Raw genomic sequence first — 57671 nt, forward strand, 5'->3', positions numbered from 1 at the left:
GCGGGGGTCGGGCTCGGGCTCGCCGCGGGAGCGGGCGAGGCTGACGGCGACTGGGCAGGCGCCGGGCTTGCCAGTGCGATCGCCGCCAAAGGGAGCAGCGCGACCAGGGCCGCGCGGAGCGTGTTGATACGGTTCATTGGTAGTTCTCCATCCCCTTCCTCAGACGGCCGCGCGATCTGTCCCGGCGCGCGCGGTCCGCGAGGTGCGATATTCCTAACACGCGAGTTCTGCATTCGTCCCATGACAGATGTGTCATAGGGCCATTCAGACTGGCCTTCCGGCCACCACTCGCCATATAACCGGGCAGAATTTGGGAAAATCGATGAGCGCGCTCGCCAATCACGCATTCGCCAAGATGAACGGCATCGGCAACGAGATCGTCGTCGTCGACCTGCGCGATTCCAAGGCACAGGTTTCGGCTGAGGAAGCACGCGCCGTGGCCTCGCCGGCCGGAGCGCCCTATGACCAACTGATGGTGCTGCAGCCGCCGCGGCTCGACGGCACCGAGGCGTACATCACGATCTACAACAATGACGGCTCGGAGGCCGGGGCCTGCGGCAACGGCATGCGCTGCGTGGTGCGGCGGATCTTCGAGAAGACCGGCCAGACCACGGCGACGTTCCAGACCCGCGCCGGCCTGCTCAATTGCTGGCAGGGGCCGGCGCCCGATCTCTACACCGTCGACATGGGCGCGCCGAAGTTCGGCTGGCAGGACATTCCGCTGGCTGAGGAATTTCGCGACACCCGCTACATCGAGCTGCAGGTCGGGCCGATCGACAATCCGGTGCTGCATTCGCCCTCGGTGGTCTCGATGGGCAACCCGCATGCGGTGTTCTGGGTCGATGACGTCAACGCCTACGACCTCGAACGTTTCGGGCCGCTGCTGGAAAACCATCCGATCTTCCCGGAGCGCGCCAATATCACGCTGGCCCATATCGTCGATCGCGACCACATCACGATCCGCACCTGGGAGCGCGGCGCCGGCCTGACCCGGGCCTGCGGCTCGGCGGCCTGCGCGACGGCGGTGGCGGCGGCGCGGCTGAAGCGCGCCAACCGGATCGTCGAGATTACGCTGCCAGGCGGCAAGCTCGGCATCGAGTGGCGCGAGCGCGACGATCACGTGCTGATGACCGGCACCGCCGATTTCGAATATGAGGGCCGCTTCGATCCGGCGCTGTTCGCCAGCGTCGCTTAGAGCATGATCCGGAAAAGTGGAAACCGGTTTTCCGACGAGATCATGCTCGATCAAGGAGCCATGGGCGTCGACGTCGTCACCTTTGGCTGCCGCCTCAATGCATTCGAATCCGAAGTGATCCGCCGCGAGGCCGAGCAGGCGGGGGTTACCGACACCATCGTCATCAACAGTTGCGCCGTCACCAACGAGGCGGTGGCGCAGGCCCGGCAGTCGATCCGCAAATTGAAACGCGAGCGCCCCGAGGCGCGCATCGTGGTCACCGGTTGCGCGGCCCAGACGCAGGCCGAAATGTTCGCAGAGATGGCCGAGGTCGATCGCGTCGTCGGCAATGACGAGAAGATGCGCGGCGACGCCTGGCGCGCGACACGTTCAGCATTCGATATCGGCGCAAGCGAGAAGGTCGCGGTCGCCGACATCATGGCGGTGACCGAGATGGCGCCGCATCTGCTCGACGGATTCGAGCGCGGCCTGCCGCGGGTGTTCGTGCAGGTGCAGAACGGTTGCGACCATCGCTGCACCTTCTGCATCATCCCCTATGGCCGCGGCAATTCGCGCTCGGTGCCGATGGGCGCGGTGGTCGATCAGGTCCGCGCGCTGGTCGAGCGCGGCCATGCCGAGATCGTGCTGACCGGCGTCGATCTCACGAGCTACGGCGCCGACCTGCCGGGCGCGCCGAAGCTCGGTCAGTTGACCCGGCAGATCCTGCGTCATGTGCCCGAGCTGAAGCGGCTGCGCATCTCCTCGATCGATTCGATCGAGGCCGATCGCGACCTGCTCGATGTCATCGCCGACGATGCGCGGCTGATGCCGCATCTGCACCTGTCGCTGCAGTCCGGCGACGACATGATCCTGAAGCGGATGAAGCGCCGGCATTCCCGCCAGGACGCGATCGATTTCTGTGCGCAGGTGCGCCGGCTGCGGCCGGATATCGCCTTCGGCGCCGACATCATCGCCGGCTTTCCGACCGAGACCGAGGCGATGTTCGCGCGTTCGCTCGATCTGGTTGAACAATGCGATCTCACCTTCCTGCATGTGTTTCCTTATTCGAAGCGCCCCGGCACGCCGGCGGCGCGGATGCCGCAGGTCGAAGGCGGGGCGATCAGGGAGCGCGCGAAACGGTTGCGCGCGGCCGGCGAAGCCGCGCTGGTGCGTCGGCTCGCAGCCGAAGCCGGCGCGACGCGCGAAGTGCTGATCGAGAGCGAGCGGCAAGGCCGCACCGAACATTTCCTGCCGGTCGCGATCGATGGCGATGTGCCGGGCGCGGTGCGGCGGCTCACCGTGACAGGACATGACGGCGCGCGCCTCGTTGCATCGGACCGCTGAGACTTCATCTCCGTCGTCCTGGCGAAAGCCAGGACCCATTACCCCAATCGGTCATTGTTGTGCGACGCTCGGGCCACGATCCCGTTCATGATCCAATGCGGTGGTTATGGGTCCTGGCTTTCGCCAGGACGACGCGTGGGGAGAGCCGTGGACTCACGCTGATCACCCGCACGCGGGTGATGACACGGAACGAGCTGTTTGACAGGCTAAAGGAGAACCAGTCCCGCACATGACGCGCTCAGTGCGTGCGTCCGCCGGGCCTTGCAGGCTGCGCCGCGCGAACCTGCCAGAAGCGCAGCAGGCGATCGGCGTTTTCGCGCGTCATCTTCGTGAACTGGCCTTTCGCATGGGCGAGTTCGACGGGTCCCATGGAGCCGGTCGTGTAGCGGCATTCCATCACCGCGGCGGTGGTCTCCCAGCTCAGGCCGGCCGCGCGGCACGGCACCAGCAGGCCCTCGCTGCGCAGGCTTTGCATCAGCGAGCGGATCACCTCAATGCTCGACTGCGCGAGATCCGCCAGCGCCACGACGGTCTCTTCATATTTCCGCTGCCTGGCGAAGCCGAGCAAAGCGGCCTCGTCGAGCTCGCCGCTATCCCTGAGCTTCGCGACATGACGCCTGGCTGCGGTGAAATCTCGGACCTGCGACATGTCGCGTTCGACGCCGGCAGCGACCGCGGCGACCGCGTGCCGGATCTCCTCGAACAAGTACGGCGGGGCGCGCTCCAGCAGACGGCCGCGAACCTCTTCCGTTGCGCGGCGCAGCAGCTGAAGGCGGAGCTCCGACGGCAGGTCGGCGCGGATGCCGGTCTCGACGGCGAGGACCGGATCGTGCTCGGCCTGCGCGAGGATGACCGCAAATCCGTCCGGCGATACCTTGGCGCCGGGATTGTTGACCAGGCGGTGGCTCACACTGGCAAAGCGACGCGCCAGCAATGCGTCGGTGACGACTTCCTTCAGCCACCAGCGACCGGCGACGGCGAGCAGATGCTGCTCGCTCTTGGTCCGCGCGATCTCGATCAGATCGTCCGCGCTGAGCCGCGACGACTCCTGCAGGACCGGCCGCGCGATCCTGATCTCGTCATTGCCGGCGAGCCGGCGAATGATCGCGGGCGGCGCCTGGGTCACCGGTGCGAGCTGCTCGCTGATGTCGGTGAGCGCTATCCGGGCGCTGATGTCGGCAAGCGCCCGGAGCTCGATGGTCTTGACCAGACGATCAAGCACGTTGTCGAACAGCTCGACCTGTTCGCTGTTGAAGCTGCCGGCGGAGGCGAGGAAGAGGTCGGTGACGCGCTTGGCGGTCGCGATGCATTTTTCGGCGGAGCCGGCACGTATCGCCGCCTCGACCTCGTCGACAATTGCCTGCCCGGCAGTCAGCATTGCTCGTCCTGAGCCCGTCGTGATGCGCTTTTCTAAGCCGCCTGCAGGACTACCGGACGAGGCTGAAAGTTCCGTAAAGGATAATGGTCCGTAAAACCCCGGAGATCACTGGCCGATCCAGCCGCAGGCCCTGAGCCGCTGCCACATATGCTCCGGTGCCGGCGCAACCACATGGACCGGGTCCTTGTTGCGGGAAATCGGGATGCCGATTTCGCGGGAATGCAGATGGAGGGTCGGCTCGCCGAAGCGCGGACCGTTGCCATAGATATTGTCGCCGACGATCGGCCAGCCCATCGCTGATGAATGCACCCGCAGCTGATGGGTGCGGCCGGTGACCGGCTCCATCGCCAGCCAGGCGAGGCCCTCGCCGCGCCCCAGCACCTTCCAGTTGGTGATCGCCTTCTGCCCGTCCGGATCCGGCTTCTGCCACCAGCCGCGCTCGGCGTTGAGCCGGCCGAGCGGCATGTCGATGGTGCCTTCATCCTCGGCCGGGCCGCCCTCGACCACGGTCCAATACGTCTTCGAGATCTTGCTGTGCTTGAACAGCAGCCCGAGCGAGGCGGTCGCCTTGCGGTGGCGTCCCAGGACGAGGCAGCCGGAGGTGTCCTTGTCCAGTCGATGCGCCAGCACCGGCGGCCGCGGCAGGCCGAACCGCAACGCGTCGAAGGAGGCCTCCAGATTGGGGCCGCCCTTGGGGCCGCGATGCACCGGCATGCCGGCCGGCTTGTCGATCACCAGCATCAACCCGTCGCGGTGGAGCACCCGGCCCAGGATTTCTTCCGCGGTCAATTGGGGAACATCGATCAATTCGTCGAGACTTTCGTTTGTGAGCCGAAACGGCTAACACGTCCGCGCCATGAACGATACCACTGCAGGAACTCCAAAACAGAGCTGGTGGCAGCGCCTGAAAGGCGGCCTGAAGCGGACCTCGAGTTCGATCGGGACCGCGGTCGCGGACCTCGTCACCAAGCGCAAGCTCGATTCCGCCATGCTCGACGATATCGAGGATGTGCTGCTGCGCGCCGATCTCGGGACCGATGTCGCGGTTCGCATTGCGGAGGCGGTCGGCAAGGGCCGCTACGACAAGGCCATCTCCGCCGACGAGGTCAAGGACGTGGTTGCGACCGAGGTCGAGAAGGTGCTGGCGCCGGTGGCGAAGCCGCTCGAGATCGATGGCTCGAAGCAGCCGTTCGTCATCCTGGTCGTCGGCGTCAACGGCTCCGGCAAGACCACGACGATCGGCAAACTCTCCGCCAAATTTGCCGCCGAGGGCCGCAAGGTCATGCTGGCTGCCGGCGACACCTTCCGCGCCGCGGCGATCGAGCAGCTCAAGGTCTGGGGCGAGCGCACCAAATCGCCGGTCATTGCGGGCGCGCAAGGCTCGGATTCGGCAAGCCTCGCCTTCAGCGCGCTGACCGCGGCCAAGGAGCAGGCGCGCGACGTGCTGCTGATCGACACCGCCGGCCGGTTGCAGAACAAGTCCGAGCTGATGAACGAGCTCGAAAAGGTCGTGCGCGTCATCAAGAAGGTCGATGCATCGGCGCCGCACGCGGTGCTGCTCGTGCTCGACGCCACGGTGGGACAAAATGCGCTGTCGCAGGTCGAGGCGTTTCATCGTACGGCAGGCGTCACCGGCCTCGTGATGACCAAGCTTGACGGCACCGCACGCGGCGGCATCCTTGTTGCGCTGTCGGAGAAGCACAAGCTGCCGGTGCATTTCATCGGCGTCGGCGAAGGCGTCGAGGACCTCGCGCCCTTCACCGCAAAGGATTTTGCCAAGGCGATTGCCGGGATCGAGGCATGATCCCGAATATCATGCCTCAAACCAACACCGAGGGTTAATGGACAAGACCCAGCCACATCCGCTGTTCAAGCTTGCGACCGAGCTCGGGCCGCTGCTCGTGTTCTTCGTCGCGAACGCCAAGTACCACCTGTTCGTCGCCACGGCTGCGTTCATGGTGGCAATCGTCGCGGCGATGATCGCGTCCTATGTGGTAACGAAACACGTGCCCATCATGGCGCTGGTGACCGGCGCGATCGTGCTGGTGTTCGGCACCCTGACGCTGGTGCTGCACGACGAGACCTTCATCAAGGTCAAGCCGACCATCATCTACGGCCTGTTCGCGGCCGTGCTCGGCGGCGGGCTGCTGTTCGGCCGCTCCTTCATCGCCGTGATGTTCGACCAGATGTTCAATCTGACGCCGCAGGGCTGGCGCATCCTCACCATGCGCTGGGCGCTGTTCTTCGCCGGCATGGCCATCCTCAACGAGATCGTCTGGCGGACGCAGACCACGGATTTCTGGGTGAACTTCAAGGTGTTCGGCGTGACGCCGCTGACCATGATCTTCGCCATCGCCCAGATGCCGCTGACCAAGCGCTATCACCTTGAGCCGGTCTCGCTGGAAACCAGCGAGGCGGACGCCGGCGATTTGCGGAAGTAACGAGTCGTTATTTGGCCGTCATTGCGCGCGCAGCGAAGCAATCCATTGCGCGGCATATGCGGAAACGATGGATTGCTTCGCTGCGCTGGCGATGACGAGACGCGAGAGCTTCGACCTCTCCCCGTGAGAAACGGCGAGAGGTGAAGTCGATCGCCGTCAGCTCTTCTGCTTGGCGATGATCTTGTCCTTGATCTTGTCGTAGGTCACCTGCGGCAGGATGTTCTTCTGCACCAGTTCATCCTTGCCCTTGTAGGGGCGGCCCTTGATGATCGCGGCCGAGTAGGCCTTGCCGACGCCGGGCAGCGCGTCGAGCTGGTCGGCGCTGGCGCTGTTGACGTCGAGCAGGTCGTCCTTCGCCATCCCCGTCGTCTTCGCGTCGGGCGTCACGCCTCGGCGCGGGAGCCATCTTGTTGACTTCCGATTTGGCGGCGGGCGTGGCCGGCTGAACGCCCTGGGCCATCGACGGCGCGGCCGTCAGCATGCCGAGCGTAAGCGCGGTGGCGAGAAGTGAAGCGAGCGTGGTCTTGCGCATATGTCCCCTCCAGAGGAACGTTGATGTCAACGCCGCTGAGTTGGGGTTGCGTTCGTGGCGTTGCCGTGGCCGCGAAATGAACCGCAGATAAACCTGTCGAAGTATTTTGCCGCAGGCATTTTCGCTCGCCGTTCAGCAGCGGTTCACGGCACCGCTGAATGACGAAGCGCTTACTGTCCGGCGTGCAGCGCTTTCTCGATCTCGGCCTTCAGCACGCTGTTGACGTTGTCGGGCGTCACCGGGCCGACCAGCTTGTAGACGATCTTGCCCTCGCGCCCGACCAGAAAGGTCTCGGGCACGCCGTAGACGCCCCATTCGATCGAGGCGCGGCCGTTGCCGTCGACGCCGACGATGCCGAACGGATTGCCGTAGCGGCCGAGGAAGCGCCGCGCATTCTCGGGCGAGTCCTTGTAGTTGATGCCGATGATCTGGAAACGCTTGTCCTTGCCGAGCTCGGTCAGCAGCGGCGCCTCGTCATGGCAGGGCACGCACCAGGACGCCCAGACGTTGACGACCGAGACCTTGCCCTTGAACGCGGCGGGGTCGAGGCCGGGGACAGGCGCACCGTCCCGTATCAGGCCGTCGAGCGCCGGGAGTGTGGTCTGCGGCGCCGGCCGTCCGATCAGCGCCGACGGGATTTTAGAGGGATCGCCGCCATAGAGCCGCAGCAGGAACAGCCCGGCGAGGCCGAGGAAGATCACGAGCGGCAACACCACCAGCAGGCGGCGGGCTTGCGGCGGGCTGTTGGTCGCCTGCTCGCTCATCTGATATCCGCCGCGCTGCGGCCGGAGCGGCGCGTGATGCCGCTGGCCTCGATTTCCCTGAGGCGCCCCTGCTGGCGGCGATAGTCGGCGATGATCCAGACGATCAGGAGCAGCACCACTGCGGCGACCAGCGCATAGGACGTCACGATGAAGGAAGCGTAGGGACCAAGCGACATCGTCAAGCCGCTCCAATTTCTTTCGATGCGCCTGCTTCACGCGAGCCGGCCCCCGGCTCGCTGATGAACGAGACGCGGCTGGCCTGCATCATCTGCAGGCTGCGCACGCGCCGGCGCAGGATCTCGTTGCGCATTGCCGCGAGGTGCAGGGTGATGAAGAGCAGCGAAAACGCGATCGCCATCACCAAGAGCGGCCACAGGAACGCCTTGTCGAGCGTCGAGCCGCCCATGCGCAGCACGGAAGCCGGTTGATGCAGCGTGTTCCACCAGTCGACCGAGAACTTGATGATCGGAATGTTGATCGCGCCGACCAGTGTGAGGACCGCCGCCGCCCGTGCCGCGCGCGAGGGGTCCTCGACCGCGCGCCACAGCGCGATCAGGCCGAGATACATCAGGAACAGGATCAGGACCGAGGTCAGCCGCGCATCCCACTCCCAGTAAGTGCCCCACATCGGCCGGCCCCACAGCGAGCCGGTGACCAGCGCCAGGAAGGTGAAGGCGGCCCCGATCGGCGCCGCGGCCTTCGCCGCGACGTCGGCCAGCGGATGCCGCCACACCAGCGTGCCGAGCGCGGCCACGCTCATCACGCCCCAGACGAACATCGACAGCCACGCATTCGGGACGTGGATGAACATGATCTTCACCGTGGCGCCCTGCTGGTAGTCGTCCGGCGCCATTGCCGACTGGTAGAGTCCGATCGCGAGCAGGATCGCGGTTGCGCCCGCGAGCCACGGCAGGATCCGCGCGGTCAGCGCCAGAAACCTGGTCGGGTTGGCGAGGTCGGTCAGCGTCTCGGTCAGCTTCATGGCACCCTGATAGTCGTCCGATGTGTCACAAGCAATTGGCGGAATTCCCCTCGGCAAGAATTGATCTGGCTCATATCAATCCAGCCCGTGCCGCAGGCTCGCGGCGGCGGCAAACGGGCCGATCACCAGGCTGGCGAGCGACAGCGCGCAGAGGATCGAGAACGGTGTTCCAAACGGAAGCGGGCCCGAGATCACCGCCTGCGAGGCCGCAACGCCGAAGATCAGCACCGGGATCGACAGCGGCAGCACCAGCACCGCCAGCAACAGCCCGCCGCGATGCAGCGTCACCGCCAATGCGGCGCCGATCATGCCGGTGAAGGTCAGCGCCGGTGTTCCCGCCAAGAGGGTCGCCGCGACCGCCAATGTCGCCGTGCCGTCGAGATTGAGCAGCAGGCCGAGCACGGGTGTGGCGATGATCAGCGGCAGGCCGGCGGCGATCCAGTGCGCCAGCGCCTTGGCCGCGCAAGCGAGTTCCAGCGGCGTCCGGCTCATCACGATCAGGTCGAGCGAGCCGTCCTCGTGATCGGCTGTGAACAGCCGGTCGAGCGTGAGCAGGCTCGCCAGCAGCGCGCCGAGCCAGAGGATGGCGGGGCCGAGCCGCGACAGCAGCGCCAGATCGGGGCCGACCGCAAACGGCATCAGCACCGTGACGGTGAGGAAGAACAGCACCCCGATCAGCGCGCCGCCGCCGACGCGGAGCGCGATGCGGATGTCGCGGCGGATCAATGCGGAGAGAGCGCTCATGCCGGCGCTCCCATCCGCAAATCGCGCGCTTCGATGCCGAGCGGTAGATGGGTTGCGGCGACGATCAGGCCGCCGCCGGCGAGATGATCGCGCATCAGGGCGACGAACAGCGCCTGTCCGGCCGTATCGAGCGCCGATGTCGGCTCGTCCAGCAGCCAGACCGGCCGCCGCACCGAGAGCAGGCGCGCGATCGAGAGGCGGCGGCGCTGGCCGGCCGAGAGGTAGGCCGCCGGCAGGTGCGCGGCGTGGTCGAGCCCTACGGCGGCAAGGCAGCGGCCGGCATCCTGCGTCTCGCCGCCGAGGAATTCCCGCCAGAAGGAAAGATTTTCCATAACGCTCAGCGCCGGCTTCAGCGCGTCGCGGTGGCCGAGATAGTGGGCCTGCTCGGGCAGGCTGAGTTCGGCGTCGCCGCCTTCGAGCGCGACCGTCCCTTCGGCTGGAACCAAGAGCCCGGCGAGGACGCGGAGCAGTGAGGTCTTGCCCGCACCATTGGGGCCGGTGACGGCAAGCGCCTCACCGGCTGTGGCCGCCAGATCGAGGTCGGAAAACACCTCGCGCCCGCCGCGCACGCATTTCAGATTTCGTCCTGAGAGCCGCATGGTTCGTCTTGTCACAGCCCTCTGAAATCTTTCGCTACCGCGTGAGAATTTTTGGGTCGCGCACTGCCGCCGCACGCTTGTCGGTGTGGCGGTGCTTCTAGAAAGGTTCTATAAGCCCGGAACTTGATGCAGCACACACAATCGGCGGCCGCAACCCACCCTCCGGGCCATCCCTCGGCCAGTGTCGTTCGCCGGTGTTTAGTTACCCTTGCCGGGTATAACTGAGAATTGGGATTCCTCGTATGACCTCACTCGACAGCTTCAAATGCCGCAAGACCATGAAGGTCGGCGCCAAGTCCTACGTCTATTACAGCCTGCCCTTGGCAGAGAAGAACGGACTGAAGGGTATTTCGAAGCTGCCGTACTCGATGAAGGTTCTGCTCGAGAACCTGCTGCGCAACGAGGACGGCCGCACGGTCAAGAAGGAAGACATCGTCGCGGTGTCGAAGTGGCTGAAGAAGCGCCAGCTCGAGCATGAAATCGCCTTCCGCCCGGCGCGCGTCCTGATGCAGGATTTCACCGGCGTTCCGGCGGTGGTCGATCTCGCGGCGATGCGCAACGCGATGCAGAACCTCGGCGGCGATGCCGAGAAGATCAACCCGCTGGTGCCCGTCGATCTCGTCATCGACCATTCGGTGATCGTCAACTTCTTCGGTGACAACAAGGCGTTCGGCAAGAACGTCACCGAGGAATACAAGCAGAACCAGGAACGCTACGAGTTCCTGAAGTGGGGCCAGAAGGCGTTCTCGAACTTCTCGGTGGTGCCGCCCGGCACCGGCATCTGCCACCAGGTCAATCTGGAATATCTCGCGCAGACGGTGTGGACCAAGAAGGAGAAGATGACGGTCGGCAAGAAGACCGGCACCTTCGAGGTCGCCTATCCCGACTCGCTCGTCGGCACCGACTCGCACACCACGATGGTCAACGGCCTCGCCGTGCTCGGCTGGGGCGTCGGCGGCATCGAGGCCGAGGCCTGCATGCTCGGCCAGCCGCTGTCGATGCTGCTGCCTGAGGTCGTGGGCTTCAAGCTCAAGGGCCAGCTCAAGGAAGGCGTCACGGCGACCGACCTCGTGCTCACCGTCACCCAGATGCTGCGCAAGCTCGGCGTGGTCGGCAAGTTCGTCGAGTTCTTCGGCCCCGGCCTCGACTTCCTGTCGGTCGCGGACAAGGCGACGATCGGCAACATGGCGCCCGAATATGGTGCGACCTGCGGCTTCTTCCCGGTCGACGCCGCGACCATCGATTATTTGAAGACCTCCGGCCGCAAGGCCGATCGCGTCAAGCTGGTGCAGGCCTATGCCAAGGCGCAGGGCTTGTTCCGCACCGCCAAGTCGGCCGATCCGGTGTTCACCACCACGCTGACGCTCGACCTCGGCGACGTCGTGCCGTCGATGGCCGGACCGAAGCGCCCTGAAGGCCGCATCGCGCTGCCCGCGGTGTCGACCGGTTTCGCGACCGCGCTGGTCGGCGAATACAAGAAGCCTGAAGGTGAGCAGAAGCGCTTCGCGGTCGAGGGCCGCGACTTCGATCTCGGCCATGGCGACGTCGTGATCGCGGCGATCACCTCCTGCACCAACACCTCGAACCCGAGCGTGCTGATCGGCGCCGGCCTGCTGGCGCGCAAGGCAGCCGCCAAGGGCCTGAAGGCCAAGCCGTGGGTGAAGACCTCGCTCGCCCCCGGCAGCCAGGTGGTGGCGGAATATCTCGCCAATTCCGGCCTGCAGGCCGATCTCGACAAGGTCGGCTTCAATCTGGTCGGCTTCGGCTGCACGACCTGCATCGGCAACTCCGGCCCGCTGCCGGAAGAGATCTCGAAGTCGATCAACGAGAACGGCATCGTTGCCGCCGCGGTGCTCTCCGGTAACCGCAACTTCGAAGGCCGCGTCTCGCCCGACGTGCAGGCGAACTACCTCGCCTCGCCGCCGCTGGTCGTCGCGCATGCGCTTGCCGGCACCGTGACCAAGGATCTCGCAGTCGAGCCGCTCGGCATCGGCAAGGACGGCAAGCCGGTGTTCCTCAAGGATATCTGGCCGACCGCCAAGGAGATCAACACCTTCATGAAGAAGTACGTCACCGCGACGATCTTCAAGAAGAAGTACGCCGACGTGTTCAAGGGCGATACCAACTGGCGCAAGATCAAGACCACGGAAAGCGAGACCTATCGCTGGAACATGAGCTCGACCTATGTGCAGAACCCGCCCTATTTCGAAGGCATGAAGAAGCAGCCCGACCCGGTCACCGACGTGGTCGACGCGCGCATCCTCGCGATGTTCGGCGACAAGATCACCACCGACCACATCTCGCCGGCCGGTTCGATCAAGCTGACCTCGCCCGCCGGCAAGTTCCTCAGCGAGCACCAGGTGCGCCCCGCCGACTTCAACCAGTACGGCACGCGGCGCGGCAACCATGAAGTGATGATGCGCGGCACCTTCGCCAACATCCGCATCAAGAACTTCATGCTGAAGGGCGCCGACGGCAATATTCCGGAAGGCGGATTGACCAAGCACTGGCCCGACGGCGAGCAGATGTCGATCTACGATGCCGCGATGAAGTATCAGGCGGAAGGCGTGCCGCTGGTGGTGTTCGCCGGCGCCGAATACGGCAACGGCTCGTCGCGCGACTGGGCCGCGAAGGGCACGCGTCTGCTCGGCGTGCGTGCGGTGATCTGCCAGAGCTTCGAGCGCATCCATCGCTCCAACCTGGTCGGCATGGGCGTGCTTCCGCTCACCTTCCATGAAGGCACGTCGTGGTCCTCGCTCGGCCTGAAGGGCGACGAGAAGGTCACGATCCGCGGGCTGCAGGGCGACCTGAAGCCGCGCCAGACGCTGAACGCCGAGATCGTCTCCGCCGACGGCGGCAAGCGGGATGTCCCGCTGCTCTGCCGCATCGATACGCTGGACGAGCTCGACTACTATCGCAACGGCGGCATCCTGCACTACGTGCTGCGCAAACTCGCGGCCTAAAGGGCCTTTTGTCGGAGCATGGTCCATTCGAGCCATGCTCCAACGCGGATTTGTGATCGGTGCCTCACTGCTTAGTGAGTAGCGGCTAAAAAGAAGGCGGCCTATGAAAAAGGCCGCTTTCTCGCGTTTTGGGGCACGCAAGTTCAGGGACAGACTTCATGCTCCGTACAATTACGGATGGAAATCATCACGACCGGTTCGCAGTATGACAGCGATGATGGCCTATAACTCGATTTCGCGATGGTCCAGCGCGCTCGGTATCTGCGCGATCGTCGCAATCATCCGCCCCGCTCACGCCGATCCGCGTGCAGTCGTCGAACTCTTCACCTCGCAGGGATGCTCATCCTGTCCGCCCGCGGACAAGATCATCGGTGATCTCGCAAAGGACCCCAACGTCATCGCGCTGAGCATGCCGATCGACTATTGGGACTATCTCGGCTGGAAGGACACGCTGGCCGATTCCCGCTTCAGCGCGCGCCAGAAAGCCTATTCCCACATGCGCGGCGATCGCGACGTCTACACGCCGCAGGCCGTGATCAACGGCTCCGCGCATGTGATCGGCAGCGATCGCGCCGGCATCGAGGACGCCATCAAGAGCACCGAGAAGAGCGGCACCGTGATGTCGGTGCCGGTGACGATGACGCTGACCGGCAAGCAGATCAACGTGTCGGTTGCTGCGTCGAAGTCGCCCGCGGTGTCGCGTGGCGAAGTCTGGATCTGCTCGATCTCGAAGTCGGTGCCGATCTCGATCTCGCGCGGCGAGAACCGCGGCCACGAGATCACCTACCACAACGTGGTGCGCAATCTCCTGAAGGTCGGTGACTGGAACGGCTCGTCCGGCAGCTGGACCGTGCCGCTGGAGAACATCACGCGCGATGGCGTCGATGCCGCGGCGGTGTACGTCCAGGACGGCAATCGCGACAAGCCGGGCCCGATGCTCGGCGCCGCATTCACCTCGCTTCACTAGCGCGTTGCTGCGCTAGCTGCCGGCAGACGCGTCGTTCGGCCGCGCGCATCGTCGCGCAGCCTTGCGCGGCGGCAAACATGCACACTGTGATTTGGTGAAGCGAAAGCGTTGAAGCTTTGCGCGCGCCGCTCGGTCACGCGGAGATGGGCAGGCCCCAAAAACAAAAAGGACCAACTTTCGTTGGCCCAGTGTTGGGATTTAACTCCCCTGCGAACAGGCCCGATCCCGACGGCCCCGGGGGGCTGGGGGCTGAGGAATCCGGAACCGAAAGGACCGGGCCAACGCAGGATTATCTTTTCGCAGGGCAGCGGGGCAGGCGATGGGCGGAAGTGGGGCAGCAATATGATTCCGCTAACGTTCCCGTGAGTCTTCGGTTTTCCGGACAATCCGCCGCGCCTGAGCGTGGTTAAGGCCTGGTTGCGTTGCGAATGGCCCCTTGCAGGCCTCCTCGCTTAGCGCAATCATGTCACTCTCGTGACGATCCCGAAGCAGGGGGCACCGGCCTTCGGATCCCGATCGTCACCGGGATGACAGGAGGCGCTCGATGAGTTTGATCTCGGAGGACACCGATCCGAGCGGGAGTCGTGCCGCGGCGCGCCCCGCCGCCGCGACCCCTCAACCCAACCGCGTGACATTCAATCGACTTGAGCTCAACCGCATTCTCAATCTCTACGGCCGCATGGTCGCCGACGGCGAGTGGCGAGACTATGCGATCGACTTCCTGAAGGACCGTGCCGTGTTCTCGGTGTTCCGGCGCGCGTCCGAAATGCCGATCTACCGGATCGAGAAGGATCCCCGTCTGGCGCGCAAGCAGGGCATGTACAGCGTGATTTCGGCGACCGGACTGATCCTGCGTCGTGGCCACGAACTCGAGCGCGTGCTGTTCGTGATCGACCGCAAGCTGTCGCTGGTGTAGCGAGGCGAATTCGACGCCTGTAGCCCGGATGGAGCGGAGCGTAATCGCGGTTTTGCGACGCGAATGGCCTTGTCCCGGATTTCGTGGAGCCTGTCATCGGGTGCGCGTTCGCGCGACCCGTTGGCTCGATCCGGGCTACGGGTTCGCATCCCGCAAAAGCCGGCGCAAAACAAAAGCCCCGGCCGGGTGGCCGGGGCTCAGATCGATTGCCTTGCTCGCGGCGCTTAGTCGCGCTGGCCGAGCAGCTGCAGCAGCAGCGTGAACAGGTTGATGAAGTTCAGGTAGAGCGACAGCGCACCAGTGATTGCCGCACGCTCTGCCATCACGCCGCCCTGCGAGGCGTAGCCGTAGATGTAGTCGTTCTTCAGCCGCTGGGTGTCCCAAGCGGTGAGGCCCGCGAACACCAGCACGCCGACCACCGAGACGATGAACTGCAGCGCCGAGCTCGCCAGGAACAGGTTGACCAGGCTCGCGATGATGATGCCGATCAGGCCCATGAACAGGAACGAGCCCATGCCGCTCATGTCACGCTTGGTGGTGTAGCCGTAGAGGCTGAGCGCACCGAACGTCGCCGCGGTGATGAAGAACACGCGCACGATCGAGGTGTGCGTGTACACCAGGAAGATCGACGACAGCGACAGGCCCATCAGCGCCGAGAACACCCAGAACAACAGCTGGGCGGTCGCAGGCTGCAGGCGGTTGATGCCGGCCGAGATGACGAACACCATCGCCAGAGGGGCGAGGATGAACAGCCATTTCAGCGGGCTCACGAACATCGCGTAGCCGAACTGCGTCAGATAGGCATTGCCAAACTTGGCGACGGCGGCCGACTGGTCGGTGGTCACCGCGCCCATGTAGACGCCGAGCGCGGCCAAGCCGGTGATGGCGAGGCCGATGCTCATGTAGTTGTAGATGCGCAGCATGTAGGCGCGCAGACCGGCGTCGACGGCCGCAGCGTCAATGCGCCCGGCGGCCCGGCCGAAAGGAGAAGCGTAATTGCGGTCTAGGTCCGACATGGTCGAATTCCCGTGGTTGGTCCCGGTGGAGCGCAAGGGATTTGCGGCGCCGGTTATAAATCTATCTCAGATGGCGCGGTTTGCGGAGCATTAATTCCGTGTCATTCAAACCGACTATCCGACCCGATTGGTATGTGGGAAATTAACACATCCGACGCAAGCTTCCACGCGCGGCCGAATGTCGCTCTGGCCTAGCATGATAGGCAAAAACGGCGCTTTCGCCGCTACAAATTGTCACAAATTCCGCAACACCGAGGCCGGTTTCTGGTTCAGCGCGAGCAGCGTTCCTGCCAGCCCCAATCCGACCGTGACGACCAGCGCGGCGACCACGACCAGCGCGGCGCTGCCGGCCTGCCAGATGAAACTCAGCGTCATCAGCCGCGTCACGATCAGCCAGGCCGCGATCGAGCCGGCTATCACCCCGAAAATCGCGGTTGCAAAACCGATCATCAGATACTCCAGCGCGTAAGCGCCGAGCAATCGCACCCGCGTGGCGCCGAGCGTCTTGAGGATCACGGCGTCATAGACGCGGTGGCGGTGTCCGGCGGCGAGCGCGCCGCCCAGCACCAGGATCGCCGAGATCAGCGTCACGGCGCTGGCGCCGCGGATCGCCAGCACCAGGTTGCTGACGACGCTGCCGATGGTCTCCAGCGCCTCGCGGAGCCGCACGCTGGTCACCATCGGGAATGCGTCGGCGACCTGCTTGATGATGCGCGCGTCGTCGTTAGCGCCTGCTTGGGTCGCGCTGGCGTGTTGTTCCGTCAGGGTCGCGACGTGGCTGTGCGGCGCGCCCCTGAAGGCGTTCGGCGAGAACACCAGCACGAAGTTGATGCCGAGGCCCTGCCAGTCGATGTTGCGCAGATTGGCGATCTTCGCCGGCACGTCGCGGCCGAGCACGTTGACCACGATCTCGTCGCCGATCTTCAGGGACAGGCCGTCGGCGATCTTCTTCTCCATCGAGACCAGCGGAGGTCCGCGGTAGTCCGGCCCCCACCATTCGCCCTCGACGATCTTCGAGCCCTTGGGAATTTCGCCGGTATAGGTCAGGCCGCGGTCGCTCTGCAGCACCCATTCCGAATCGACCGACGGCTTCAGCTGGTCGGCCTTGACGCCGCGCGCGGCGACGATGCGCCCGCGCAGCATCGGCACGTCCTCGACGGTCGAGCCGGGCGCGACCTGGGCCAGGAAGGCATTGAAGCGGTCGGCTTCGGTGGAGGGGATGTCGATGAAGAAGAACGACGGCGCCCGCTCCGGCAGCGCGGCCAGGAATTGCCGGCGCAGATTGCCGTCGATCTGGGTGATGGTGACTAGCACGGCGAGCCCAAGGCCGAGCGACAGCACGACCGACGGCGTCAGCGCGCCCGGCCGGTGGATGTTGGCGATGGCGAGCCGCAGCATGGTCATGCGGCTGCGCGGCAGCCGCCGCGCCACCGCCATCAGGATCTCGGCGATCCCGCGCAGCAGCAGGAACACCGCGATCGAGGCGACGACGAACACGGTGGCGACCCGCTTGTCATAGGCGAGCCCGATCGCGACGCCGATCAAGAGCGCGACCACCACGGCCATCAGCGCGAGATAGCTCCAGCGCGGGCGGTGCCATTCGCTGGCGACGGTCTCGCGGAACAGCGCCGCGACGGGCACGTCGTGGACCCGGCCGAGCGGCCACAGCCCGAACGCCAGCGCGGTGAGCTGGCCGTAGATGAAGGACAGCGCGAGCTCGTCGGGATGCAGGGCAGGGACCACCGGCAGCGGCAGCAGCTTGCCGAACAGGCCGACGATGACGAACGGCAGTGCGGCGCCGAGCACGAGGCCGATCACCGAGCCGATGCCCGCCAGCACCACCACCTGGGTGCAGTAGATCGTGAAGACGTCGCGGCCGGTGGCGCCGAGCGCCTTGAACGAGGCGATGACGTCGCGGCGCCGGTCGATGTGGCTCTTCACCGCGTTGGCGACGCCGACGCCGCCGACCAGCAGCGCAGCAAGGCCGACGAGGGTCAGGAACTGGGTGAAGCGGTTGATGGTGCGCTCGAGCTGCGGCGAGGCGTTGTTGCGGCTGCGGACCTCCCAGCCCGCCTCCGGCGCTGCGTTGCGCGCACCGTCGATCAACGCCGTGGTGGCGCGGTCGTCGTTGGCGCCGTCGGGCAGCTTCACCCGGTAGATCCAGCGCACCAGGCTGCCGGGCTGCAACAGGTCGGTGGCGCGCAGGCTGGCTTCACTGACCAGGAAGCGCGGGCCGAGGCCGACGCCGCCGGCAAGCTTGTCGGGCTCGGCCACGACCACGCTGCGGATCTGATAGGTCGCGCTGCCGATGGTGACGCGGTCGCCGAGCTTCAGGTCGAGCCGCGCCAGCAGTGTTGAATCGGCAGCCGCGCCAAAAACGCCGTCGCGCTCGGCGAGCAGATCGGCGACCGGCATGTTCGGCTCGAGCGTCAGCTCGCCGAGCATCGGATATCTGCCGTCGACCGCCTTGAGCTCGACCAGCGCCAGCTTGCCGTCGCCGCTGCGCGCCATCGCGCGCAGCGTTGCCGCAACCGAGACCTCGCCCCGCGTGCGCAGATAGGCGACCTCGTCGGGCTTGGCCTCGCGCGAGATTAGCGAGAACGCGACGTCGCCGCCGAGCAGCGTGCGGCCCTCGCGCGACAGGCCGTCGCCGAGAGATGCGGCGACCGAGCCGACGCCGGCAATCGCCATCACGCCGAGCGCGATGCAGGCGATGAACACGTAGAAGCCGCGCAGCCCGCCGCGCAGTTCACGCAGCGCGTAGCGAAAGGCAAGCGACGACGCGCGGCTCTGCCCCGCGACTTCGGACGCAAAGCTCATGGAGTTGATTGTCCGTCGATGCGGCCGGAGCGCAGCCGCACCACGCGGTCGCAGCGTTGCGCGAGCGCGAGGTCGTGCGTCACCAGCACCAGGGTCATGCCGCGCTCGGCGTGCTTGGTGAACAGCAGATCGACGATCTGCTTTCCCGTCGTCTCGTCGAGATTTCCGGTCGGCTCGTCGGCGACCAGGATCGCCGGATCGGGCGCGAGCGCGCGTGCGATCGCGACGCGTTGCTGCTCGCCGCCGGACAGCTGCGTCGGATAGTGATGCAGCCGTTCGCCGAGCCCGACCGATTGCAGCTCCTGCGCGGCGCGCGCGGCGGCATCGGGATTGCCGGCGAGTTCGAGCGGCACCGCGACGTTCTCCAGCGCCGTCATGGTCGGGATCAGATGGAACGACTGGAAGACGATGCCGACCTGGCGGCCGCGAAAGCGCGCCAGCGCATCTTCGTCGAGGGCATTGAACGAGGTGCCGTCGACGACCACCTCTCCACTGTCAGGACGTTCAAGACCCGCCATCACCATCAGCAAGGTCGACTTGCCCGAGCCCGACGGGCCGATCAGGCCGATGGCCTCACCCGCTGCCACACGAAGGCTGATATCTTTGAGGATATGAACCCGTGCCGCGCCGGTGCCGAGCGAGAGATTGACGTTCCTGACGGCAATGGTGTCCGGCTCGACGTCGGTCAGTGAAGAGGATTCGATGAGACTGTCCATGGTTCGGTCATATGGCACTTCCGCCGCTGCGGTCGAGGCCCGGTTGCGAATCTTCGTGCACATACTTGTGTTGCTTATGGGCTTGATGACGGCGGCCAGCGCGCAGACGCCTGATCAGGGGAAAGCTTCCGCGAAACCGATCAAAATGGTGGTTCTGGGCGATTCCCTGAGCGCCGGTTACGGCCTTCCGGCCGAGGCGGCATTTCCGGTCCGGCTGCAAAAAGCCTTGGAAGCCAAGGGGATAAAGGTCGATATGACCAATGCCGGGGTGTCCGGCGATACCGCCTCGGGCGCCGCGAGCGGCTCGACTGGTCGGTGGCCGATGGAACCGATGTCGTGATCGTCGAGCTCGGTGCCAACGACGCCCTGCGCGGCATCGATCCCGCGGTGACGCGCAAGGCGCTCTCGGACATCATCACAAAGTTGCAGGCGCGCAAGATCGCGGTGCTCTTGTGCGGCATGCTCGCGCCACCGAACTATGGCAGTGAGTATGCGGCGAAGTTCAACGCGATCTATCCGGATCTGGCGAAATCCTTCGGCGTGCCGCTCTATCCGTTCTTCCTCGATGGCGTTGCTGCTAATCCGAAGATCAATCAGGCCGACGGCATGCATCCGACGGCGGAAGGTGTGGACATCGTCGTGAAGAATATCCTGCCCACAGTGGAGGCATTTCTCGGCGCATTATCAGGGCAACGCAGCTGAAACACAGGCAGTGCGGCGCGTTGCGTCCGTAGGTTTACGAGCTGTTAACGCCTCGTGCTTCGCAGAGTCACATATCTCGGGTACAAATAGGCGTCGGTGATTCGTCGCCGGGCTTGTTACAGGGTGCGGGCTCCCAAAACCCGCGCCAAGCATCGAGGATTATAGCGATGCCGCGTCTGTTCACTGGTCTGGAAATTCCGGCCGATATCGGCCAAACCCTCTCCAGCTTGCGTGGTGGCCTTCCCGGCGCACGCTGGATCGATCCCGAAAATTATCACGTCACCCTGCGCTTCATCGGCGATATCGACGGCCTCTGGGCCAACGAGATCGCGACGATGCTGTTTCGGGTGAACCGCAAACCGTTCGAGGTCAAATTGCAGGGCCTGTCGAGCTTCGGCGGACGCAAGCCGCGTGCGGTGGTTGCCGCCGTCGAGCCGAGCCGGCCGTTGATCGAACTGCAGGCCGAGCTCGAGCGGATGATGCAGCGGATGGGGCTCGATCCCGAGGGCAGGAAATTCACGCCACATGTCACGCTCGCGCGTCTGCATGATGCGTCGAGCCAGGACGTCGCGGATTATCTGTCCGTGCGCGGCTATTTTCCGAGCCGCACCTTCACGGCGGATCGCTTCGTGCTGTTCTCGTCGCGCGCGTCGACAGGCGGCGGTCCCTACGTGGTCGAGGATTCCTACGAGCTCTGCGCGTAGGGTTTCCGGGGATCGCGTCCAAAGGCGCCCGGCAAGGCCGTGCGGTCGGCTGTGGCATGCAAGAGTTCGCGCTTGCATACCCCGTTGGCACAATTCACGGCTTGCAATTTGCCGCGCAGTAGGGCCGTAAGGTGGGCTCATGCTGTCCACCTCGCCGAGTTCCTTTCTCGAACACTACAACGCCCTGGTCGCCTCCGGTGCGATCGAGGCCGATCCCGCACAGGCCGCCGCCGCCGAAGCGTTCGGCGCGCTGGAGGAGCGGCTCGCGAGCTACAAGCCGCAGCGCAAGCAGGGCCTGTTCGGGCGGCTGTTCGGCGGCGACAAGGACGACAAGCCGCCGCGCGGCCTCTATGTCCATGGCGAGGTCGGCCGCGGCAAGACCATGCTGATGGATCTGTTCTTCCAGCAGAGCCCGGTCGAGCACAAGCGCCGCGCGCATTTCCACGAATTCATGGCCGAGGCGCATGAGCGCATCTACGGTTATCGCCAGCAGATCGCGCGCGGCGACATCGCCGACGGCGACGTGATCGCGCTCACCGCGCAGGCGATCTTCGACGAAGCCTGGCTGCTCTGCTTCGACGAATTCCACGTCACCGACATCGCCGATGCGATGATCCTCGGACGGCTGTTCGCAAAGCTGTTCGATCTCGGCACCGTCGTGGTCGCGACCTCGAACGTTGCGCCTGAGGATCTCTACAAGGGCGGCCTCAATCGTGCGCTGTTCCTGCCGTTCATCGCGCAGATCTCAGACCACATGGACGTGCTGCGGCTCGATGCGCGCACCGACTTCCGGCTGGAGAAATTGTTCGGCGTCAAGATGTGGCTGGTGCCGGCGGATGCAGCGGCCGATGCCGAGCTCGATGCGGCCTGGCGCAAGATGACCGGCAACGCGCCGTGCAAGTCGCGCGACATCGCGATCAAGGGGCGCGTGCTGCACGTGCCGTGCTCCTCGCATGGCGTCGCGCGCTTCAGCTTTGCCGAACTCTGCGAGAAGCCGCTTGCCGCGTCGGACTATCTGAGGCTCGCGCACGACTACCACACGATCCTGGTCGACCACATTCCGGTGATGGACTACGCCGAGCGCAATGCCGCCAAGCGCTTCATCTCGCTGATCGACACGCTGTATGACAATGCCGTGAAGCTGATGGCCTCGGCCGAGGCCGATCCGGTGTCGCTGTACCTTGCGGACGAAGGCGTTGAGGCGATGGAGTTCAAGCGCACGTCCTCGCGCCTGATCGAGATGAGCTCGGAATCCTATCTGGCGCTGCCGCACGGCCGGAAGGACTCCTCGGCCAGCGGCTCCTCGACCGGCCTGGTCGAGACCTGAACTCCAGGCTTGAAATTCGGTCTTGAAGTTCGGTCTTGCGGGTGGCCCGGTTCGGCGCAACTTTTCGTGTCTCCGGGTGGATGTTGCTGGCATGCCTGACCGAATTGCAGGCACGGCCTGCAATCGGGCAGGCCCTGACTTGAATGGATCATTCGAAAGGGATAACCACCCTTGCAACCGACTTCCCTCTCCCTCCTGCACCAGTTCAAAGGACTGATTTCCCATGGCACGCGACAAGATTGCACTGATTGGCTCCGGACAGATCGGCGGAACGCTGGCGCACCTCGTTGGCCTCAAGGAGCTCGGAGACGTCGTGCTGTTCGACATCGCCGAGGGCGTGCCGCAGGGCAAGGCGCTCGACATCGCACAGTCGTCGCCGGTCGACGGCTTCGACTCCAATCTGGTCGGCGCCAATTCCTATGAAGCGCTCGACGGCGCCAAGGTCTGCATCGTCACCGCGGGCGTGCCGCGCAAGCCCGGCATGAGCCGCGACGATCTGTTGTCGATCAACCTCAAGGTCATGGAGCAGGTCGGCGCCGGCATCAAGAAGTACGCCCCCGACGCCTTCGTCATCTGCATCACCAATCCGCTCGATGCGATGGTGTGGGCGCTGCAGAAGGCCTCCGGCCTGCCGCACAAGAAGGTGGTCGGCATGGCCGGCGTGCTCGACTCCGCGCGCTTCCGCTATTTCCTGGCCGACGAATTCAACGTCTCGGTCGAAGACGTCACCGCCTTCGTGCTCGGCGGCCATGGCGACACCATGGTGCCGCTGACCCGCTACTCGACCGTTGCCGGCATTCCGCTGCCCGACCTCGTCAAGATGGGCTGGACCTCGCAGGCGCGCATCGACGAGATCGTCGATCGCACCCGCAACGGCGGCGCCGAGATCGTCAACCTGCTCAAGACCGGCTCGGCGTTCTACGCGCCGGCCGCGTCGGCGATCGCGATGGCCGAGAGCTATCTGAAGGACAAGAAGCGCGTGCTGCCCTGCGCCGCCTATCTCAACGGCGAGTACGGCGTGAAGGACATGTATGTCGGCGTGCCCACGGTGATCGGCTCCAAGGGTGTCGAGCGCGTGGTCGAGATCGAGCTGGCCGGCAAGGACCGCGAGGCGTTCGACAAGTCGGTCGGCGCGGTGCAGGGCCTGGTCGATGCTTGCAAGAAGATCGCGCCCGATCTGCTCGGCAAGTAATCTCAATCGGCAATGACCCGATAGGCGATATCAATCGCCTGTCGGGTGCAAGATGATGAAATTCTGGCGGATTTTGTAGTTGCGTGAGCCTTGGTATATGGTATGCCAGCGTCAGGGCTGACGAGAAGTTCGCCGTACGAGGGTTTGGGAGCGTCGTTCCATGAATATCCATGAATACCAGGCCAAGGCACTCCTGCATGAATTCGGCGTGCCGATCTCGCGCGGCGTCGCGGTGCTGAAGCCGGAAGAAGCCGATGCGGCGGCCAAGCAGCTCCCGGGTCCGATCTGGGTGGTGAAGAGCCAGATCCATGCCGGCGGCCGCGGCAAGGGCAAGTTCAAGGAAGCCTCCGCCGGCGACAAGGGCGGCGTCCGCATCGCCAAGTCGGTCGCCGAGGTCGACGAGTTCGCGAAGCAGATGCTCGGCGCGACGCTGGTCACGGTGCAGACCGGCCCGCACGGCAAGCAGGTCAACCGCCTCTACATCGAGGAAGGCTCCGACATCGACAAGGAGTTCTACCTCTCGCTCCTGGTCAATCGCGAGACCTCGGAAATCTCCTTCGTGGTGTCGACCGAAGGCGGCGTGAATATCGAGGACGTCGCGCATTCGACCCCGGAGAAGATCGTCTCCTTCTCGGTCGATCCCGCCACCGGCATCATGCCGCATCACGGCCGTACCGTCGCCAAGGCGCTGAAGCTGACCGGCGATCTCGCCAAGCAGGCCGAGAAGCTGACCGGCCAGCTCTACACGGCGTTCGCCGCCAAGGACATGGCGATGCTCGAGATCAACCCGCTGGTCGTCACCAAGCAGGGCCAGCTCCGCGTGCTCGACGCCAAGGTGTCGTTCGACAGCAACGCGCTCTACCGTCACCCTGACGTGGTCGCGCTGCGCGACGAGACCGAGGAAGACGCCAAGGAGATCGAGGCGTCGAAATACGATCTCAACTATGTCGCGCTCGACGGCACGATCGGCTGCATGGTCAACGGCGCCGGCCTCGCCATGGCGACGATGGACATCATCAAGTTGTACGGCATGGAGCCGGCGAACTTCCTCGATGTCGGCGGCGGCGCCAGCGTCGAGAAGGTCGCGGCCGCGTTCAAGATCATCACTGCCGATCCGAACGTGAAGGGCATCCTGGTCAACATCTTCGGTGGCATCATGAAGTGCGACGTGATCGCCGAGGGCGTGGTCGCCGCGGTGAAGCAGGTCGGCCTCAAGGTGCCGCTGGTGGTGCGCCTCGAAGGCACCAATGTCGAGCAGGGCAAGAAGATCATCCGCGACAGCGGTCTCAACGTTCTGCCCGCCGACAATCTCGATGACGCCGCACAGAAGATCGTGAAAGCCGTCAAGGGAGGCTAACGATGGCCGATCATCTCGACGCTCCGACCCCGCTGGACGAACACCGCAAGCTCGCGGCTTTCGCGGGCGAGTGGAACGGCGAAGAGATGGTCTTTCCGTCGCGCTGGACCGGCGGCGGTCCAGCCACCTCGCATGTCGTTGCGCGCATCGCGCTCAATGGCTTCTATCTGATCCAGGACAGTGTGCAGACCCGCGACGGCAAGGAAAGCTTCGCCACCCACGGCGTCTTCACCTACGACCGCGACGATCGGGCCTACAAATTGTTCTGGCACGATTCGCTCGGTTACTACCCGCCGTCGCCGGCCTCCGGCGGCTGGGCGGGCAAGTCGCTGATCCTGGTGCGCGGCTCGCTGCGCGGCAATGCCCGTCACGTCTACGAGGTCGTCGACGACAACACCTACAACATGAAGATCCAGTTCTCGCCTGACGCGGAAGGGTGGGCCGACGTGCTCACCGGCGTGTACCGGCGTATCCACTAAACCCTTCGTCTCGCGAAAGCATCTCGAACCATGTCCATTCTGATCGACAAGAACACCAAGGTCATCTGCCAGGCTTCACCGGCAAGAACGGCACGTTCCATTCGGAAGCGGCGATCGCTTACGGCACCAAGATGGTCGGCGGCGTGGCGCCGGGCAAAGGCGGCTCGACCCATCTCAACCTGCCGGTGTTCGACACTGTCGCCGAGGCGCGCGAGAAGACCGGCGCCGACGCCAGCGTGGTCTATGTCCCGCCGCCGGGCGCGGCGGATGCGATCTGCGAGGCGATCGATGCGGAGATCCCGCTGATCGTCTGCATCACCGAGGGCATTCCGGTCCTCGACATGGTGCGCGTCAAGCGCTCGCTGTCCGGTTCGAAGTCGCGGCTGATCGGGCCGAACTGCCCCGGCGTGATGACCGCCGGCGAATGCAAGATCGGCATCATGCCGGCGAACATCTTCAAGCCCGGCTCGGTCGGCATCGTCTCCCGCTCCGGCACCCTGACCTATGAAGCGGTGTTCCAGACCACCCAGGAAGGCCTCGGCCAGACCACCGCGGTCGGCATCGGTGGCGACCCGGTCAAGGGCACCGAGTTCATCGATATGCTCGAGATGTTCCTAGCCGACGAGAAGACCAAGTCGATCGTCATGATCGGCGAGATCGGCGGATCGGCCGAGGAAGATGCGGCCCAGTTCCTCAAGGACGAGGCCAAGCGCGGCCGCAAGAAGCCGATGGTCGGCTTCATCGCCGGTGTCACCGCACCTCCCGGCCGCCGCATGGGTCATGCCGGCGCGATCATCTCCGGCGGCAAGGGCGATGCCGGTTCCAAGACTGCGGCGATGGAAGGTGCCGGCATCAAGGTGTCGCCGTCCCCGGCACGGCTCGGGCACACGCTTGCCGAGATGTTGAAGTAATTGTCGGCCGAGTTCCCTTTGGGGCTATGGCGGTGTTTCCGGGCGGGTTCCGCCCCGGAAACACCGCCATTTTGTTTCGTTACCGCCCAATGGGCGGATCAATAAGTATTGAAAATATATTCATTTCTTGGTTCTTTTAGGCAGGAATATCCGACCTAGATAGGATAAAGGATATCCATCCAGCCGGCGCTCTTCCCAGACCGGCACTTGCGCCGTCTCCTACGCGCGAACCGAAAAAATCACCAGGACTGCCCCATGTCTCGCCAAGACGCGAACGCCGCTTTTGCACTCTCCTCATTCCTGCAGGGCACCAACGCCGCCTATATCGACGACCTCTACGCCCGCTACGAGCAGGACCCGTCGTCGGTCGACGCCGAGTGGCAGGATTTCTTCAAGAGCCTGAAGGACGCCCCGGCCGACGTCCAGAAGAACGCCGAGGGCGCCTCCTGGGGGCGCGCCAACTGGCCGGTGACACCGCGCGACGAGCTGACCTCGGCGCTCGACGGCAACTGGGCCCAGGTCGAGAAGGCGGTCGGCAGCAAGCTGGCGGCCAAGGCGCAGGCCAAGGGCGCCGAACTGTCCGACGCCGACGTCCACCAGGCCACCCGCGATTCGGTTCGCGCGCTGATGCTGATCCGCGCCTACCGGATGCGCGGCCATTTCCACGCCAAGCTCGATCCGCTCGGCATCGAGGCGCCGCGCGACCGCGAGGAACTCGATCCGCGCTCCTACGGCTTCACCGAGGCCGACTTCGACCGCAAGATCTTCCTGGACCACGTGCTCGGCCTCGAATACGGCACGCTGCGCGAGATCGTGCAGATCTGCGAACGCACCTACTGCCAGACGCTCGGCGTCGAGTTCATGCACATCTCCAACGCTGCGCAGAAGGCGTGGATCCAGGAACGCATCGAAGGTCCGGACAAGGAGATCAGCTTCACGCCGGAAGGCCGCCGCGCGATCCTCAACAAGCTGATCGAGGCCGACGGCTTCGAGAAATTCTGCGACACCAAGTTCACCGGCACCAAGCGCTTCGGCCTCGACGGCGGCGAATCGCTGATCCCGGCACTCGAGCAGATCATCAAGCGCGGCGGCAATCTCGGCGTGAAGGAGATCGTGGTCGGCATGCCGCATCGCGGCCGCCTCAACGTGCTGACCCAGGTGATGGGCAAGCCGCATCGCGCGCTGTTCCATGAATTCAAGGGCGGTTCGGCCAACCCCGACTCGGTCGAGGGCTCCGGGGACGTCAAGTATCACCTCGGTGCGTCCTCGGACCGCGAGTTCGACGGCAACAACATCCATCTGTCGCTGACCGCAAACCCGTCGCATCTCGAGATCGTCGATCCCGTCGTGATGGGCAAGGTGCGCGCCAAGCAGGATCAGCACGGCGATCCGCCGGACATGCGCATCTCGGTGCTGCCGCTCCTGATGCACGGCGACGCGGCCTTCGCGGGCCAGGGCGTGGTGGCGGAATGCTTCAGCCTGTCCGACCTGAAGGGCTATCGCACCGGCGGCTCGCTGCACTTCATCGTCAACAACCAGATCGGCTTCACCACCTATCCGCGGTACTCGCGCTCGTCGCCCTATCCGTCCGACGTCGCGAAGATGATCGACGCGCCGATCTTCCACGTGAACGGCGACGATCCCGAGGCTGTGGTGTTCGCGGCCAAGGTCGCGATCGAGTTCCGGCAGAAATTCCACAAGCCGGTCGTCATCGACATGTTCTGCTACCGGCGTCACGGCCACAACGAGGGCGACGAGCCGGCGTTCACCCAGCCGGTGATGTACAAGCGCATCGCCTCGCACCCGACCACGCTGGAGATCTACGCCAAGCGGCTGGTCGCCGAAGGCGTGCTCACGGAGGGCGAGGTCGAGAAGGCCAAGGCCGACTGGCGCGCGCGCCTCGATGCCGAGTTCGAGGCCGGCGCCGGCTACAAGCCGAACAAGGCCGACTGGCTCGACGGCAAGTGGGCGGGCTTCAAGATCGCCGATCAGGAAGAGGATGCCCGCCGCGGCGTCACCGGCGTCGATGTCGCGGTGCTCAAGGATATCGGTCGCAAGATCACCAAGGTGCCGGACGGTTTCCGCGTCCACCGCACCATCCAGCGCTTCCTCGACAATCGCGCCAAGGCGATCGACAGCGGGATCGGGATCGACTGGGCGACCGGCGAGGCGCTGGCATTCTGCACGCTGCTGCAGGAAGGTCATCACGTGCGTCTGTCCGGCCAGGATTCCGAGCGCGGCACCTTCTCGCAGCGCCATTCGGTGCTGATCGACCAGGAGGACGAGAGCCGCTACACGCCGTTCAACCATCTCGGCGGCGAAGACACCGGCCACTACGAGGTCATCAACTCGCTGCTGTCGGAAGAGGCGGTGCTCGGCTTCGAGTACGGCTACTCGCTGGCCGAGCCGAATGCGCTGGCGCTCTGGGAAGCCCAGTTCGGCGACTTCGCCAACGGCGCCCAGGTGGTGTTCGACCAGTTCATCTCCTCGGGCGAACGCAAATGGCTGCGCATGTCGGGCCTCGTCTGCCTGCTGCCGCACGGCTATGAAGGGCAGGGACCGGAGCATTCCTCCGCGCGCCTCGAGCGCTATCTGCAGATGTGCGCCGAGGACAACATGCAGGTGGTCAATCCGACCACCCCGGCGAACTACTTCCACGTGCTGCGGCGCCAGCTGCATCGCGAGATCCGCAAGCCGCTGATCCTGATGACGCCGAAGTCGCTGCTGCGCCACAAACGCGCGGTGTCGCGGCTCGACGAGCTCGGCAAGAACGCGACGTTCCACCGCATCCTGTACGATGACGCGCAGATGCTGCCGGACGAGAAGATCAAGTTGCTGCCGGACGACAAGATCCGTCGCGTCGTGCTGTGCTCCGGCAAGGTCTATTACGACCTGTACGAGGAGCGCGAGAAGCGCGGCATCGACGACATCTACCTGATGCGCATCGAGCAGCTCTATCCGGTGCCGCTGAAGGCGCTGGTGCAGGAGTTCGGCCGCTTCAAGAATGCCGAGATGGTCTGGTGCCAGGAAGAGCCCCGTAACATGGGCTCCTGGCACTTCATCGAGCCCTATCTGGAGTGGGTGCTGAACCAGACCAACGCAGCCAACAAGCGTCCGCGCTATGCCGGCCGTCCGGCATCGGCGGCGACCGCCACCGGGTTGATGTCGAAACATCTCGCGCAGCTCAAGGCGCTGCTCGACGACGCACTGAACTAGCAATCTTCACTGAAGCCATGCCCCGCCTTGCGCGGGGCATCCGGTATCCCGCGTCATTCAGCGAAATGGCTGTCGTCACGGAATACCGGGTCGTCCGCTTTGGCGGATAATGGCCGGAAAAATTTTTCGACCGCAAGGTTATCGAGGAAAAGACCATGACTGAAATTCGCGTTCCAACGCTCGGCGAATCCGTAACCGAGGCCACGATCGGCCGCTGGTTCAAGAAAGCTGGTGAGGCCGTTGCGGTGGACGAGCCATTGGTGGAGCTGGAAACCGACAAGGTCACCATCGAGGTGCCCGCGCCGGTCGCCGGCACGCTCGGCGAGATCATCGCCAAGGACGGCGAGACCGTCGCCGTCGGCGCGCTGCTCGGCCAGATCAATGACGGCGCCGTCGCCGCCAAGCCCGCTGCCGCGGCCGCCGCTCCCGCCAAGGCCGCAGCGCCGGCGCCTGCCGCCGCTCCCGCAGCGGCCCCGGCTGCCCCCAAGGTGCCGCCGGCGGATGCGCCGCTCGCGCTCGGTGCGCAAGCTGTCCGCCGAAAGCGGCGTCGACGCTCGACCGTTCCGGGCTCGGGCAAGGACGGCCGCGTCACCAAGGGCGACATGCTGGCCGCGATCGAGAAGGCCGCCTCGGCGCCGACCCCGGTCAACCAGCCGGCCGCCGCGGTGCAGGTCCGTGCGCCGTCGCCGGCGGACGACGCCGCGCGCGAGGAGCGGGTGAAGATGACCCGGCTGCGCCAGACCATCGCGCGCCGCCTCAAGGACGTGCAGAACACCGCCGCGATGCTGACCACCTTCAACGAGGTCGACATGACCGAGGTGATGAAGCTGCGCGCGCTCTACAAGGATACTTTCGAGAAGAAGCACGGCTCGAAGCTCGGCTTCATGGGCTTCTTCACCAAGGCGGTCGTGCAAGGCTTGAAGGACATCCCGGCCGTCAACGCCGAGATCGACGGCTCCGACCTGATCTACAAGAACTACTACCATATCGGCGTTGCGGTCGGCACCGACCGCGGCCTGGTGGTGCCCGTGGTGCGAGACTGCGATCACAAGTCGATTGCCGAGATCGAGAAGGGAATCGCCGACTTCGGCCGCCGCGCCCGCGACGGCCAGCTCAAGATCGACGAGATGCAGGGCGGCACCTTTACCATCACCAATGGCGGCATCTACGGCTCGCTGATGTCGACGCCGATCCTCAACGCGCCGCAGTCCGGCATCCTCGGCATGCACAAGATCCAGGAGCGGCCGATGGTGGTCGGCGGCAAGATCGAAGTGCGGCCGATGATGTATCTGGCGCTGTCCTACGATCACCGCGTCATCGACGGCAAGGAAGCGGTCACCTTCCTGGTGCGCGTCAAGGAGAGCCTGGAGGATCCGGCCCGCCTGGTGCTGGACCTCTGAGGTCATAATCGCGCGCGGCGTCCGATCGGATCGGGCGCCGCGATTCGTTGGGTGCTTATCTTTGGGGATCAATGTGACGGACAAGGTCGTTGTCATCACCGGCGGTAGCCGCGGCATCGGCCGCGCCACCGCGCTTGCTGCTGCCGCGCGCGGCTATCGTGTTGTCGTCGCTACGCCACGAACCAGGCTGCGGCCAATGAGGTCGTCGCCGCGATCGAGGCCAGCAACGGCAAGGCGATCGCGGTGAAATGCGACGTCGGCAGCGAACAGGACATCCTTGCCCTGTTCAAGGCCGCCGATGGCTTCGGCACGCTCGGTGCGCTGGTCAACAATGCCGGCATCGTCGGCAAGAGCGGTGTGCGCGTCGACGAGATGTCGGCCGAGCGCATCCAGCAGATGATGGCGGTCAACGTCACCGGCAGCATCCTGTGCGCGCGCGAGGCGGTGAAGCGGATGTCGACCAAGCACGGCGGCAAGGGCGGCGTCATCGTCAACCTGTCCTCCGTCGCGGCGAAGCTCGGCGCGCCCAACACCTATGTCGATTACGCTGCCTCCAAGGGTGCGATCGATTCCTTCACGGTCGGCCTCGGCTACGAGGTCGCGGGCGAAGGCATCCGCGTCGCCGGCATCCGGCCCGGGCTGATCGACACCGACATCCATGCCGCCGGCGGCGAGCCCGATCGCGCGCACCGGCTCGCCCATATGGTGCCGATGAAGCGCGTCGGTACCGCGGATGAGATCGCCAACGCCATCGTCTGGCTGATCTCGGACGAGGCGTCCTACGTCACCAGCGCGATCCTCGACGTGTCGGGCGGTCGCTAGGATCCGATCAAGCAGCGGGACGCGTCTTCCCGATCGGATCGCGTCCCCCAACTGTCACAGAGTTTAGCTACAGGACCTCAATCATGGCTTCTTACGATCTCGTCGTCATCGGCACCGGCCCCGGCGGTTACGTCTGCGCGATTCGCGCGGCGCAGCTCGGCATGAAGGTCGCCGTCGTCGAGAAGAATGCGACGCTGGGCGGCACCTGCCTCAATGTCGGCTGCATGCCGTCGAAGGCGCTGCTGCACGCCTCCGAGATGTTCGAGGAGGCCGGGCACTCCTTCGCCAAGATGGGCGTCAGCGTCCCGGCGCCGAAGCTCGATCTGCCGGCGATGATGAACTTCAAGCAGCAGGGCATCGACGGCAACGTCAAGGGCGTCGAGTTCCTGATGAAGAAGAACAAGATCGACGTGCTCAAGGGCACCGGCAAGATCCTCGGTGCCGGCAAGGTCGAGGTCTCCGGAGACGGCAAGTCCGAGACCGTCGAGACCAAGAACATCGTGATCGCGACCGGCTCGGACATCGCGCGGCTGAAGGGCATCGAGATCGACGAGAAGCGCATCGTGTCGTCGACCGGCGCGCTGTCGCTGGACAAGGTCCCCGGCAGCCTGCTGATCGTCGGCGCCGGCGTGATCGGCCTCGAGCTCGGTTCGGTCTGGCATCGTCTCGGCGCCAAGGTCACCGTGGTGGAATTCCTCGACCGCATCCTGCCCGGCATGGACGGTGAGGTGGCGAAGCAATTCCAGCGCATCCTCGAAAAGCAGGGCTTTGCCTTCAAGCTCGGCGCCAAGGTCACCTCGGTCGACACCTCGGGCAAGACGCTGCAGGCCAAGGTCGAGCCGGCCGCCGGCGGCGCCGCCGAGACCATCGAGGCCGACGTGGTGCTCGTCTGCATCGGCCGCGTGCCCTACACCGAGGGCCTAGGGCTGAAGGAAGCCGGCGTTGCGCTCGACAATCGCGGCCGTGTCGAGATCGATTCGCACTTCTCGACCAATGTGAAGGGCATCTACGCGATCGGCGACGTCGTGGCCGGGCCGATGCTGGCGCACAAGGCGGAGGACGAGGGCGTTGCCTGCGCCGAAATCATCGCGGGCCAGGCCGGCCACGTGAACTACGACGTCATTCCAGGTGTTGTGTATACCACGCCGGAAGTGTCGTCGGTCGGCAAGACCGAGGAAGACCTCAAGCAGGCCGGCGTCGCTTATACCGTCGGCAAATTCCCGTTCACCGCGAACGGCCGCTCCAAGGTCAATCAGACCACCGACGGCTTCGTGAAGGTTCTCGCAGATGCGAAGACCGACCGGGTGCTCGGCGTCCACATTGTCGGCATCGAAGCCGGCGAAATGATCCACGAAGCCTGCGTTCTGATGGAATTCGGCGGTTCGGCCGAGGATCTGGCGCGTACCTGCCACGCCCATCCGACCCGCTCCGAGGCGATCAAGGAAGCCGCGCTTGCGGTAGGCAAACGCGCCATCCATATGTGATGATCGAACGTCCGGCGTGAGCCGGTTGAGATCATAGCGATGTTGCGCCGACTGCTTCAGCCGTTCTGGGTCCTGCTTGCGATCATCTTCCTGATCGAGGCTTGGCTGTGGGACCATCTCGAGCCGATCGTGGCCCGGGTGGTGGCGTGGATTCCGCTGCGGGCGCTCAAGCAATGGCTGGCCGACCGGGTCGATTCGCTGTCGCCGGCGATGACGCTGATCGTCTTCGTCGTGCCGTTGATCCCGCTGTTTCCGCTCAAGCTGGTCGGCCTCTGGCTGCTGGCGAACCAATATTGGTTCAGCGCAGTCTCGCTGATCCTGTTCGCCAAATTCCTCGGCGTCGGCGTCACGGCCTTCCTGTTCGACGTGACGCGGTCGAAGCTTTTGGAGATGCCCTGGTTCGAGGCGCTCTATAATTACGTGATGACGCTACGGGCCAAGGCCAACGCGCTGGTCGACCCGATCAAGCGGCGCATCCGCGAGATGATCGCTGGCGACGGGGAGGGCTGGACCGCCCGCACGCTGCGCCTGATCGCGCGCTTCCGCAAAAGCGTGCATCAGACCAGCAAGGTGCTTTAATCGGGGCTGTTTATTCCGCCATTGCGAGGAGCGATAGCGACGAAGCAATCCATGCTTCCGCGTATGCTGATGGATGGATTACTTCGCTTCGCTCGCAATGACGGGATTAGTGTGGCGCCCGCCAGCTCTCTCAATGCAGATGCAGCAGATGCGGCTGGAACAGGCCGAGCAGCGTCATCGCGACGCCGGCAAGCGTCACCAGGCCGGACACCCAGGCCAGCGCGGCGATGCCGGTGATGATGGTCGCGGACGCCAGCACGATGGCGATCTGGAAGGCCGCGGAAGCAAGCTCGAAGTGATGGTATTTCGCGGTCGCCTCGTCGCGCTCATGCTCGGCGTGCTTGGCGCGTTCGGAGAGTTGCTCCGAGCCCTCGCCGGTCTCCGGCTCCGAGCGATAGCGCGCCGCGGTCTTCTGCCAGTCGTCGATCTGCTTCTGCAGCGCGGCCTTGGCCGCCTCGTCGGTGGTGGTCGCGAGGTTCAGCTTGCCCTGTTCGGCCGCGGTCTGCACCGCGGTGCGGCGGATGCTCTTGGCCTGGAAGAAGGCCCAGAGGTTCGAGGCCTCGACATTCTTGCTGATCGATTCGGTCTGGGCGCCCTTGCCCAGGGTTTCCGACAGCGCCAGGCACAGCGCGATCACGGCGATCAGGAGCGCGATCTTCTTGTTCTCGCCCGACGCATGCTCGGCATGCTCCGCGTGCTCCATACTTTCATGTGCGCTCATGATTCCCCTCCGATGAGACTGTGCCACGATTGCCGAATGCGGTGCACAAGGCAAGGGGCGCCAGTTTGTGGTTAGCCGTATGAAGATGAACGCAGCATGACGCGCGCCGAATCCGGTGTCTGTTCTGGACCCGGGTCTGCCGTTCAGCCGCGCGGGTGCGCGGAGCGATAGACTTCGAGCAGGCGCTCGCTATCGATGCCGGTATAGATCTGCGTGGTCGACAGCGAGGCGTGGCCGAGCAATTCCTGGATCGCGCGCAGGTCGCCGCCTCGGCTCAGCAGATGGGTCGCGAAGGAGTGCCGCAACGCGTGCGGCGTTGCGCTGTCCGGCAGGCCGAGCGCGCCGCGCAGCCGCTCCATGGTGAGCTGGATGATGCGCGGGCTCAGCGGACCGCCGCGCGCGCGACGAACATCGGTCCAGTGGGGCTGAGCTGGTGCGGGCAGATCGCCGCATAGTCCGCGATCAATTGCAGCACGTTTTGCAGCACCGGCACCATGCGGGTCTTGTTGCCCTTGCCGGTCACGACCAGCACGTCGCCTTCGCCCGGCTTCGGCACGTCGCGCCGCTTCAGGCCGAGCGCCTCGGAGATGCGCAGGCCCGAGCCGTAGAGCAGCGCCATCACGGCGGCGTCGCGCACCAGGATCCAGGTCTCGCGTTCCTCGCCGGCACGCTCGTCTGCGTCGGCGAAGCGCTTCGCTGCTTCCATGTGGATCGGCTTCGGCAGGCTCTTCGCAACCTTGGGCGCGCGGATCGCCGAAAGGGCGCCGACCTTGCCCTTGCCTTCGCGTTCCAGGAAGCGTCCGAACGAGCGCAGGCCCGCCAGCGCCCGCATCAGCGATCGCCCGCCGATCTCGTCCGCGCGGCGCATCGCCATGAAGGCTCTGACATCGCTCGCTTCAAGTGCGGAGAAGGCCGCAAGCGTCACGCGCGCGCCCCAGTGTTCGGCGAGGAAGGCCAGGCATTGCCGCACGTCGCGGGCGTAGGCCTCGAGCGTCTTCGGCGACAACCGCCGCTCCGCGCGCAGATGCGACAGCCAGCGCGTCATCTCCTGCGTGACCGACGCGTCGGCGCAGTCGAGCTCGAGCGGTTGCATGGGCTGATCGATCCGGGCCATCTGGTAAGGGCTATTGGCGCTGCGATTCTCCTGATTATATCGCACTGCCTTCGTTTACCGATCGCTAAGACCGTATGGCGGTGACAGAGCGTTTTCGAGCCAAGTGGAGGCCGGTTTGCGTGAAGAAAACGCGTCAAAACAAGAAGCTGGAGATTTGGTTCTGATTCATTCAGAACCAAATCTCTAGCCCGGTGCAAAGTTCGGACTCCAAAGCTCTGGTTTAATGGACCACACCACACGCCCCAGCTCAGCCGCCGCGTCGACGACACGAGTCGTCGACGTGCTGGTGCCTGTCGCGCTGAACCAGACCTATTCCTACCGCGTGCCGCGCGGCATGGAGCTTGCGCCCGGCGACGTGATCTCTGTTCCGCTCGGGCCGCGCGAGGTTGTCGCGGTGGTGTGGGCCGAGAATGCCAAGCCGGATCCGCGGCTGCACAACCGGCTCAAGGACGTTAGCGAGAAGCTCGATGTTCCGCCGCTCAGGGCGGAGCTGCGCCAGCTGGTCGACTGGGTCTCCACCTACACGCTGTCGGCGCGCGGCATGGTGCTTCGGATGACGCTGCGGATGGGCGAAAACCTCGGGCCGGAGCGGACGCGGCTCGGCGTCCGACTGGTCGGCGAGCCGCCGCGGCGGCTGACGCCGGCGCGCCAGCGGCTGATCGAGGTGCTGTCGGACCGCCTGCTGCACGGCAAGTCGGAGGCGGCACGCGAGGCCGGGGTCAGCTCGGGCGTGGTTGACGGCCTGGTCGACGAGGGCACGCTGACGGTCGAGGCGATGCCGCCGCCGGCGCCGCCACCCATCCCCGATCCCTCCTATGCGCAGCCGGATTTCTCGCGCGAGCAGCGCAGCGCGGTCGACGTGATGCGGACGCTGGCGGCGAGCGGCAGCTTTCATGTCGCACTGCTCGACGGCGTCACCGGTTCGGGCAAGACCGAGGTCTATTTCGAGGCGATCGCCGAGAATATCCGCCGCGGCAAGCAGACGCTGATCCTGATGCCGGAGATCGCGCTGACCGGCCAGTTCCTCGACCGCTTCGCGCAGCGCTTCGGCGTAAGGCCGCTGGAATGGCATTCCGAGCTGACGCCGCGCACCCGGGCGCGCAACTGGGCGGCGATATCGGAGGGCAAGGCACCGGTCGTGGTCGGCGCCCGCTCGGCGCTGTTCCTGCCCTATGCCGATCTCGGCCTGATCATCGTCGATGAGGAGCACGACCAGGCCTACAAGCAGGACGACGGCGCGCATTACCACGCGCGCGACATGGCGGTGGTCCGCGCCCATATCGCAAAGATCCCGATCGTGCTGGCGTCGGCGACGCCATCGGTCGAGAGCGAGGTCAATGCGCGCAAGGGGCGCTACCAGCGCGTCGCGCTGCCGTCGCGGTTCGGCGGCCAGCACATGCCGCATATCGAGGCGATCGACATGCGGCGCGCGCCGCCGCCGCGCGGGCGGTTCATCTCGCCCGTGCTGGCCGAACAGATTCGCCACGCGATCGAGCGCCGCGAGCAGGCGCTGCTGTTCCTCAACCGCCGCGGCTATGCGCCGCTGACGCTCTGCCGCGGCTGCGGCCACCGCTTCGCCTGCACGATCTGCGATGCCTGGCTGGTGGATCACAGATTCCGGCAGCGGCTGGTCTGTCATCATTGCGGCTTCTCGATGCCGCGCCCGAACATCTGTCCGCATTGCGCAGCCGAGGAATCGCTGGTCGCGGTCGGCCCCGGCGTCGAGCGTCTGCAGGAGGAGGCGGCAAGCATCTTCCCCGAGGCCCGCACCATGGTGCTGTCGAGCGACCTCATCACCTCGATCGAGACCATGCGCAGCGAGCTCAACGAGATCGCCGAGGGGCGCGTCGATATCATCATCGGCACGCAACTGGTGGCGAAGGGGCACAATTTCCCGCGGCTCAATCTGGTCGGCGTCATCGACGCCGATCTCGGCCTGAGCAACGGCGATCCGCGCGCCGCCGAGCGCACGTTCCAGCTGTTGAACCAGGTGGTCGGGCGCGCCGGCCGCGAGCAGGGCCGCGGCGTCGGCTATCTGCAGACCCACCAGCCCGAGCATCCGGTCATCAAGGCCCTGATCGCGAACGACCGCGAAGCGTTCTACGCCAGCGAGATCGAGATCCGCGAACGCACCGGCTATCCGCCGTTCGGCCGGCTGGCGAGCCTGATCGTCTCCGCCGGCGATCGCCCGACCGCGGAAGGCTTTGCCCGCAAGCTCGCCGCGGTCGCGCCGCTCGATGAGCGGATCCAGGTGCTCGGTCCCGCCGAGGCGCCGCTGGCCGTGATCAAGGGCCGCTACCGTTTCCGCCTGCTGGTGAAGTCGCTGCGCAATGTCGACCTGTCGCAATATCTGCGCGAATGGCTCGAAGCCGGCCCCAAGACCAAGGGCAATCTGAAGCTCGAGGTCGACGTCGATCCGCAGAGCTTCCTGTGAGGGTGCCTGCCAAGAAAAAGCCTGCCGTCATTCGCGACGGCAGGCCTTTTGGCGCGAAGCAGGCCTCGCGGCCGTTACGCAACGCAACGCTTACTGAACACGTTGGAGCATGATCCGGAAAAGTGCGAAGCGGTTTTCCGAAAAGATCATGCTCAAACGAAGAGCTTTAGGACACGACCTCGGCGGTGACACGGCCGACGCCGGCGCCGGTCAGGCCGATGGCGCGGCTGCGCCGGTCGAGAGGTCAAGCACGCGGCCGCGGACGAACGGGCCGCGATCGTTGATGGTGACGACGACGCTGCGGCCGCCATGGGTGACGCGGAGCTTGGTGCCGAACGGCAGCGAGCGATGGGCCGCGGTCATGGCGTTCTGGTTGAAGCGCTGGCCGGAAGCGGTGCGGCTGCCCGATTCATTGCCGTAGAAGGAGGCCATCCCCGAGAACGTGTGGCCGCCCGACGGCTGGATCGATGCATTGGCGTCGCGCCAGGAAGAGCCTTCGGCGCGGGCGTGGTGATGATGGTGGTGGCGATGATGGTGGTGCCTGGACTTCGCGGACGCCTCCGTCACGCTGCCCCCGACCAGGATAGTTGCGGCGACAAACGCAAGCGCCGTACGCGAGCGGGTTACGTTGCCCGCCGCCTTCTTGATATTCGACATTGATTAAGACCCTCAGACAGTATTGCCGCTAACGCGGCAAGTGGAACCCCCGTCCCTTCGTTGACCAAGGCCGTTTGATTTCGCAATGAGGCACGAATTGGGCAGTAAATCCCGATTGTCTCGGGCTGAAATATCTTGTTACCGCTTTGGGGTATTCAATCGAGGTTCCGTAACCTTGGTCGTTAACTGATTTTTAATGATCTGAATACTTGCGAATACTGATTATCGGCCTGGTTGTAAGGTTTCGGTAAGTAATCGCGAAATGAAGCGGCGGGCCGCTTCGGGTTCCCTGCGCGTCAGCCATAGGCCCATGCAAATTCCTATGGAACAAAATCGGGAGATGCGAATCGGAGCCGGCCGCGCCGGATTTCCGCGCGCCGAATTTCTCCGATTCGAGTACCGGCCGCGGTCGCGAAAAACCGCATGCGACAAGGCGGCTCGCACGATGCCGTCATGTTGCACCTGCGCGATTGCTATGTTAGCAAAGCCGCGATTTTAACGGTCCCGGCATGTCCTGTGCCGGTCGAAAATCGAAGTCCCGCTTGAATTCCAAGGGCTTGGATCGCTAGGCGCTGCTTTGGTGGCGACGGTTTTTCCCTTGCGAATTTGACAGCAAAAAAGAGCGAGCTCGTGGCTGCTGAAGATCCGTCCGTTTCGGGAGTTTCCGGTCGTTATGCAACGGCCCTGTTCGAGTTGGCGCGCGACGAGAATTCCGTCGATCAAGTCCGGGCCGACCTCGACAAATTCGAAGCCATGCTCAACGACAGCGCTGATCTGAAGCGCCTCGTTCGTAGCCCGGTGTTTGCCGCCGACGCCCAGCTGAAGGCGATGACCGCGGTGCTCGACAAGGCTGGCATCGCCGGCACGTCGGCAAAATTCCTCAAGGTGCTCACCGCCAATCGCCGGCTGTTTGCCGTCGCCGATGTGATCCGCGCCTATCGCGCGCTGGTGGCGAAGTTCAAGGGCGAGGCGACTGCGGAAGTCACCGTCGCCGAGCAGCTCAGTGACAAGAATCTCGACGCCCTGAAGACCGCACTGAAGTCAGTGACGGGCAAGGACGTCGCGCTCAACGTGAAGGTCGATCCCTCCATTATTGGTGGCCTGGTGGTCAAGCTCGGCAGCCGGATGGTGGATAGTTCGCTTCGCACCAAACTCAATTCGATCAAGAACGCGATGAAAGAGGCAGGCTGATGGACATCCGCGCCGCAGAAATTTCTGCGATCCTCAAGGACCAGATCAAGAATTTCGGCCAGGAAGCCGAGGTCACCGAAGTTGGCCAGGTGCTGTCGGTCGGTGACGGTATCGCCCGCGTCTACGGTCTCGACAACGTTCAGGCCGGTGAAATGGTCGAGTTCGAGAACGGCACGCGTGGCATGGCGCTGAATCTCGAAACCGACAACGTCGGTATCGTGATCTTCGGCGCCGACCGTGAGATCAAGGAGGGCCAGACCGTCAAGCGCACCCGCGCGATCGTGGACGCGCCCGTCGGCAAGGGCCTGCTCGGCCGCGTCGTTGACGCGCTCGGCAACCCGATCGACGGCAAGGGCCCGATCCATGCCGACAAGCGCATGCGCGTCGACGTCAAGGCGCCCGGCATCATTCCGCGCAAGTCGGTCAACGAGCCGATGGCCACCGGCCTGAAGGCAATCGACGCGCTGATCCCGATCGGCCGCGGCCAGCGCGAGCTGATCATCGGTGACCGTCAGACCGGCAAGACCGCGATCGCGCTCGACACCATCCTGAACCAGAAGCCGCTCAACGCCCAGCCGGACGAGAGCCAGAAGCTGTACTGCGTCTACGTCGCGGTCGGTCAGAAGCGCTCCACGGTTGCGCAGTTCGTCAAGGTGCTCGAAGAGCAGGGCGCGCTGGAATACTCGATCGTCGTCGCGGCGACCGCGTCCGATCCGGCTCCGATGCAGTACATCGCGCCGTTCACCGGCTGCACGATGGGCGAATACTTCCGCGACAACGGCATGCACGCCGTGATCATCTATGACGACCTCTCCAAGCAGGCCGTCGCCTACCGCCAGATGTCGCTGCTGCTGCGCCGCCCGCCGGGCCGCGAAGCCTATCCGGGCGACGTGTTCTACCTGCACTCCCGCCTGCTCGAGCGCGCCGCGAAGCTGGGCAAGGACCATGGGTTGGGCTCGCTGACGGCGCTGCCGGTCATCGAAACCCAGGCCAACGACGTGTCGGCCTACATCCCGACCAACGTGATTTCGATCACCGACGGTCAGATATTCCTGGAAACCGACCTGTTTTTCCAGGGCATCCGTCCTGCGGTGAACGTCGGTCTGTCGGTGTCGCGCGTCGGCTCCTCGGCGCAGACCAAGGCCACCAAGAAGGTCGCCGGCAAGATCAAGGGCGAGCTCGCGCAGTACCGCGAAATGGCGGCGTTCGCGCAGTTCGGCTCCGACCTCGACGCGTCCACGCAGCGCCTGCTCAACCGCGGTGCGCGCCTGACCGAGCTCCTGAAGCAGCCGCAGTTCTCGCCGCTGAAGATGGAAGAGCAGGTCTGCGTGATCTGGGCCGGCACCAACGGCTATCTCGACGCGCTGCCGCTCAACAAGGTGAAGGCGTTCGAGGATGGCCTGCTGTCGCTGCTGCGCGGCAAGCATGTCGACATCCTCAACGCGATCCGCGACAGCCGTGACCTGTCCGACGACAGCGCCGCCAAGCTGAAGGCGGCGGTCGACGGCTTCGCCAAGACGTTTGCATAACGAATGGGGCGTCGCCCGGCTCGCTGCCGGGCGTGACGAACGGAGGCTTGCGATCTGACCATTATGGTCGGATCGCCGGGGTGAACGAAGAATGGCGTCACTAAAAGACATGCGGGTCCGCATCGCCTCGACCAAGGCGACGCAGAAGATCACCAAGGCCATGCAGATGGTCGCGGCCTCCAAGCTGCGCCGCGCGCAGAACGCCGCCGAAGCGGCGCGGCCCTATGCCACCAAGATGGATGCGGTGATTTCCAACATCGCCGCCGCGGCCAACGGCTCGCCCGGCGCGCCGGCGCTGCTCGCCGGCACCGGCAACGACCAGGTTCACCTGCTGCTGGTCTGCACCGGCGAGCGCGGCCTGTCCGGCGCGTTCAACTCGGCCATCGTGCGCCTGGCGCGCGAGCGGGCGAACACGCTGCTCGCGCAGGGCAAGGACGTGAAATTCTTCTGCGTCGGCCGCAAGGGCTACGAGCAGCTGCGTCGGACCTTTGAGAAGCGCATCGTCGAGCATCTCGACCTGCGTTCGGTGCGGCAGATCGGCTTCGCCAACGCCGAAGACATCGCCAACAAGGTGCTGGCGCGGTTCGAAGCCGGCGAGTTCGATGTCTGCACGCTGTTCTATTCGCGCTTCCAGTCGGTGATCGCGCAGATCCCGACCGCGCAGCAGATCATCCCGCTCGAGGTGGCTGAGCCCGCCGCGGGCACGGCACCCGCCACGTCCTACGAATACGAGCCGGAAGAGGATCAGATCCTCAGCAGCCTGCTGCCGCGCAACCTCGCGGTGCAGGTGTTCCGCGCGCTGCTCGAGAACAACGCCTCGTTCTATGGCGCGCAGATGAGCGCGATGGACAGCGCGACCCGCAATGCCGGCGAGATGATTCGCAAGCAAACCCTGATTTACAACCGAACCCGTCAGGCCCAGATCACGAAGGAGCTGATCGAGATCATCTCCGGCGCTGAGGCGGTCTAAGGCAGATTTTCGAAGGAGAACAGTCCATGGCTACAGCAGCCAACCAGATCGGTCGCGTTACCCAGGTCACGGGCGCCGTGGTCGACGTGCAGTTCGAAGGCCACCTTCCGGCGATTCTGAATGCGCTCGAGACCAAGAACGGCGGCAACCGCCTGGTGCTCGAAGTCGCTCAGCATCTCGGTGAATCGACCGTCCGCACCATCGCGATGGACATCACCGAAGGTCTGGTGCGCGGCCAGGAAGTCACCGACACCGGCGAACCGATCCGGGTACCGGTCGGCGAAGGCACGCTCGGCCGCATCATCAACGTCATCGGCGAGCCGATCGACGAAGCCGGCCCGATCAAGGCCGACGGCGTGCGCGCCATCCACCAGGAAGCGCCGACCTACACCGATCAGTCGACCGAAGCGGAAATCCTCGTCACCGGCATCAAGGTCGTCGACCTTCTCGCGCCGTACGCCAAGGGCGGCAAGATCGGCCTGTTCGGCGGCGCCGGCGTCGGCAAGACCGTGCTGATTCAGGAGCTGATCAACAACGTCGCGAAGGCGCACGGCGGTTACTCCGTGTTCGCCGGCGTCGGCGAGCGTACCCGTGAGGGCAACGACCTCTATCACGAGTTCATCGAATCCAAGGTCAACGCCGATCCGCACAATCCGGATCCGAGCGTGAAGTCGAAGTGCGCGCTGGTGTTCGGCCAGATGAACGAGCCGCCGGGCGCCCGCGCCCGCGTCGGCCTGACCGGTCTGACCGTCGCCGAGCACTTCCGCGACCAGGGCCAGGACGTGCTGTTCTTCGTCGACAACATCTTCCGCTTTACCCAGGCGGGTTCGGAAGTGTCGGCGCTGCTCGGCCGTATTCCTTCGGCGGTGGGTTACCAGCCGACGCTCGCGACCGACATGGGCGCGCTGCAGGAACGCATCACCACCACCCAGAAGGGCTCGATCACCTCGGTGCAGGCGATCTACGTGCCGGCCGACGACTTGACCGACCCGGCGCCCGCCACCTCGTTCGCGCACTTGGACGCCACCACGGTGCTGTCGCGCGCGATCTCGGAAAAGGGCATCTATCCGGCGGTGGACCCGCTGGACTCGACCTCGCGCATGCTGTCGGCGCTGGTGGTCGGTGAAGAGCACTACAACACCGCGCGTCTCGTCCAGCAGATCCTCCAGCGCTACAAGTCGCTGCAGGACATCATCGCCATTCTCGGCATGGACGAACTGTCGGAAGAGGACAAGCTGACGGTTGCCCGCGCCCGCAAGGTCGAGCGCTTCCTGTCGCAGCCGTTCCACGTCGCCGAAATCTTCACCGGCTCGCCGGGCAAGTTCGTCGACCTCGCCGACACCATCAAGGGCTTCCGCGATCTCTGCCAGGGCAAGTACGACCACCTGCCGGAAGCGGCGTTCTACATGGTCGGCACCATCGAAGAAGCCGTCGAGAAGGGCAAGAAGCTCGCCGCCGAGGCGGCCTAAGCTTCGAGATGTCGTCATCGCCGGATTTGATCCGGCGATCCATCGCACGAGAAGTAGTTTGACTGATGGACCCGTGGGTCGAGCCCGCGGGTGACAGCGCAAAGAACGGAAAGACCATGGCCACCTTCCACTTCGATCTCGTCTCTCCCGAAAAGCTCGCCTTCTCCGGCGAGGTTGATCAGGTTGACGTTCCCGGCGTGGAGGGTGATTTCGGCGTGCTCGCCGGCCACGCTCCCGTCGTCGCCACCGTGCGTCCGGGTATCCTGACGATCACGGCCGCCGGCAAGAAGGAGAAGGTCATCGTGCTCGGCGGTCTCGCCGAGGTGTCGGACAAGGGCCTCACCGTGCTCGCCGACGTCGCGACGGCGCTGGCGGATCTCGATCGCGCGAAGTTTGCCGAGACCATCGCCGAGATGCAGGAAAAGCTCTCCGAGCACGAGGGCTCCGAGCTCGACAATGCGATCGAGCGACTCGACCACTTCAAGGGCATCCAGCACGAGCTCAACGCGACCGCTATGCACTGAGGCGCGGTTGCCGACCCGCGATCGCGCCATTGCGCCGGGTGAGCCGGCCACCTTGTGAAATCGCTCACACTTTTCCAGTCATCGTCCGTCAGGACTTGAGCCAAGCAACGCTCGCCGTGCACCGGCCGGCGATCAATGCTTATTGCGCGTGAACGCGTCTGGCGGCATTCTCCCCGGCATATTCGGATTCCGGGGCCGGTGCTCATGAAGCGCAAGATCGCGGCGATCTTCGCGGCCGATATTGCAGGCTATAGTCAACTGGTTGCCGAAGATGAGGAGAGACGCTGCGGCGGCTCCCTATCGACAGGTCACCGACGACTTCATTGCAAAGGGCGGCGGCCGCATCTTCAACACCGCAGGCGATGCGGTGCTCGCCGAACTTCCCAGCGGTCGGCCCGAACTGAAATGGTCCGGAAAATGCTACGCGGTGAGCCGCACCGGAAAATGTGAAGCAGCTTACAGCTGGGAGCGCGCACACATGACAAGCTGCCGCAAAACGACGAACCGACTCGATCGGGGCGCGCTTCCACTTTGGACGTAATGGACAAGATTCCGTGCTGACCTTCTCCACCGATGGGCTCCGCCCGCAGGACCGTTTCGAGCACTGGTGCGATGTGCGCGGTAAGAGCCTGTTCGGGGTCACGATCGAGCTCGAGCGCGACAAGCGGCCTGATTTCCGCGGGCACTTTTCCGCGACGCCGGTGGGCGGTGCCGTGCTGGCGGAAATGTCGGCGTCCTCCTATCGGGTCAGCCGGACCTCAACCGACATCGCGCGCGTCCCGAGCAACAGCCTACAACTGGCGTGGCAGGTGCGCGGCCCCGGCCATCTGAACATCGGCCGCGATCGGGTTCACTTCGTGCACAACGGCGATCTGGTGTTCGGCCACTCCAATCTGCCGTATTTCTCGACGCCCGAACGGACCGATGGGTTTCATTTCTTCAGCCTCAAGATCCCGGTCTCCGAAGAGCTCGTGCTCGGTGCGCGAGTTGAGGATGCGCCGCCCGTCGCGCTGGCGCGCGATGCGAGCCTGACCCGGCTGGTCGGCGCCATGTTCCGCGCCATGACCCGCGATCCTGCGCGAACCGGGCAGTTCGCCGACGAAGTCACGCACATGGTTCGCCTGGCGCTGCTCGCACGCGGGCGCCTGCGGCCGCGACAGGATGAAATCCGTGCCGCGCTACATGCCGGCTACCTCCATGCCGCGCGCGAAATCCTGCTGCGCGACCTGCATCGCGCCTCGCTCACGCCGGCTGCGGTCGCCACCGAGCTCGGCATTTCGCTGCGGCAATTGCATGCGCTGTTCGAGCCGACCGGCCTGTCATTGGCGCGAACGCTGACGGCGGCGAGGTTGCAGGAGGCGAGGCGCCTGCTCTACGTCATGAAGGAACGCGGCATCGACGAGATCGCGTTCGCGTGCGGCTTCGACAGCATCGCGACGTTCTATCGCACCTTCCGTGCAACCTACGGCATCACGCCGGGTGATGCGCGGCGCGCACCGCCGCCGGATCGGGATGACGTTTCTTCGAATCGTCACCCCGCCCTGGCTCTTTGATTCGAGCATGGTCTGCGCGCAAACGCCTTGCGTCTGTCGCGGGGGAAAACCGCTACACGCTTCTCCGGACCATGCTCAGTTTAGCCGGCGAATTCGGCGAACCGGATCGCGACCGCGCGGTAGACGTCGCGGCGGAACGGCACCACGAGGTCGGCGACGCGGTCGAGGCGCTCCCAGCGCCATTGATCGAATTCCGCAGGCTGGCCGTTGCGCGGCGTCAGGGGATCGATCTCCTCGTCGCGTCCGGTGAAACGCAGCGCAAACCATTTCTGCCGCTGGCCGCGGAATTTGGCGAGCCGATGCGATGCCGGCCCGTCATAGGCAGGGAATTCGTAGGTCATCCAGTCGGTCTCGCCGAGATAGTGGGCGCTGACCGCCCCGGTCTCTTCCCACAATTCGCGCATCACGGCCTGGCGCGGATCCTCGCCCGCGTCGATGCCACCCTGCGGCATCTGCCATTCGAGGCCGGGCAGCACGATCTCCGGACCATCGTCCTTGATCCGGTGGCCGATCAGCACGCGTCCAGCCGCGTTGAACAGCGCGATGCCCACATTGGGGCGATAAGGCTTATCCGATGACATCTCGATAGCTGCGTCGCGCGTTGATTGGGCCGATCGCCCGGCCACCTACTTCGCCGCCAGGCCGGCGAATTCCTTCACGACGCGCTCATAGACCGGGCGCTTGAACGGCACAATCAGCTCCGGCAAATTCTTCATCGGCTCCCAGCGCCAGGTGATGAACTCGGCCTTGTGGCCGCCGCCGGGGTTGGCAACGTTGATCTCGTTTTCGTCGCCGGTGAAGCGCAACGCGAACCACTTCTGCCGCTGGCCGCGATAGCGGCCCTTCCAGGCACGGCCCGCGACGGTGCGCGGGATGTCGTAGATCAGCCAGTCCGAGACCTCGCCGAGCTTCTCCACCGACTTGACGCTGGTCTCCTCATAGAGTTCGCGTCGCGCGGCCTGAAACGTATCCTCGCCGGGATCGACGCCGCCTTGCGGCATCTGCCAGACATGCGCGTCGTCGACATGTTCGATGCCGCCGGCGCGGCGCCCGATGAAGACCAGCCCGGCCGTATTCAGCAGCATGATGCCGACGCAGGTTCGATAGGGCAGGTCCTCATAACGTGCCATGCTGCCGCTACCTCGCACAGTTCCCGGCGCCGCCAGACCCGGCCCCCCGGCAAGGTCGAAAGCGGCACCAACAGATTGATCTCTAGCTCGATTTTGATTTCAGCATCGCCGTTGTCAATGGCACAAGCATGATGCCCTTGGAGTCCAGTGTCTTCAGCCAGGCGCCGAGCCGCTCGATCGAGACCGGCAGCGCCGAGGCGACGCCCACGGCCAAGCCGCGTTCCTTGGCGATGGTTTCCAGCTTGACCAGCGCGCGGTCGATTTCTGCCGACGTCGGAACGGCGTCGATGGCGAAATCGGCCTTGGCGAACGGCAGCGACTGGCCGGCGGAGAGGTTTTGCGCCACGCTGCGCGGGGTGGAACCGTCGTCGAACCAGCTCAGGCCGCGCTTGGCCGCTTCGCGCACGATCGGCTGCATCACGGGATCGGTCGCAACGAACCGGGCCCCCATGAAATTGGCGATCCCGGCATAGCCCTGCAGGCGGCTGAGGTGCCAATAGAGCCGGTCGAGATTCTGTTCGCCGCTCAGCGTGGTCAGCAGGGTCTGTGGGCCCGGATCATTGTCGGGATAGTCGAACGGCTCCATCGGGATCTGCAGCAGGATCTCATGGCGCTGCGAGCGGGCGCGTTCAGCGAGCTTGCCGGGGTCGGCGCCGTAGGGCGTGAAGGCCAGCGTCACGGCCGGCGGCAGCTTCATGATGGCATCAGCGGTCTTGGCGGCGCCAACGCCGAGCCCGGCGACCACGATGGCGACCACCGGCATGCGGGCCGCCTTGGCGCGGTCGGCCTCGGCCGCATAGACGGTGAACGGCTTCAGGCCGTCGGCGACCACCGGGATCATGCCATAGCGCGACTTTTCCAGCAGGCGCGGGTCGATTCCGGTCATCGCGAGCGGGGCCGCATCGCCTTCCATCGACTTTTCGGCCGGATCGCCGGCGCCGATCACGACGTCCTGACGCTTGCCGCTGGAGCCGTCGATGATGGTGACCGTCCTGGCGTCATTCTTGGCGTCGCCGGCCACGGCCGGTGCCTTGGCGGCGGATTTGACGGCCGGCTCGGCCGGGGCGTGCTTGTCGTCGGCGGCCGCGGGTGGAGGATTACGGAGGGTGATGCGGGCCATCGGCTCGCCGCCGAGCGGGTTGTCGTTGAACAGCGCAACGCCAACGAAACCGACCAGCACGAGTCCCAGCAGCACGGCGAGCGCCTGCATCGCCGTGAATGGCAGGCGGAAACGGCGCGTCCTGCCCACGGTCTTCTGCCCAAGCGGCGTGCTCAGTTCGTCGGCCGCCTCTGCCATGACCCTCCCCGAATCAACAGTGCGAACGATAGCACGATGCGGTGCATTCCCGCGCGCCGGCCTCCCCGGCAAAGCACGGACGGTGGTGGATGCCGAAAGCAGAAAGGGCGGCCCGAGGGCCGCCCTTTTCGCCAGATCGATTGGGATCGGATCAGTTCGAGGACTTGTTGGCCGGCTTGTCGGCGGCGGCCTTGTCGCCGGGCGCCTTGTCACCGGACGGGGCGGCGGGCGCCGGCGTGGTGTTCGCGGTCGACTTGATGCCATGCAGCAGATCGTCGGCCATCTTCAGCGCCTTGTCGTCCTTGGCGTCCGGTGGGACGTAGGACTGCGAACCGGTCTTCTCGTCGCCGTCGTTCTTCAGATGGCCGCGCAGCGAGGCTTCGCCCTTGGTGTCGGTGCGCGCCTTCAGCTCTTCCGGCACGTCCTGCAGCACCTCGATGTCGGGCACGATGCCCTTGGCCTGGATCGATTTGCCCGATGGCGTGTAGTAGCGCGCGGTGGTCAGGCGCAGCGCGCCGTTGCCCGAACCGAGCGGGATGATGGTCTGCACCGAGCCCTTGCCGAACGAGCGGGTGCCGACCAGCGTCGCCCGCTTGTGGTCCTGCAACGCGCCGGCGACGATTTCCGAGGCCGAGGCCGAGCCGCCGTTGATCAGCACGATGACCGGCTTGCCCTTGGTCAGGTCGCCCGGATGCGCCGCGCGGCGCTGGGTTTCCTCGGCATTGCGGCCGCGGGTCGAGACGATCTCGCCGCGCTCGAGGAACGAATCGGACACCGTGACCGCTTCTTCCAGCAAGCCGCCGGGATTGTTTCTGAGGTCGATGATGTAGCCCTTCAGCTTGTCGCCGATCTGGCCCTGCAGATTGGCAACCTCCTTCTTCAGGCCTTCGGTGGTCTGCTCGTTGAAGGTGGTGATGCGGATATAGGCGATGTCGTCGGCCTCGACGCGCGCGCGCACCGAGCGGACGCGGATGTTGTCGCGCACCAGCGTGACGTCGATCGGATTGTCCTGGCCCTTGCGGATGATCTTGAGCTTGATCTTGGTGTTGACCGGACCGCGCATCTTCTCGACGGCCTGGTTCAGCGTCAGGCCCTGCACCGCCTCGTCGTCGAGCGTGGTGATGATGTCGTTGGCCATGATGCCGGCCTTCGAGGCCGGGGTGTCGTCGATCGGCGAGACGACCTTGATCAGTCCGTCTTCCATCGTGACTTCGATGCCGAGGCCGCCGAACTCGCCGCGGGTCTGCACCTGCATGTCGCGGAAGCTCTTGGCGTCCATGTAGCTCGAATGCGGATCGAGGCCGGACAGCATGCCGGAGATCGCGGATTCGACCAGCTTCGAATCATCCGGCTTCTCGACATAGTCGCTGCGCACACGTTCAAAGACATCGCCGAACAGATTGAGCTGGCGGTAGGTGTCCGACGTCGCGGCCCGCGCGCTCGATCCCATCAGCACAGCGCGGGGCTGCGTGACGAAAAGCGTGAGGGCCGCGCCGGTGGCGGCGCTAAGGAGAATTACCGAAGTCTTGCGCATCATCCGCGAACCTTTTCGCCTTCATTTGTGGCCCACCATGGACCTGGATCGATTGGAGTGCCGTCTTTCCGGAACTCGACATAGAGCACTGGCTGGCTCGCATTGGTCGCGAGAATGGATGCAACCTGGGACGTCGACCCCATGGTCGCAACCGGCTCCCCCGTAAGTACAAACTGGCCGATGTTTACCGAAATACGCTCCATCCCGGCGATCAGGACATGATACCCGCCCCCGGCATTGAGGATCAAGAGTTGTCCATAGCTGCGGAAAGGACCCGCGTAAACAACCCAGCCGTCACACGGGGTTGTGACCTGCGCGCCCGGTTTGGCTGCCAAAGAAATGCCTTTTTGTACGCCCCCCGCGCCGTCGGAACCGCCAAATTCGCGAATCTTGGTGCCATTCACCGGATAGGCGAACAGGCCTTTGGCCGAGGCGAAGGCGACCGCCGGGCTCATGCGCGCCGGGTCCTTGAGCGCCCCGAGATTGGGTTTACCATTAACGGTCGCCGGCGCCCCCTGGAGGCTGGCCGTGGCGGCCGCCTTGGCCGCGCTCTTCAGATCCTGCTCCATCTTGGCGATCAGGCTCTGCAGATTGTCGGCCTGCTTCGACAGCGCGATGGCGCGGGCGCCTTCGGTCTCCATGTCCTTTTCGGCCGCGCTCTGCTGCCGCTGCCGTTCGTCGACCAGCGCCGCCAGGCGGGTCTGGTCTTCCCTGAGCTTGTCGCGGTCGGCCGCCAGCGCATCGCGCTCGGTCGAGATGGTCTTGCGCAGCGCGACCAGTTCGCCGAGGTCGGCGGCAAGCTTCTCGGCGCGGACGCGCAATTCCGGCACCACGGCGCCGAGCAGCATCGCGGTGCGCAGCGATTGCAGCGCGTCCTCGGGCCGCACCAGCAGCGCCGGCGGGGTCCGCCGTCCGGCGCGCTGCAACGCCGCCAGCACCTCGATCACCTCGGAGCGGCGTGAATCCAGCGAGCCGCGGATTTCGCGCTCGCGGCCGTCGAGCGGTTGCAGGCGGGCTTCGGCGTCGGCGATCCGTGTCTCGACGCCGCGCACCTGGCCGGCAATGTCGATCAGCTGCTGGTTGAGCTTGCTGCGGTCCTGGCCGATCGCGGCGATGTCGGCCTTCAGCTTCTCCTGCAACTCGGTCGCCTTGCGCTGCTGCTCGCGCGCGGCCTCAAGCTCCTGCTCGCGTTGCTTGATGGCGTCGGGCGAGGTCTCCGCCGTCGCGGCCTGCTGTGCCGGCGGTGCGGATTGTTGTGCCGGTGGTGCTGCCTGCGCATGCGCCGGAGCCAGCGGAGCAGCGGCCAACATGGCGATCGACAACGGCAGGGATGCGGTCAGCCAATGGCGGCGCGCGCTTTCGAAAACAGAATGCTGGTCCCGCTTGTGCTGCATCCGAGCTGTTCAGCGCTTTTGTCTGTCCCTCATCACGTCATGCGCGATGATAGGGATGGCCGGCCAGAATGGTCGCGGCCCGATAAATCTGTTCCAGAAGCATGACGCGGACCATTTGATGCGGCCAGGTCGCGGAGCCGAATGCAATACGCAACGAAGCCTTGCGCTGCAATTCGGGCGAAAGTCCGTCCGCACCGCCGATCACGAAGACAGTCTGCGCCAACCCCTCGTCGCGCCAGCGGCCGAGCTGCTGGGCAAAGCCTGCGCTGTCGATGCTCTTGCCGCGTTCGTCGAGGGCGACCAGCACGTGCTTGTCAGGCAGCAGCGCCGCGATCGCCGCAGCTTCTTCCGCGATGCGCGCAGCGCTGTCGCGCGCGCGGCTCTCCGCAATTTCATGAATCTCGAGGCCGCGAAAGCCGAGCTTGCGGCCGATATCCTCGAAGCGCTCGCGGTAGCGCTCCGCAAGCTCCCGTTCAGGGCCCTGTTTCAGACGGCCGATGCAGATGACGACGAGGCGCATCAACGCAGCCTAGCTGCGCTGCAGCCGATTCGCATCGGCTTCGATACCCCTTAGACCGCCGCGACCGCCGGGTTCTGAGTCCACAACCGTTCGAGGTTGTAGAACTCGCGCACCTCAGGCCTGAACACGTGCACGATCACGTCGCCGGAATCGATCAGCACCCAGTCGCAATTGGGCAAGCCCTCGACATGGATGTTCTTGACCCCGTTTTCCTTGAGGCTCTTCGTCACATTCTCCGCGATCGCGCCAACGTGCCGGTTCACCCGGCCGGTGGTGACGATCATGTAGTCGGAGTATGCGGATTTGCCCCGAAGGTCGATGGTGACCGTCTCTTCCGCCTTCATGTCCTCGAGGCGGGAGAGGATCAGGCTCAGCGTCTTGTTGGCATCCGGTTTGTCGGCGTCCGGTTGCGCCTGCAAGGCCGCGGTTTTCGTCGATGTTTTACGCGCAGTCTTTGGAACCTTGGGTAAAACAGACTTTGACAATACAGATGTGGCCAGGGACCATTCCTTTCACTGTATCGCGGGTGCCGAATCCTCGGCCCCACGCACCATACTACGCATGTGGGGTTAATGGTTTCAATATTCCAGTAACCCTTTTGCGCTTCACGCCGTTCTCCAGCTCCCGTCCGGGTTCCGGAGTCCGGTCGAAGACAGATTGGATTTCATTCCTGTCAGGAAAACCCAGGCCGGCGCCTGTTGGTCGGCCAGCCGGGTCGCCTGATTTTCGGGCATCCGATAGCGCGATAGCGCCTGCGCCGCCGGTGCGGCAAGGGCGCGGAAGCTCTGGGGCGGTCGGTCGATCACGGCAATCGGCACATCGGACGCGATGCGCCGCCAATCTTTCCAGCGATGAAATTGCGCGAGATTGTCAGCGCCCATGATCCAGACGAAGTGCACGCCGGAGACGCGGCGGCGCAAGTGGATGATCGTGTCTACAGTGTAGCGCGTGCCAATGACAGCTTCGAGACAGCTGATGTCGATGCGCGGATCGTCGGCAACGCGGCGCGCCGCGGCGGCGCGCTCGTTGAGCGCATGCAGGCCGTCATGGTTCTTCAGCGGATTGCCCGGCGTCAGCAGCCACCACACGCGATCCAACTGCAAGCGCTTGAGCGCGAACAGGCTGATCGCGCGATGCGCGGCGTGCGGCGGATTGAACGAGCCGCCAAGCAGCCCGATGCGCATGCCGTTGGTGTAGAACGGAAGCGCCTGGGCTGCGGACAACGGCACGGTGGAAGCTTGCTGCAAGGATCTACCGTGTGCGTGCGACAATGATCACGGCCGTGTCTGCCCGGTGCCGTGGACGCGGTACTTGAAGCTCGTCAGCTGCTCGGCGCCGACAGGGCCGCGGGCGTGGAATTTGCCGGTGGCAATGCCGATCTCCGCGCCGAAGCCGAACTCGCCGCCATCGGCGAACTGGGTCGAGGCGTTGTGCAGCACGATCGCCGAATCGACCTCGTTGAGGAATCGCTGCGCGGCAGCGGCATCCTCGGTCACGATCGCATCGGTGTGATGCGAGCCGTGATTCTGGATATGCGCAATCGCTTCATCGAGACCGTCGACGATCCTTGCCGAGATGATCGCGTCCTCATATTCGGTGTCCCAATCTTCGTCGGACGCGGGCTTCACCCTGGCGTCGACGCCTTGCACGGTGTCGTCGCCGCGCACCTCGCAGCCGGCGTCGATCAGCAGCTCGACCAGCGGTTTCAGCTTGGTCGCGGCCGCGTTGCGATCGATCAGCAGGGTCTCGACGGCGCCGCAGACGCCGGGACGGCGCATCTTGGCGTTCAGCACGACCGCCTTGGCCATGTCGAGCTTCGCGCTGGCATCGACATAGATGTGGTTGACGCCCTCGAGATGCGCGAACACCGGAACGCGCGCCTCGGCCTCGACGCGCCCAACCAGGCTCTTGCCGCCGCGCGGCACGATCACGTCGATGCCGCCGTTCAGTCCGGTCAGCATCAGGCCGACGGCCGCGCGGTCGCGGGTCGGCACCAGGGTGATCGCAGCCTCGGGCAGGCCGGCTTCGCGCAGGCCCTGCACCAGGCATTGATGGATCGCGCGGCAGGAGCGGAAGCTGTCGGAGCCGCCGCGCAGGATCACGGCGTTGCCCGACTTCAGGCACAGCACGCCGGCGTCGGCGGCGACGTTGGGGCGGCTTTCGAAGATCACGCCGATCACGCCGAGCGGCACGCGCACGCGCTCGATGGTCATGCCGTTCGGGCGCTGCCAGCTTTCGGTGACGGCGCCGACCGGATCGACGATCTCGCGCACGGTCGCAACGCCGTCGGCCATGCCGTCGACGCGCGCCTGTGTCAGTGTCAGGCGGTCGATGAAGGCCGAGCTCATGCCGCCCGCGCGCGCCTCGGCGACATCTTCGGCATTGGCGGCGAGAATCGCCGGCGCATTGGCGCGGATGGCGCGTTCGATCGCGGTGAGCGCCCGGTTCTTCTGCTCCGGCGGCGCCAGCGCCAGCACGCGCGCGGCGGCGCGCGCCTTGGCGGCGAGGTCGGTCATCAGGGCGGTGAGATCGGCGTTGCCGTCGATCGCCTTCAGGGGGGAGCTCATGGAAGTCCCAGCTTTGCAATAAGGCCATGTTCTAGCATGGCAATTGGGGGGTGGCGAGGCGCGGAACCGGCATGGCAGGTGGGCGGCGGCCCGCCCCGCTCGGCCAATGGCCCAGTTGGGCCTACTTGGCCGGGATCGCCCCGGCCGGGCCGATCACGAGGTCGTCGCGGTGGATCATCTCGGAGCGGCCGCTGATGCCCAGAATGGTCATCACGTCGGGCGAGGAGCGGCCCTTGATCTTCTCGGCATTCTCGGCGTCGTAGGCGACGAGGCCGCGGCCGATCTCATGGGTGTCCGGTCCGCGGACCACCACGGCATCGCCGCGGGCGAACTGGCCGTCGACCCTGACGACGCCGGCCGGCAGCAGGCTCTTGCCGGCGCGCAATGCCGCGACCGCGCCGGCATCGATGGTCAGCGTGCCCTTCGGCTCGAGCGAGCCGGCGATCCAGCGCTTGCGCGCGGTGACGGGATTGGCCGGGGTCAGGAACCAGGTGCACCGGCCGCCGTCGGCGATCGCCTGCAGGGGATGCTCGATCTTGCCGGAGGCGATCAGCATGTGGGTGCCGGCGGTGGTCGCGATCTTCGCGGCCTCGATCTTGGTGGTCATGCCGCCGCGCGACAGTTCGGAGCCGGCCGAGCCCGCCATGCCCTCGATTTCCGAGGTGATGCTCTCGACCACCGGAATCAGCTTGGCGTCGGGATCGACCGCAGGCGGCGCGGTGTAGAGGCCGTCGATGTCGGACAGCAGGATCAGAAGATCCGCGCTCGCCATGGTGGCGACGCGGGCGGCGAGGCGATCATTGTCGCCGTAGCGGATCTCGGTGGTGGCGACCGTGTCGTTCTCGTTGATCACGGGCACTGCGCCCCATTCCAGCAGCTTGGCGATGGTCGAGCGCGCGTTGAGATAGCGGCGGCGCTCCTCGGTGTCCTGCAAGGTCACCAGGATCTGCCCGGCGCCGATGCCGTGATGGCCGAGCACCTCCGACCAAATCCGCGCCAGCGCGATCTGTCCGACCGCGGCGGCAGCCTGGCTCTCCTCGAGCTTCAGCGGGCCGCGCGGCAGCTTCAGGCGGCTGCGGCCGAGCGCGATCGAGCCCGACGACACCACCATGACCTCGCAGCCGCGCTTGTGGAGCTTTGCGATGTCCTCGACCAGGGCGGCGAGCCATGATGCGCGCAATTCGCCGGCCTGCGAATCGACCAGCAGCGACGAGCCGACCTTGACGACGATGCGGCGAAAGTTCTTGAGCGCGGGGCGTTTCATGGGTTCGGTCTGGCAGGAAGGTGGAAGCAAGAGGCGCCACGAGGTGGCATGGACGTGAAGTGGCTTGGGAAGTCTGGTTGCCGCTCAGCCCTGCGGCACCGGCGTCGCCCACGGCTCCGCCTGGCCGCCCTTGGCCTTGTTGGACACCGGCGCCTCGCCGATTACGTCAACCAGCGCACGCAGCGCATCCGGCACGCCTTCGCCGGTCGCGCCTGACAGCAGCAGCGGCGTCTTCTTCGCCGCCCGCTTGAGGCGGTCCTTCTGCTTCTTCAACTCGTCGGGCGCAACCGCGTCGATCTTGTTGAGCGCGACGATCTCGATCTTGTCGGCGAGCTGGCCTGCATAGGCCTCGAGCTCGGTGCGCACGGTCTTGTAGGCCTTGCCGGCATGCTCGCAGGTTGCATCGATCAGATGCAGCAGCACGCGGCAGCGCTCGACATGGCCCAAGAAACGATCGCCGAGGCCGGCGCCCTCATGCGCGCCTTCGATCAGGCCGGGGATGTCGGCGAGCACGAATTCACGGCGCCGTAGTTCACGACGCCGAGCTGCGGATGCAGCGTGGTGAAGGGATAGTCGGCGATCTTCGGCCGCGCCGCGCTGACCACCGACAGGAAGGTCGATTTTCCGGCGTTGGGCAGGCCGACCAGGCCGGCATCGGCGATCAGCTTCAGCCGCAGCCAGATCCAGCGCTCTTCACCGGGCGCGCCGGGATTGGCATTGCGCGGCGCGCGATTGGTCGAGGATTTGAAATGCGCATTGCCGAAGCCGCCATTGCCGCCGGTCGCCAGCACGAATTTTTCGCCGAGCTCGGTGAAGTCGTGCAGCAGCGTCTCGCGGTCCTCGTCGAACACCTGGGTGCCGACCGGCACCTTCAGCACGATCGACTTGCCGTTGGCGCCATGGCGGTCCTTGCCCATGCCATTTGTGCCCTTCTGCGCCTTGAAGTGCTGCTGGTAGCGGTAGTCGATCAGCGTGTTCAGTCCGTCGACGGACTCGATGATGACGTCGCCGCCGCGGCCGCCATTGCCGCCGGACGGACCGCCGAACTCGATGAACTTCTCGCGCCGGAACGCGACGCAGCCGTTGCCGCCGTCGCCCGAGCGAATATACACCTTGGCTTCATCGAGGAATTTCATGATTTTCACTAGTTAGGGCAGGGTGGCCGCGGCGGCAACCCGGAAAGGCCCTGACTTCGGCGAAAAGCCTTAATTTTCGGGCCTTTTTGCGGCCCTTGCGGCTAAGTGGGCCGCCGGCGCACCAGGAATTTCTGCATGCCCTCCAGCACCAGCTCGCGGCGCTGGTTGTGCACGGTCGAGCGCAAGGTCACGACGCCGGTGGTCTTGCCCGGTGACAGCTCGATCACCTCGAGCGCCGGGTAGATGGTGTCGCCGGCATAGACCGGCTTCAGGAACTTGCTCGACTGCTCCAGGAAGCCGACCAGCGACTCCTCGACGACATAGGGAAACAGCCCCGCGCCGGGCGCGGTGTGCACCAGGGTCTGGAAGCCATGGGCGAGCAAATCGGGCATGCCGCGGGTGCGGCAATATTCGACGTCGTAATGGATCGGATGGGTGTCGCCGCTGGCGGTCTGGAACGCGGCGAACACCGCCGAGGTCTGGGTCCGGCTCGGGATCACGAAGCGCTCGCCGAGCACGAAATCCTCGAACCAGCGCTGCGCGGGGACCATGCGATGCTGGGTGGGGTCGAAGTCGCTCATGCGGCGTTTCCTGCTCTGTTTCTTGACGTGATGGCCCAGCCGTAGCGCAGCTGCGGCACTGCGACAATTGGTTCGATATGCCCGCGCCGGGGTTGTCCTGCACGGCCACCTCGGTAAAACCGGCGTCCGGACCTGCCCGACTCAAGTGGCGGCGATAACAAGACAACAATGAGCCTGTTCGCAAAACTGTCCTCCTACGACGATCGATCGGCGCGGCTCGCCGGCATCGGCTTGATGCTGCTGTCGATCTTCATGTTCTCGTTCGGCGATGCGATGGGCAAATTCATCGTCGCGACCTATTCGGTCGGGCAATTGCTGTGGCTGCGCGCCTGCGCGGCGCTGCTGGTGCTGCTGCCGATCGTGTGGAAGCGGCGCGCGGACTTCCTGCATCTGGAGCGGCCGTGGCTGCAATTGCTGCGCGTCACGCTGTCGACGCTGGAGGTCGCGGCGTTCTTCCTGGCGACGGTCTATCTGCCGCTCGCCGACGTCATCACCTACTACCTCGCCGGACCGATCTTCGTCACCGCGATGTCGGGCCTCGTGCTCGGCGAGCATAT

47 protein-coding genes and 7 pseudogenes (1 of these 54 running past the window's edge) are annotated in these 57671 nt (G+C 65.2%); 28 read left to right on the forward strand and 26 right to left on the reverse strand.

The genetic code is table 11. The annotated features are described in order from the left end of the window. Positions 1-322: 322 nt before the first annotated feature. Positions 323-1195: a diaminopimelate epimerase gene (gene dapF / locus ALC15_RS30120; RefSeq protein ID WP_050630431.1), complete on the forward strand. Its 873-nt coding sequence runs from the start codon at positions 323-325 to the stop codon at positions 1193-1195. A gap of 60 nt (positions 1196-1255) precedes the next feature. Continuing rightward, positions 1256-2518 carry a tRNA (N(6)-L-threonylcarbamoyladenosine(37)-C(2))-methylthiotransferase MtaB gene (gene mtaB, locus ALC15_RS30125; RefSeq protein ID WP_050630432.1) on the forward strand — a complete coding sequence of 421 codons (1263 nt, stop codon included), beginning with the start codon at positions 1256-1258 and terminating at the stop codon, positions 2516-2518. Positions 2519-2756: 238 nt separating this feature from the next. On the opposite strand, the gene ALC15_RS30130 is transcribed toward mtaB, so the two are convergent. Both ALC15_RS30130 and ALC15_RS30135 read right to left on the reverse strand, forming a co-directional pair. Further along, entirely contained in the window at positions 2757-3896 is a 1140-nt protein-coding gene (locus ALC15_RS30130; RefSeq protein ID WP_050630433.1) for a DUF2336 domain-containing protein, read from the reverse strand. A gap of 105 nt (positions 3897-4001) precedes the next feature. Next, on the reverse strand, positions 4002-4703 hold the full coding sequence (locus ALC15_RS30135) for an RluA family pseudouridine synthase (RefSeq protein ID WP_050630434.1): 702 nt from the start codon (positions 4701-4703) through the stop codon (positions 4002-4004). A gap of 49 nt (positions 4704-4752) precedes the next feature. Here ALC15_RS30135 and ftsY point away from each other — a divergent pair, with 49 nt between their 5' ends. Both ftsY and ALC15_RS30145 read left to right on the forward strand, forming a co-directional pair. Then, on the forward strand, positions 4753-5700 hold the full coding sequence (ftsY, locus tag ALC15_RS30140) for a signal recognition particle-docking protein FtsY (protein WP_050630435.1): 948 nt from the start codon (positions 4753-4755) through the stop codon (positions 5698-5700). Positions 5701-5737: 37 nt separating this feature from the next. Beyond that, positions 5738-6337, forward strand: a complete 600-nt coding sequence (locus ALC15_RS30145; RefSeq protein ID WP_021078806.1) for a septation protein A — start codon at positions 5738-5740, stop codon at positions 6335-6337. Between the two features lie 156 nt (positions 6338-6493). On the opposite strand, the pseudogene ALC15_RS30150 reads toward ALC15_RS30145, so the two are convergent. From ALC15_RS30150 to ccmA, 6 genes and pseudogenes are all read right to left on the reverse strand, one after another. Next, positions 6494-6869, reverse strand: a pseudogene (locus ALC15_RS30150) (ComEA family DNA-binding protein). 170 nt (positions 6870-7039) lie between these two features. Then, positions 7040-7633, reverse strand: coding sequence for a DsbE family thiol:disulfide interchange protein (locus ALC15_RS30155; protein ID WP_050630436.1), 594 nt, complete (start codon positions 7631-7633; stop codon positions 7040-7042). Then, a complete protein-coding gene (gene ccmD, locus ALC15_RS30160) occupies positions 7630-7809 on the reverse strand; it encodes a heme exporter protein CcmD (protein WP_200914705.1) in 180 nt (59 codons plus the stop codon). The genes ALC15_RS30155 and ccmD overlap by 4 nt, the downstream gene beginning before the upstream one ends. Positions 7810-7811: 2 nt before the next feature. Then, positions 7812-8615, reverse strand: a complete 804-nt coding sequence (locus tag ALC15_RS30165) for a heme ABC transporter permease (protein ID WP_050630438.1) — start codon at positions 8613-8615, stop codon at positions 7812-7814. A gap of 75 nt (positions 8616-8690) precedes the next feature. After that, positions 8691-9359, reverse strand: coding sequence for a heme exporter protein CcmB (gene ccmB, locus ALC15_RS30170; RefSeq protein ID WP_050630439.1), 669 nt, complete (start codon positions 9357-9359; stop codon positions 8691-8693). Continuing rightward, positions 9356-9958: a heme ABC exporter ATP-binding protein CcmA gene (gene ccmA / locus ALC15_RS30175; protein WP_050630440.1), complete on the reverse strand. Its 603-nt coding sequence runs from the start codon at positions 9956-9958 to the stop codon at positions 9356-9358. Before ccmA ends, ccmB begins: the two co-directional genes overlap by 4 nt. A 242-nt stretch (positions 9959-10200) precedes the next feature. Between ccmA and acnA the strand changes: the two genes are divergently transcribed. The 3 genes from acnA (at position 10201) to ALC15_RS30190 (ending at position 14804) form a co-directional block, all read left to right on the forward strand. Beyond that, positions 10201-12921, forward strand: coding sequence for an aconitate hydratase AcnA (gene acnA, locus ALC15_RS30180; protein ID WP_050630441.1), 2721 nt, complete (start codon positions 10201-10203; stop codon positions 12919-12921). A 205-nt stretch (positions 12922-13126) separates the two neighbouring features. Continuing rightward, positions 13127-13888, forward strand: a complete 762-nt coding sequence (locus tag ALC15_RS30185; protein WP_050630442.1) for a DUF1223 domain-containing protein — start codon at positions 13127-13129, stop codon at positions 13886-13888. A gap of 544 nt (positions 13889-14432) precedes the next feature. Next, the gene (locus ALC15_RS30190) at positions 14433-14804 is read left to right on the forward strand and encodes a DUF2794 domain-containing protein (RefSeq protein ID WP_050400886.1); all 372 of its coding nucleotides are present in this window, start codon (positions 14433-14435) and stop codon (positions 14802-14804) included. Between the two features lie 224 nt (positions 14805-15028). On the opposite strand, the gene ALC15_RS30195 is transcribed toward ALC15_RS30190, so the two are convergent. The 3 genes from ALC15_RS30195 to ALC15_RS30205 all read right to left on the reverse strand — a co-directional run bounded on the left by ALC15_RS30195 (position 15029) and on the right by ALC15_RS30205 (position 19356). After that, a complete protein-coding gene (locus ALC15_RS30195) occupies positions 15029-15820 on the reverse strand; it encodes a Bax inhibitor-1/YccA family protein (protein ID WP_021078796.1) in 792 nt (263 codons plus the stop codon). A gap of 234 nt (positions 15821-16054) precedes the next feature. After that, entirely contained in the window at positions 16055-18640 is a 2586-nt protein-coding gene (locus ALC15_RS30200; RefSeq protein ID WP_050630443.1) for an ABC transporter permease, read from the reverse strand. Next, the gene (locus ALC15_RS30205; protein WP_050630497.1) at positions 18637-19356 is read right to left on the reverse strand and encodes an ABC transporter ATP-binding protein; all 720 of its coding nucleotides are present in this window, start codon (positions 19354-19356) and stop codon (positions 18637-18639) included. Before ALC15_RS30205 ends, ALC15_RS30200 begins: the two co-directional genes overlap by 4 nt. Before the next feature lie 201 nt (positions 19357-19557). Here ALC15_RS30205 and ALC15_RS30210 point away from each other — a divergent pair, with 201 nt between their 5' ends. The 12 genes and pseudogenes from ALC15_RS30210 (at position 19558) to ALC15_RS30265 (ending at position 33529) form a co-directional block, all read left to right on the forward strand. Continuing rightward, complete coding sequence (locus ALC15_RS30210; protein ID WP_347336335.1) at positions 19558-20058, forward strand: arylesterase; 501 nt, start codon at positions 19558-19560, stop codon at positions 20056-20058. Positions 20059-20225: 167 nt separating this feature from the next. Next, positions 20226-20762: an RNA 2',3'-cyclic phosphodiesterase gene (gene thpR, locus ALC15_RS30215; RefSeq protein WP_050630444.1), complete on the forward strand. Its 537-nt coding sequence runs from the start codon at positions 20226-20228 to the stop codon at positions 20760-20762. Between the two features lie 139 nt (positions 20763-20901). After that, entirely contained in the window at positions 20902-22089 is a 1188-nt protein-coding gene (gene zapE, locus ALC15_RS30220; RefSeq protein WP_050630445.1) for a cell division protein ZapE, read from the forward strand. A 223-nt stretch (positions 22090-22312) separates the two neighbouring features. Beyond that, complete coding sequence (mdh, locus tag ALC15_RS30225) at positions 22313-23281, forward strand: malate dehydrogenase (RefSeq protein WP_021078790.1); 969 nt, start codon at positions 22313-22315, stop codon at positions 23279-23281. A gap of 160 nt (positions 23282-23441) precedes the next feature. Next, positions 23442-24638, forward strand: a complete 1197-nt coding sequence (sucC, locus tag ALC15_RS30230) for an ADP-forming succinate--CoA ligase subunit beta (RefSeq protein WP_050630446.1) — start codon at positions 23442-23444, stop codon at positions 24636-24638. A gap of 2 nt (positions 24639-24640) precedes the next feature. Next, entirely contained in the window at positions 24641-25117 is a 477-nt protein-coding gene (locus ALC15_RS30235) for a DUF1579 family protein (protein ID WP_050630447.1), read from the forward strand. A gap of 30 nt (positions 25118-25147) precedes the next feature. Beyond that, positions 25148-26028: pseudogene (sucD, locus tag ALC15_RS30240) on the forward strand (succinate--CoA ligase subunit alpha). A 255-nt stretch (positions 26029-26283) separates the two neighbouring features. After that, entirely contained in the window at positions 26284-29244 is a 2961-nt protein-coding gene (locus ALC15_RS30245) for a 2-oxoglutarate dehydrogenase E1 component (protein ID WP_050630448.1), read from the forward strand. A gap of 155 nt (positions 29245-29399) precedes the next feature. After that, complete coding sequence (odhB, locus tag ALC15_RS30250; RefSeq protein ID WP_244486328.1) at positions 29400-30644, forward strand: 2-oxoglutarate dehydrogenase complex dihydrolipoyllysine-residue succinyltransferase; 1245 nt, start codon at positions 29400-29402, stop codon at positions 30642-30644. Between the two features lie 73 nt (positions 30645-30717). Further along, positions 30718-31466 (forward strand): annotated as a pseudogene (locus ALC15_RS30255) (SDR family oxidoreductase). Between the two features lie 83 nt (positions 31467-31549). After that, on the forward strand, positions 31550-32950 hold the full coding sequence (lpdA, locus tag ALC15_RS30260) for a dihydrolipoyl dehydrogenase (RefSeq protein ID WP_050630449.1): 1401 nt from the start codon (positions 31550-31552) through the stop codon (positions 32948-32950). A gap of 39 nt (positions 32951-32989) precedes the next feature. After that, positions 32990-33529, forward strand: coding sequence for a hypothetical protein (locus tag ALC15_RS30265; protein ID WP_050630450.1), 540 nt, complete (start codon positions 32990-32992; stop codon positions 33527-33529). A 130-nt stretch (positions 33530-33659) separates the two neighbouring features. Here ALC15_RS30265 and ALC15_RS30270 read toward each other — a convergent pair whose 3' ends face one another. Both ALC15_RS30270 and ALC15_RS30275 read right to left on the reverse strand, forming a co-directional pair. Further along, positions 33660-34250: a DUF4337 domain-containing protein gene (locus tag ALC15_RS30270; RefSeq protein ID WP_050630451.1), complete on the reverse strand. Its 591-nt coding sequence runs from the start codon at positions 34248-34250 to the stop codon at positions 33660-33662. Between the two features lie 143 nt (positions 34251-34393). Continuing rightward, a pseudogene (locus ALC15_RS30275) lies at positions 34394-35343 on the reverse strand (tyrosine recombinase XerC). Between the two features lie 244 nt (positions 35344-35587). Here ALC15_RS30275 and ALC15_RS30280 point away from each other — a divergent pair. Beyond that, the gene (locus ALC15_RS30280) at positions 35588-37798 is read left to right on the forward strand and encodes a primosomal protein N' (RefSeq protein WP_050630452.1); all 2211 of its coding nucleotides are present in this window, start codon (positions 35588-35590) and stop codon (positions 37796-37798) included. Positions 37799-37964: 166 nt separating this feature from the next. Here ALC15_RS30280 and ALC15_RS30285 read toward each other — a convergent pair. Further along, positions 37965-38455, reverse strand: a pseudogene (locus tag ALC15_RS30285) (septal ring lytic transglycosylase RlpA family protein). 630 nt (positions 38456-39085) lie between these two features. On the opposite strand from ALC15_RS30285, the gene ALC15_RS30290 reads away from it, so the two are divergent. The 7 genes and pseudogenes from ALC15_RS30290 to ALC15_RS30315 all read left to right on the forward strand — a co-directional run bounded on the left by ALC15_RS30290 (position 39086) and on the right by ALC15_RS30315 (position 45691). After that, positions 39086-39646, forward strand: a complete 561-nt coding sequence (locus ALC15_RS30290) for a F0F1 ATP synthase subunit delta (protein ID WP_050630453.1) — start codon at positions 39086-39088, stop codon at positions 39644-39646. Then, a complete protein-coding gene (atpA, locus tag ALC15_RS30295; protein ID WP_050630454.1) occupies positions 39646-41175 on the forward strand; it encodes a F0F1 ATP synthase subunit alpha in 1530 nt (509 codons plus the stop codon). Before ALC15_RS30290 ends, atpA begins: the two co-directional genes overlap by 1 nt. 91 nt (positions 41176-41266) lie before the next feature. After that, the gene (locus ALC15_RS30300) at positions 41267-42145 is read left to right on the forward strand and encodes a F0F1 ATP synthase subunit gamma (RefSeq protein WP_050630455.1); all 879 of its coding nucleotides are present in this window, start codon (positions 41267-41269) and stop codon (positions 42143-42145) included. A 26-nt stretch (positions 42146-42171) separates the two neighbouring features. Then, positions 42172-43614 (forward strand): F0F1 ATP synthase subunit beta, encoded by a 1443-nt coding sequence (gene atpD, locus ALC15_RS30305; RefSeq protein ID WP_050630456.1) that lies wholly within the window; start codon positions 42172-42174, stop codon positions 43612-43614. A 116-nt stretch (positions 43615-43730) separates the two neighbouring features. After that, entirely contained in the window at positions 43731-44138 is a 408-nt protein-coding gene (locus ALC15_RS30310) for a F0F1 ATP synthase subunit epsilon (protein ID WP_050630498.1), read from the forward strand. Positions 44139-44342: 204 nt separating this feature from the next. Then, positions 44343-44526 (forward strand): annotated as a pseudogene (locus tag ALC15_RS45575) (adenylate/guanylate cyclase domain-containing protein); the annotation flags it as partial. Between the two features lie 166 nt (positions 44527-44692). Continuing rightward, positions 44693-45691, forward strand: coding sequence for an AraC family transcriptional regulator (locus tag ALC15_RS30315; protein WP_050630457.1), 999 nt, complete (start codon positions 44693-44695; stop codon positions 45689-45691). 80 nt (positions 45692-45771) lie between these two features. Here ALC15_RS30315 and ALC15_RS30320 read toward each other — a convergent pair whose 3' ends face one another. From ALC15_RS30320 to ALC15_RS30375, 12 genes and pseudogenes are all read right to left on the reverse strand, one after another. Continuing rightward, positions 45772-46272 carry an RNA pyrophosphohydrolase gene (locus tag ALC15_RS30320; RefSeq protein WP_050630458.1) on the reverse strand — a complete coding sequence of 167 codons (501 nt, stop codon included), beginning with the start codon at positions 46270-46272 and terminating at the stop codon, positions 45772-45774. A 45-nt stretch (positions 46273-46317) separates the two neighbouring features. Further along, a complete protein-coding gene (locus ALC15_RS30325; RefSeq protein WP_050424263.1) occupies positions 46318-46821 on the reverse strand; it encodes an RNA pyrophosphohydrolase in 504 nt (167 codons plus the stop codon). 82 nt (positions 46822-46903) lie between these two features. After that, complete coding sequence (locus ALC15_RS30330; RefSeq protein WP_050630459.1) at positions 46904-48118, reverse strand: divergent polysaccharide deacetylase family protein; 1215 nt, start codon at positions 48116-48118, stop codon at positions 46904-46906. Between the two features lie 151 nt (positions 48119-48269). Next, positions 48270-49655, reverse strand: coding sequence for a S41 family peptidase (locus ALC15_RS30335; protein ID WP_050630460.1), 1386 nt, complete (start codon positions 49653-49655; stop codon positions 48270-48272). Next, positions 49652-51046: a murein hydrolase activator EnvC family protein gene (locus ALC15_RS30340; protein WP_050630461.1), complete on the reverse strand. Its 1395-nt coding sequence runs from the start codon at positions 51044-51046 to the stop codon at positions 49652-49654. The genes ALC15_RS30335 and ALC15_RS30340 overlap by 4 nt, the downstream gene beginning before the upstream one ends. A gap of 37 nt (positions 51047-51083) precedes the next feature. Beyond that, positions 51084-51566 carry a 23S rRNA (pseudouridine(1915)-N(3))-methyltransferase RlmH gene (rlmH, locus tag ALC15_RS30345; RefSeq protein ID WP_050630462.1) on the reverse strand — a complete coding sequence of 161 codons (483 nt, stop codon included), beginning with the start codon at positions 51564-51566 and terminating at the stop codon, positions 51084-51086. Between the two features lie 50 nt (positions 51567-51616). After that, entirely contained in the window at positions 51617-51985 is a 369-nt protein-coding gene (rsfS, locus tag ALC15_RS30350) for a ribosome silencing factor (protein WP_050630463.1), read from the reverse strand. Between the two features lie 186 nt (positions 51986-52171). Further along, the gene (locus ALC15_RS30355; protein WP_050630499.1) at positions 52172-52795 is read right to left on the reverse strand and encodes a nicotinate-nucleotide adenylyltransferase; all 624 of its coding nucleotides are present in this window, start codon (positions 52793-52795) and stop codon (positions 52172-52174) included. 45 nt (positions 52796-52840) lie between these two features. Beyond that, positions 52841-54133: a glutamate-5-semialdehyde dehydrogenase gene (locus ALC15_RS30360; protein WP_050630464.1), complete on the reverse strand. Its 1293-nt coding sequence runs from the start codon at positions 54131-54133 to the stop codon at positions 52841-52843. A gap of 121 nt (positions 54134-54254) precedes the next feature. Then, positions 54255-55397, reverse strand: a complete 1143-nt coding sequence (gene proB / locus ALC15_RS30365) for a glutamate 5-kinase (RefSeq protein ID WP_050630465.1) — start codon at positions 55395-55397, stop codon at positions 54255-54257. 84 nt (positions 55398-55481) lie between these two features. Continuing rightward, positions 55482-56533 (reverse strand): annotated as a pseudogene (gene obgE / locus ALC15_RS30370) (GTPase ObgE). A 101-nt stretch (positions 56534-56634) separates the two neighbouring features. Next, positions 56635-57114: a MaoC family dehydratase gene (locus ALC15_RS30375; RefSeq protein WP_050630466.1), complete on the reverse strand. Its 480-nt coding sequence runs from the start codon at positions 57112-57114 to the stop codon at positions 56635-56637. 168 nt (positions 57115-57282) lie between these two features. Between ALC15_RS30375 and ALC15_RS30380 the strand changes: the two genes are divergently transcribed. Continuing rightward, positions 57283-57671, forward strand: the 5' portion of a protein-coding gene (locus tag ALC15_RS30380) for a DMT family transporter (protein WP_050630467.1). Its footprint extends 526 nt past the window's final position; 389 of the gene's 915 nt are visible here — the first part of the coding sequence; the start codon lies at positions 57283-57285; its stop codon lies beyond the right edge, outside the window.

This window comes from Bradyrhizobium viridifuturi (assembly GCF_001238275.1).
In the GTDB taxonomy this organism is placed as follows: domain Bacteria; phylum Pseudomonadota; class Alphaproteobacteria; order Rhizobiales; family Xanthobacteraceae; genus Bradyrhizobium; species Bradyrhizobium viridifuturi.

Bases quoted from the DNA above. Each gene is read 5' to 3' on its own strand.
- dapF (WP_050630431.1), top strand. From the start codon at position 323: ATGAGCGCGCTCGCCAATCACGCATTCGCCAAGATGAACGGCATCGGC.
- mtaB (WP_050630432.1), top strand. From the start codon at position 1,256: ATGGGCGTCGACGTCGTCACCTTTGGCTGCCGCCTCAATGCATTCGAA.
- ALC15_RS30130 (WP_050630433.1), bottom strand. From the start codon at position 3,896: ATGCTGACTGCCGGGCAGGCAATTGTCGACGAGGTCGAGGCGGCGATA.
- ftsY (WP_050630435.1), top strand. From the start codon at position 4,753: ATGAACGATACCACTGCAGGAACTCCAAAACAGAGCTGGTGGCAGCGC.
- ALC15_RS30145 (WP_021078806.1), top strand. From the start codon at position 5,738: ATGGACAAGACCCAGCCACATCCGCTGTTCAAGCTTGCGACCGAGCTC.
- ALC15_RS30155 (WP_050630436.1), bottom strand. From the start codon at position 7,633: ATGAGCGAGCAGGCGACCAACAGCCCGCCGCAAGCCCGCCGCCTGCTG.
- ccmD (WP_200914705.1), bottom strand. From the start codon at position 7,809: ATGTCGCTTGGTCCCTACGCTTCCTTCATCGTGACGTCCTATGCGCTG.
- ALC15_RS30165 (WP_050630438.1), bottom strand. From the start codon at position 8,615: ATGAAGCTGACCGAGACGCTGACCGACCTCGCCAACCCGACCAGGTTT.
- ccmB (WP_050630439.1), bottom strand. From the start codon at position 9,359: ATGAGCGCTCTCTCCGCATTGATCCGCCGCGACATCCGCATCGCGCTC.
- ccmA (WP_050630440.1), bottom strand. From the start codon at position 9,958: ATGCGGCTCTCAGGACGAAATCTGAAATGCGTGCGCGGCGGGCGCGAG.
- acnA (WP_050630441.1), top strand. From the start codon at position 10,201: ATGACCTCACTCGACAGCTTCAAATGCCGCAAGACCATGAAGGTCGGC.
- ALC15_RS30185 (WP_050630442.1), top strand. From the start codon at position 13,127: ATGACAGCGATGATGGCCTATAACTCGATTTCGCGATGGTCCAGCGCG.
- ALC15_RS30190 (WP_050400886.1), top strand. From the start codon at position 14,433: ATGAGTTTGATCTCGGAGGACACCGATCCGAGCGGGAGTCGTGCCGCG.
- ALC15_RS30195 (WP_021078796.1), bottom strand. From the start codon at position 15,820: ATGTCGGACCTAGACCGCAATTACGCTTCTCCTTTCGGCCGGGCCGCC.
- ALC15_RS30200 (WP_050630443.1), bottom strand. From the start codon at position 18,640: ATGAGCTTTGCGTCCGAAGTCGCGGGGCAGAGCCGCGCGTCGTCGCTT.
- ALC15_RS30205 (WP_050630497.1), bottom strand. From the start codon at position 19,356: ATGGACAGTCTCATCGAATCCTCTTCACTGACCGACGTCGAGCCGGAC.
- thpR (WP_050630444.1), top strand. From the start codon at position 20,226: ATGCCGCGTCTGTTCACTGGTCTGGAAATTCCGGCCGATATCGGCCAA.
- zapE (WP_050630445.1), top strand. From the start codon at position 20,902: ATGCTGTCCACCTCGCCGAGTTCCTTTCTCGAACACTACAACGCCCTG.
- mdh (WP_021078790.1), top strand. From the start codon at position 22,313: ATGGCACGCGACAAGATTGCACTGATTGGCTCCGGACAGATCGGCGGA.
- sucC (WP_050630446.1), top strand. From the start codon at position 23,442: ATGAATATCCATGAATACCAGGCCAAGGCACTCCTGCATGAATTCGGC.
- ALC15_RS30235 (WP_050630447.1), top strand. From the start codon at position 24,641: ATGGCCGATCATCTCGACGCTCCGACCCCGCTGGACGAACACCGCAAG.
- ALC15_RS30245 (WP_050630448.1), top strand. From the start codon at position 26,284: ATGTCTCGCCAAGACGCGAACGCCGCTTTTGCACTCTCCTCATTCCTG.
- odhB (WP_244486328.1), top strand. From the start codon at position 29,400: ATGACTGAAATTCGCGTTCCAACGCTCGGCGAATCCGTAACCGAGGCC.
- lpdA (WP_050630449.1), top strand. From the start codon at position 31,550: ATGGCTTCTTACGATCTCGTCGTCATCGGCACCGGCCCCGGCGGTTAC.
- ALC15_RS30265 (WP_050630450.1), top strand. From the start codon at position 32,990: ATGTTGCGCCGACTGCTTCAGCCGTTCTGGGTCCTGCTTGCGATCATC.
- ALC15_RS30270 (WP_050630451.1), bottom strand. From the start codon at position 34,250: ATGAGCGCACATGAAAGTATGGAGCACGCGGAGCATGCCGAGCATGCG.
- ALC15_RS30280 (WP_050630452.1), top strand. From the start codon at position 35,588: ATGGACCACACCACACGCCCCAGCTCAGCCGCCGCGTCGACGACACGA.
- atpA (WP_050630454.1), top strand. From the start codon at position 39,646: ATGGACATCCGCGCCGCAGAAATTTCTGCGATCCTCAAGGACCAGATC.
- ALC15_RS30300 (WP_050630455.1), top strand. From the start codon at position 41,267: ATGGCGTCACTAAAAGACATGCGGGTCCGCATCGCCTCGACCAAGGCG.
- atpD (WP_050630456.1), top strand. From the start codon at position 42,172: ATGGCTACAGCAGCCAACCAGATCGGTCGCGTTACCCAGGTCACGGGC.
- ALC15_RS30310 (WP_050630498.1), top strand. From the start codon at position 43,731: ATGGCCACCTTCCACTTCGATCTCGTCTCTCCCGAAAAGCTCGCCTTC.
- ALC15_RS30320 (WP_050630458.1), bottom strand. From the start codon at position 46,272: ATGTCATCGGATAAGCCTTATCGCCCCAATGTGGGCATCGCGCTGTTC.
- ALC15_RS30325 (WP_050424263.1), bottom strand. From the start codon at position 46,821: ATGGCACGTTATGAGGACCTGCCCTATCGAACCTGCGTCGGCATCATG.
- ALC15_RS30330 (WP_050630459.1), bottom strand. From the start codon at position 48,118: ATGGCAGAGGCGGCCGACGAACTGAGCACGCCGCTTGGGCAGAAGACC.
- ALC15_RS30335 (WP_050630460.1), bottom strand. From the start codon at position 49,655: ATGATGCGCAAGACTTCGGTAATTCTCCTTAGCGCCGCCACCGGCGCG.
- ALC15_RS30340 (WP_050630461.1), bottom strand. From the start codon at position 51,046: ATGCAGCACAAGCGGGACCAGCATTCTGTTTTCGAAAGCGCGCGCCGC.
- rlmH (WP_050630462.1), bottom strand. From the start codon at position 51,566: ATGCGCCTCGTCGTCATCTGCATCGGCCGTCTGAAACAGGGCCCTGAA.
- ALC15_RS30360 (WP_050630464.1), bottom strand. From the start codon at position 54,133: ATGAGCTCCCCCCTGAAGGCGATCGACGGCAACGCCGATCTCACCGCC.
- proB (WP_050630465.1), bottom strand. From the start codon at position 55,397: ATGAAACGCCCCGCGCTCAAGAACTTTCGCCGCATCGTCGTCAAGGTC.
- ALC15_RS30375 (WP_050630466.1), bottom strand. From the start codon at position 57,114: ATGAGCGACTTCGACCCCACCCAGCATCGCATGGTCCCCGCGCAGCGC.